This is a genomic window from Brevibacillus choshinensis, assembly GCF_001420695.1.
Classification (GTDB): Bacteria; Bacillota; Bacilli; order Brevibacillales; family Brevibacillaceae; genus Brevibacillus; species Brevibacillus choshinensis.
In genome coordinates this window covers 1,678,691-1,736,361 of record NZ_LJJB01000007.1, presented here as the reverse complement: position 1 = coordinate 1,736,361, position 57,671 = coordinate 1,678,691, and the positions used below count along the sequence as shown (strand labels likewise).

Below are 57,671 nucleotides of genomic sequence, written 5' to 3'. Positions count from 1 at the left end.
GCTATTGGCTGCAGGCTGGCTACATCCGGCAAGCGCAAGGCTGCTCATCAGCGCTACTGTACTAAATACTTTTAGTATTTTCTTCATCGAAATGTCCCCCTTACTTGTCCCAACTTTTCTGTTTGTCTTGATAAGCGCCCTCGTCTAAAGGGGCGCTGATATCATCGTTCGACGAGCACCCAGACGATCTCGCAGTCCTCGTCCCCTGCATTGTAAGCCCAATGCTCTTCTCCAGCCGGAATCAGCGTCGCTTCCCCTGCTGAAACCGTATACGCCTTGCCACCGCTCTCAGTCTGGATGGAGCCGCGCATGATATAAGAATACTCGTCCTGGTCGTGCGCCCCTTGGCCCTTCATTGGGACGCGTGCCTTTGGCGGAATGACCACCGTGCCAAACATGACCTTCCCTCCGTCGATAATGCCTTTGGGAAACAGTGTCTTGAGGCGAGCGTCATCCGGTCGGTTATCCTGGTTCACTTCGTTGGCGTTGATTACGATCATTGCAAAACGCCTCCCTTTCGCTTTTTTTGCGCAACATAAATAAGCAGAAAATTTCGATAATTTCCTACAAAAAAAAATGAATCCTCGCTTTTTTAGCTATTTGTCTTGAATATGACTGGCGTCAGTACGCTAACCACTTGCGCCGCTTCATCAGTCGGGTTGTACCAGGTATGATCAAGTGTGGACGGAAAGTGGATCGAGTCCCCTTTGGACAAGTGATACTCCTTCCCGTCAACCGTGATGATTACCTTCCCTTCAAGAATGTAGTAGAACTCCTCGCCCGGATGGTTAAATACCACATCCTGCTTTTGACGAGGTGGCAGTGTTACATGAAACGGCTCCAGCGCTCTCCCGGAAAAATCTCCGCCCAAGCGCACGTAGATCGCACTTGATCCCTCAATTTGGAACTGCTTGCGCTCCGACTCCGGCACGAAGTACTGTGAATTCTGCTGTTCCTCGAAAAACGCAGTGATCGGCACGTTCAGTACCTCGGCAATCTTCTGCAGCGACGTGATCGCCAGCGAGCTGTTGCCCCGCTCCACCTGCGACAGGAAGCTGATCGATAAACCAGACCTCGAGCTGAGGTCCTTTAGTGTCATGTTTTGCTGTGTACGCAGCTCGCGGATTTTCTCAAAGATGCTATCCAGAACTATTTCCTCCTGTCAGAATTGCTATCATTTTCAGATTTTTTGTCTTATGAAAATATATTATTATGTGATCGTAATTATGTAAAGGGTTTTTTTGGAATACTGTAATGAATTTTTGTGAGAAGAAAAAAGAGAGCCCTTAATTCGGGTTTTCTGCCACTAGTAATATTTTTACTCTACTGTTTTAGCTAGCTCCGCCACAGCAGCCACCAGAGGCTCAGCTTTGTTTCTTCGTCTGTTGAGCTGTAGACATGGTGCCCTTTTGGTCTGCGTTTAACCGGCTGCAAAAGCTTCTATTTTTGAGGCCGAATCCCATCCCAAATCCTATCGCATACTCTACATAGGCATAAATACAATTGAGAGGGTAACATTTAATGGATTTCCCTACCACTGAAGAGGTATGAAACACTAGGGAATCAGAACTGGCGGAAAGAATGGCAGCTATATGTATCAGTCGTTCCACGGTTGGGACCAATAAAAGGCGTAAATAATAATGGACGCATTTTATTTGGCTGTCCTATGTGGCATCAGGAGTTCACGCATTAAGAAGCTAAAAGAGTTTTATGACAGAAAACGCTGAAGGAAAGCCGTTTAACGTCACCGTCATTGCTTGTGCGAACAAATTGATTCACTGGATTTTCAATCTCATTAAACAAAAGCGGTACTTTTAGAATACCTACCGTACTCAGCAAATAAATGAACCGGCCGGGAAGGCCGGTTTTAATTAATAGGGAAAACGAATTCATATTTAACCTGATTCTTTGATTGATTTGGCAATTTCCGATAACCTCTTAGTAATAAACCAATTTCCTATTTGATATTGACTGCCCAGTTGGTTAGATGGCAACATGATTTAGAAAGACTTCTTTAATTTTATTGCCTCTGCTTATTTCATCACGATACGTCCCCAGGATCTCCTTTATTTCATTTACGTCTCTCGTCGAGATATCCTGATAGATAGTAACCATCCTTATTTAGCAACGTTTTTAATGGTAGTACTTTTGTGTCGCTGTACATATGCCTTCACTAGGTGCAGCATTCGTATGTTGCCGCCGATCATGGATGGACTTTGTCTATCACATCCAATGCTCGCCTGACTTTTCTAGCGAAAGCGAGTGGTTGATCAACTGCTTCTATATTGATATAAATCAAACGAGGCTGATCAAAAAGCCATTCGTTGCGAACAGATGACACCTTTATTCCTTGTTTTCTTATGGCCAAAATGAATCTATTCACTTCTTTTTGCAAGAATGCTGCTCGGCCTACACAAAGAGCTCTGCCCGTTCTCTTATTTACGGATTCGAATGAAAAAGAAGACGTTACTTGAAATCCTTTCCCTAAAATATTTGCTCTTATCTGAGCTCGGTTTATGGTTGATACGCACTTTCCGCCAGCAAAACCAGGTTGACCCCCAATAATCCTTGAGAATTGCTCACATAGCGATCTGTTATTTGCCATAGATCCTTCCCCCCTATTTTCTTGTATCGTATGAGAAACAGAGCAGGGTTGAAACGGATTACCGTCTAGTAACATGATGAGCTTCATCGACTGTCAGTACAGCAATAACGCTTCCTACAAACCGTGGTGCATCCGATCCTATTCAAACCAAGCCGTCGCGCAAGCTGTCTTCACAAGTGCCGAAGCCTTCAAGCATCATCTCTGAGCACATCGAGCTGGCTCTACCCACTAGGTAGTTAAAACAAACGCGCTAGCGTAGCACGACGTCCATCATGGACCGGTCAAACGACACTATACGATATTCATGATGAAATGGTTGATTTTGGTGGGCACCTCTCCCTAACTCCCGTAATACCACAGCAAAAAAAATCCCCCTTAGATAGACTAAGGGGATTTCATCATAGGTTCGTTCGTCTATTTTCAAATTCCTTGGGTCATTTCAGCTGAATCTCACGGCTGCAAATCGATTGCACGTCCTGTTGGTCATGGGTTACAAGCAAACAGGTCATCCGTGCCTTTTGCAAAATATCCCGGAGTTCGCCACGTATCGTTGCGCGTAAATTGGCATCGAGATTGCTGAAGGGCTCATCCATTAGCAAAAGTGACGGCTTCGGCGCAAGAGCTCTTGCCAATGCCACACGCTGCTGTTGCCCTCCACTCAATTCATGCGGGTATCGCTTCGTAAAACCAGTGAGTTGAACGAGTTCAACCATCTCCTTTACCCTGGACATTCGCTGGGGTCTGGAAATGCGATGCAAGCCAAATTCAATATTTTGGGCCACGGTCATATGCGGAAACAGTGCATAGTCTTGGAACACCATACCAATTCCGCGATTTTCGGGTGGAACGAACGTCTGCATGTCCATTACCACTTTACCATCGATGCTGATTTTTCCTGTATGGGGTGTGCCCAGGCCGGCAATTAAGCGTAATAGTGTACTTTTCCCGCTTCCGCTCGGACCCACCACCCCTACGATTTCCCCTTTGTTTAAGGTGAAGGAGACTTTTTTAAGAATGGGAGCTTCTTTGCTGGAATAGGAAAAAGAAACGTCTTTTATTTCAACAAAATTCATTTCTCCAACCTCTTTCCTAATTTATAAAATAGAAGAACGGAACAAACACTCACCGCAATAATAAACAAAGACGGAATCGAGGCTTCTATGACTCTTTCATCGCTAGCATATTGGTACGTCTTGGTTGCTAGCGTCTCGAAGTTAAAGGGTCTAAGCAACAGAGTCATCGGTAGCTCTTTCATGATTTCCACAAAGGTCAGGATCGTACCGCTTACCAGCGCGCCTCTCATCAAAGGAATATCCACCTTGAAAAAGGTTCGGGTCATGCCGTACCCGAGCATTCTGGAAGCTTCCATATAGGTTGTCCCCATTTTTTCAAAGCCCGCTTCCACCGCATTATAGCCCGTTGCCATAAAGCGAACCACATAAGCCACCACTACCATTACAAGAGACATGCTGAGAACTAACGGGGCTTCCCCCATTCCGATCCAGCTATAGAATGGGGCCAGTATATCATCGAGAAAAATAAAAAACGTGAGAACGCCGATCGCGATAATCGCTCCAGGAATTGAGTAGCCAGAGGCGATGACTTTTGACAGAACAGAGGAAAAAGCTTTTCCTTGGATCCGACATACATTGGCGACAACCACGGACAGGAACATGATACAAACCGTCGCCATCAAGGCGACAAGCAGCGTATTGTACGTCAGCTCAACGAATGCGACAGTCAAAACGTCTTGGTAGGTCCATGTAGACCATACAAGGAGTTGAACAACGGGAATCAAAAAAGAAAAAGCGAATACGGTCGCACAAAAAAGTACGGCAATAAAGGCGCTGATACCCTTAAGCTGCTTTGGAATCAGCGGGCTGGCTTTACTGGTAGAAGAGCTATACCGTCGACGATTTCGAAGCCATCGCTCAATGATGAACAAACCGATGACACCCGCCATCATCCAAGCAGCTAGACGAAGTGCCGAGTCCACATCATACATGCCGAACCATGTTTGAAAGATGGCAGTAGAAATCGTTTGAATCCCAAAATAGCTGGTAACACCGTAATCGCTGATCACTTCAAAAATGACGAGCATGAGGCTCCCTATGATTGCCGGCTGTGCGATAGGCAACACGATGCGGAAGAAAATAGAGACATGGTTTCTGCCCAAGAGTATCGCATTCTCGATATAGGAACCACTCTGCCGCTCAAGAAACGACCGCGTAATCATAAAAACGTACGGATACAAAAATAGCGTAAAGATAAAAACAGCACCCGGCAGCGACATGATATCGAACCATTTAGGGTTCAGATTCATGTCAAATGTGGACCGCATCGTTACCTGCACAACACCCGTGTAGCCGACCATGTGGCTATACGTGTAAGCTGCTATATTCGGAGGGATAGAAAGCGGCAGTACGAGTGCCCACTGAAAAAAACGTTTACAGGGAAAATCATATGCGGCTATCAACCACGCTAGCGTGACACCAACAATCACTGTAAAAATCCCCGTAGATACCACCAGGAGTACGGAGTTCACGACGTAATCCGTAAGCATGTACTGTTTGATCTGCTCCCAGTTCTCGTTTGGCGCTTTAAATAAAGAAAAGAAAATAGACAAAACGGGCAGCAGTACTACTGCTACCCCAATTAGACTGATGAATAACCAGCCATTCGAATTCATTTTTATATTTCGTAAAACGGTTTTGAAGCTCATCTTATTTCCAGCCCACTTTATTCATGATCTCGATGGCTTTTTTATTGTGCTCACCCAGTTTGCTAAAATCAATTTGCTGTGTTTTAAAATCGCCCCACGATTTCAGTAGCTCCGGTTTTTCAGCCTTCTCGTTTACCGGGAACTCAAAGTTCTCTTTAGACATGAGCGCCTGCGCTTCCTCGGATGTCAAGTATTCGACCAGCTTCACTGCGTTATCTTTATTTTTACTGTGCTTAGTGAGTCCAGCCCCACTCACATTCACATGTGTTCCTGTTGTGCTCTGGTTTGGGAAGAATACGCCGATTTTTTCACTCGCTTTTACTTCTTCAGGGTCCTTGGAATTAACCATTTGTCCCACATAATACGTGTTCATGATTGCTACATCGCCTACACCGGCCGCAATTGCTTTCGCTTGGTCACGGTCGCCGCCTTCTGGGGTACGACTCATATTCGTTACCATTCCTTTTGCCCACTCTTCTGTTTTTTGCTCACCATTCAGCTCTATCATCGAGGCTACGAGCGATTGGTTATACAGACTAGTGGAAGAACGAACCAGCACTTTTCCTTTCCATTTATCTGCAGCCAAATCTTCATATGTAGAGAGTTGTTCCGGCTTCACACGATCCTTGGAGTAAACGATAACACGGGCGCGTGTAGAAAGGCCGATCCATTCATTATCTTGATCGCGAAGCTGTTTCGGTACTTGTTGTTCGATTACGTCTGATTGTACAGGCTGCAGTACACCGTTTTGCTTTGCATTGTTCAATACTCCGCCATCCACAGTAATGAACAGGTCCGCAGGCGAGTTTTGTCCTTCACGCTTCAGCCGTTCAATCAATTCTTCCGCTTTCCCTTTTACTACGTTCACCTTGATGCCCGTTTTATCGGTAAAGTTTTTATAGAGAACGTCATCCACTTCATAGTGTCTCGCCGTATATAGATTAACTACCTGTTCTTGTGCAGGTTTGGAAGTATTACCGCTTTCCTTCTGTTCTGGCTGTGCTTGCTCCTTGGACCCTGTGCCGCATCCAGCAAGTAGACTAGCAGCCATTACGGTTGCAAACATAGTGGTGAGTACTTTTCTACGCTTCATGATGGTTAATTCCCCCTGCAAATTTATGAAAACAATTCTCATTATCAACAAAAATTATGATAATTGTTTTCACTCTGCATGTCAACATATAATTATATAATAACATCATGATTAGTCTAGTATGGCCACTTTCCCTCCGTTTTCAACGACCATTCTCGCTGTCGCTTTACCAAGTACAGAACTTCACCCTGTAACATTTCAATAGAATCGACCAAAAAGCCATCAATCTCTACAAAAGCCCTATCTTCTTCGCTATAATCTGTTTCATAATTTCTGTTGAACCCGCGTACATAGTCTGGGCCCGGGTATCGCGAAAATAACGTGCAATTTCATACTCTTCCATATATCCGTATCCACCGTGCAATTGCTGTGCCTGGTAGACGACACGGTTGCACATTTCCGTAATCCACCACTTGGCCATCGATACCTCTGTTACAACATCCTTCCCTTTCATGTGATTGATTAATAAATGTTCAAGAAATTGCCGACCAATTTTTACTTCTGTCGCCATTTCCGCCACTTTGAATGCATTATGCTGAAATTGACTAATGGGCTTGCCAAAAGCAGTACGGTTCTTACTGTAGTCAATTGCTAATTGAAGAGCACCTTCTGCCATTATTTGAGCTTCAAGCGCTACGATAATGCGTTCTTGTTGCAATTTGCTCATGAGATATTTCCAACCCTGTCCTTCTTCGCCCAACAAATTGCTGGCAGGAATGCGGCAATCTTGAAAAATTAATTCTGCTGTATCTTGACTATGCAAGCCTATTTTTTTCAATTTCCGACTCCGCTGAAAGCCTGGAGTCCCTTCCTCCACAACGAGCAAACTGATCCCTTTATGCCCATTGGTCTGTTCTGTTTTGCAGGCAACAACCACAATGTCGCTGCACAATCCATTGGAGATAAACGTTTTACTCCCATTTACAATGTAGAAGTCACCAGCACGAACAGATGTGGTTTTTATCGCAGCTAAATCAGACCCTGTACCAGGTTCAGACATCGCAATCGCCGTCACAAATTCTCCTGTTATACATTTTGGCAGCCATCTTCGTTTTTGTTCTTGCGTTCCATAAGATGCTATGTAAGGAACGACCATATCCGAATGTAGAGCGATGCCGAGCATCCCGGCACCCACTTTCATTGTCTCTTCACTGATGATGATTGAATACTCAAATCCAACGCCAAGTCCACCGTATTCTTCTTCCACCCAAGGGCACAAGAATCCGTTCTTCCCCATTTTGAGCCAAAATTCACGGGGGATCATTCGTTGCTCTTCCCAGTCGTTGAAATAAGGAATCCCTTCTTTCTCCAGAAATTTGCGCAGTGAATCGCGGAATATACGGATCTCCTGATTGTCTCTCCAATTTTCAGTCATTTGCGACCTCCATTTTTACTCTCACCTACAGCTTGTGAACTGGATTTTAATTGGTGCTTTAATACTTTTCCGGCCGCATTCACAGGCAATTTATCAATAAAATCAAACGACTTAGGGATTTTATAATTCGCTATCTTACCTTGACAAAAACCCTTCAGCTCTTCTTCGGTTACACTCGCCTCTGGAACCAGCACAACCACCGCTTTGACAATTTCCATCCACTTCTCATCAGGAACTCCAATAACAGCAACATCTTGAATGGCAGGATGATCTCGAAGGACACTTTCCACTTCGGCAGGATAGACATTTTCATCTCCAGTCACGATTTTGTAATTTTTTCGATCCATCACGAAAAAATCGCCATCTTCCAGCTGCAGACCTAAATCCCCAGTATGGTACCAGCCGTTTCGCAATACCTCCCTGGTTATCTTTGATTGTTGCCAATAGCCCTTCATCACCGTATCGCCCTTCACGACGATCTCACCGACGGTATTCACAGCAACAGGTTGACCGTCTTCATTAACCACCCTTGCCTGAATTCCATAAATTGGCTTCCCTGCACCTAAGCCCGATGCTTTGATTCCGGGAAGCGCTTCCATTTTCTCGATCGCTTTATCAATGTTGTTAGGAGTAATGACATTGCTCATGACATGAGCGGTATTCTCTGTCATTCCATATACATTGGCGACACGAAGGTCATGGTCAGGATTAAACAGATTAAACAGCTTTCTAAGTGTATCTATCGAGGAAAACCCGCCACCCGTCATCATTACTTTCAAGCTGGAAATGTCATAATGTTCAATCCCTTGTGTATTCACAAATATCCGCAATGGTGTGGCCGGAATTTCAACATCACTGATTCGATACTTTTGGATGAAGCCGGCTACCTTGTGTGGCTCGAAGTCGCAATAAACGCTTGTTATTCCATTCGATATTTTATTAAAAGCCGTTACAACTCCAATATGGAAAAACGGGAAGAGGACCATCCCAATCTCGTCGCGATTGCGAGGCAATTCCACCAATTGGTTACTGCACATAGTTACAACATTTTTATGCGTAATCATGGCACCTTTTGGGTAACCTGTTGTCCCACTCGTGTAACAAAGAAACGCAACATCTTCTTCCAGTGCTTCACTCATCGGTGGCTCGTGGGAACCTTCTTGGATCAAGTCTTCATAATTGTAGTCCTCATCCGGCTTGCCAACACAAATGAAGTGCTTTAATCCCTTTTCCTGTAATTTGATCTGTTGAACCACCTCACCAAAGACATCTTCATATACGAGTGCAGTCGCTCCTGAATGCCGCAAAATATATAAAATTTCGGCTAAGCCCAAGCGGGTATTCAATGGTACAACAATTCCACCAATTCCGGACACCCCAAAGTAAATTTCGAAATATTCTGCTCTGTTTTTCATTAAAATGGCAATTCTATCACCGTGGTAAAAGTGGAGATGATGAAGAGCGTTACCGAGACGATAAGTCCGTTGCAGGAATTGGGCAAACGTCAATTGGGTCCGTTCATCAATCATCGCAAGCTTTTCAGGATTTTTAGAAGCTACCGTTTCCAGCATGGTTCTCATATTCATTGGCAGCACCACTTTCTTTCAAAATAGAAGCATCTGAAGCATACCTACTAATCAGCAGATTGAATTAAGGCTGCGATAGCCGGCCCTCCGCCTGCGCACAAGGTAGCAATTCCAAATTTCTTTTTCGTAAGCCTCAATTCATGGACCAACGTACCAATCAATCGCGTACCTGTCATACCGGGGGGATGCCCAAGCGCAATAGCGCCTCCATTCACATTTACTTTTTCTAATGGGAAGGCAAGTTCTTTTATGCAGGCTAAGGCTTGCGCACCAAATGCCTCATTTATTTCCAGAAAGTCAATATCATCCAATGAGAGGGAGTATTTCCTCAATAATTCCCTAACGGCAGGAACTGGCCCGATCCCCATCATTTCCGGATCCACTCCAACCGAAACTGCCCCGACATAATACCCTAGGATCTTAAGTCCCTTTTCTTTCGCAAATTCAGAATCCATCAGGACAATCGCTGCCGCTCCATCACTTAAAGGAGGGGAATTGCCTGCTGTACAAATACCTTCCGCCTGGAAGGCAGGTTTTAATTCACTTAGGGAATCCAGCGTGGTACTACGTGGATTTTCATCTTGATCTATAATCAGCTCCGCTTTTTTCGCTTTCATTGTATATGGCACAATCTCAATTGCAAAACGCGATTTACCTATCGCTCTTGCCGCCTTCTCTTGGCTTTCTACTGCGAAAATATCGACTGCCTTTCGTGAAAGATGAGCCTGTTTTCCGACCGTTTCCGCAGTATTCCCCATATTCAGACCGGAAAAGGCATCATCCAATCCATCATAATATAAGCTGTCATCCATCATCACCGTCCCTCTTCTGTGCCCCCAACGACCAGTGCGATCAATGTATGGCACACTGCTCATGCTTTCAAAGCCACCGGCCACTACTACTTTCGCCTTTCCCAAAATAATCTGATCCGCCCCAATATCAACGGCTCGAATCCCTGAAGAACATTGCTGATTAATCGATACCGCAGGCGCCTCGATTCTGATCCCGGCACCGATCGCAGCTTGCCGGGCAGGATTTGCTTTCTGACCAGCTTGCCAGCAAACGCCCATCACTACTTCATCCACCTCATCTCCCTTTACTCCACTTTCTTCAAGTGCAGCGCGAATTGACGTTATTCCCAGTTCAACACCCGACACATTTTTGAAAACGCCGCCAAATTTTCCAATAGCCGTCCGTTTGTACCCTACAACCGCAATCTTGTTCATCCACTCGTCTCCTTTTATTTGCCAGTATCGTCAAACTGCAAACGGCGTTTTCATTTCCAAGATGGACTCTAGCGTTTTGAGCCAACGCTGTTTTTGCACCCACGACCTGCCTCTCTCCCGCGGGCCTGCGGAGCTGCTAGATCAGCTCTACAATTTGGCCCAGCCCTGTCGCCACAATCGGTTGTCTTTTGACCTCCAGCCCTCCCGATGGATTTAGGATTGGCACGGACATTATTATTAGAATGTACCGAAATTGACTATTTGGTTAAAAAAAGTCTTTATGTTTAAAAATGTATGAAGGAAGATTGACAGACATGAATAAAGTTGTCAAAACAGAGGACAAGGTGTAGTATCAGCGTCGCTGACACCAGGGGCAACCGTATGGATTAAGTTGGGGATTTGTTGATAACCTTGTTATATGCGGTGATAGATTTTCAGTAAGTCCGGCTTCCTCAACAGGGTGTGACGATTAACCCTCTGCACACTATTTGTAAAAAAAGACAGCGTCGTAGTAGACGATGTCTTTCGACGTTTTTCTTGTCTTTTACATAATTTTCATTGTTTGGATCTTTATTTCCTTTTCTCGTGTAATCCACCATAGCTAATTTTTAAACGCTTGCGATTATCAATCCATGTGCAGATGACGGTGATTATTGTGAGTTACCGTTCCTTCAATAACGTAATTGTCGACTGGCTTCAACAAAAGAACAAATATTATTAACGGGTATCAATAGTTCAATAAGCAGTCTACAACTTTATTATTCGATTTTCTTAAACAACTCTCTTCAAGGCCACATTGAGTCTAAAACTATTATTGATATTTTAAAGATCAAAATGACCGGAACTCCTTAATCGATAAGGAATTCCGGTCTATTACTTTATTATCACTTAACACATGCAAGCCTTGTGAAAGCTTTCAAACGGGTGATCCTTGCACTCAGGATCCTGCTCGATAGACGATATCACCATCAATCATCGTCAGGTGCACGGAGAGGTCGGCGATGGTGTCGGGAGTGGCTTGTAGAATGCTACCGTCCAATATGACCAGATCCGCCAGTTTTCCCGCCTCGATGCTCCCTTTGCAGTGCTCGTCAAAGCTGGCGTATGCTCCGTTCCAAGTGTAGGCCCGTATCGCCTCCATGACCGAAATCGTTTGATTGTGACCAATCTCCTGTCCCTGTTTGCTTTTGCGGGTAACTGCTGCCTGAATTCCAAATAACGGACGGTAATCGGTAACTGGACTATCTGACCCAATTGCCGCAAAGATGTCGTTTTCACAAAAATCCCGCAGCGGATACATGTGATTGACGCGGTCTCCATAATTGCGGACGTAGCCTTCACCGTACTCGTAGAAAAAGGCTGGATTGGGAATCGGAACGACACCAAGTTGTTTCATTCGCGCTAGCAAATCTGGCTCCGAAACTCCGGCATGTTCGATACGGGGACGGGCATCCGGTCGAGGATACTCCTGCATAGCTGCTTCGATGCAATTCAACACCATCTCAACAGCACGATCTCCTTGAGCGTGTGCGGTAATCTGAAACCCTTTTCTATGGGCTTCCCCCAAACGACGGTTCAATTCTTCCTGTGCATAGTACAGAATACCGTAATCTTCCGGGTTACTTGTATACGGTTTGCGGGTTGCAATGGTGGGACCACTGCTACTTCCATCTGTGAATAGCTTCGCAGGGCCGATTTTGAACCGGTCATTACCTACTCCTGTTGTCATTCCGGCAGCGATCATGCTTTCCAAAAATGCTTCGGGACTGTCCATCGTACAGACCATCGCATAAATGCGAACTTTGACCAAGCCATTTCGGACTGCTTGGTGCATGACCCGAAAGCTGTCGGCGTCATTGCAGCCTGCGTCATGAATGCTGGTAATGCCTGCTGCGACATAATCGGCAGACGCCAGCGCCAAAGCATGGGACTTCTCTTCTTCGGAATAGGCTACTTTTTTGGCGATTTGAAAGTGGGCCGTTTCAAGTAAACGTCCTGTAAGCTCTCCCCTGCTGTTTCTTTCAATGATACCCCCCTTCGGATCGGGTGTATCATTGTGAATCGAGAGTATTTCCAACGCCTTTGAATTCACCACGGAGATGTGATTGCACGCGCGGATGATAATAATCGGATGCTCCATTGAAATCCTGTCCAATTCCTCCCGCGTTGGATACCGCTGTTCTGTGATTTTTGTCTCATTGAAGCCCCAAGCCCTCACCCATTTTCCTGCCGGAAGACCTGATGCTTTTTCATGCAGATCATGAAAGATATCCTGCAGCGACTCGATGTGGGGGGCTTTGCAGCTTACGCCCAATTTGTCGATACCGTATGAGGACAAATGCAAATGGGAATCGATAAATCCCGGCAGCACGCTTTTCCCTTGTAAATCGACGACCGTAGTCTCCGGACCAACAAGCCGCTGTATTTCCTCTGATGTACCAATAGCAATAATCCGATTCGCTTTTACTGCAATCGCTTCCAAAATTCGATTTTGTTGATCAACGGTAATAACCTCACCATGAAGAAACACGATGTCCGGCATTCGTAAACCTCCCTACTCTGATTGGTAAAGCTACCTGTTTGTTTTGCAAGACTTATGCCGAAGTTAAAAGAATTCAATTTACTGTGAAATCAAAAAGTAACATAAAAAAAACGGACCGTTTTTGGTCCGATTGAGATCACGAATGGTCCACCTTGAACTGCCATTCGTACTTTTTCAATTTTCGAATAAATGTTGTCTTACTCATTTGAAGTGACTCTGCTGCCTTTCTTGTTGAGCCGTGCTGCTGTAATGCCCGTTGCAATTCCTGAAACTCTATCAATTCCAATTGCTCTTTGAAATACGCTGGTTTGATCTGGCGGAGACCATCCGTTATTTCCCGTGGCAAGTGTTCCGGTAAGATTTCCCCGTTTGAACAGATGATTGCAAGTCGTTCCAGCAGATTGATAGCTTCTCTGATGTTTCCCGGCCATTTGTATCGCAACAGAATGTAAACCGCTTCAGGACTGATCCGGGTGGGTGTTCCATATCTCTCCCGAAACTTATTCAGGTAATACTCGATCAAAATCGGGATATCAGCTGTTCGCTCCCTCAAAGGAGGGATATCAATCGGATACACCTGGAGGCGGTAATACAAATCCTTTCGAAACTTCTTTTGCTCTACGAGCTCTTCTAACGGTTGGTTGGTTGCTGCGATTATACGAACATCCGAGTGAACCGTTTTTACTCCACCAATTCGGCGAAACTCTCTGTCTTCGAGTACCCGTAGCAGTTTCACCTGTAGCTCCTGCGGCATATCACCGATTTCATCCAGTAAAAGTGTTCCTTTATCAGCCAATTCAAAAAAGCCGGGTTTTCCCCCCTTGCCTGCGCCTGTAAACGCTCCTGCCTCGTATCCGAAAAACTCACTCTCCATTAGGTTTTCGGGAATAGCACCACAGTTTACCTTGATAAACGCATCGGAAGCCCGTTTGCTGCGGGAATGTATAAACTTCGCAATCACCTCTTTGCCCACGCCTGATTCGCCGCGAAGCATCACTGCGGAATCGAGTGGTGCCACTTTTGTTGACAAGGTTAAAACATGCTGCATTTCCCTGCTTTCCGCAATGAGTCCCTCAATTTTGATCTCTCGCCCGCGAAAATATTCAAGCTGTTCTCGATATTCCTGGTTTACCTGTTTTATTTCCGTTACGGTTCTTTTGAGCTCATTCAATTCCCGCATGTCGCGAACACAATTCACAACCGCTACGATTTCATTTTGCTCGTTAAACATGGGTGTGCCGGTGTAGACCAAGTCCTTTTCGGTGTTTTCGTGAAATAATGTCACTCTTTGCCTAGACTGCAATACTTTCAGCGTACTGGATTCGGGGATCGTCCCGTCCTCGACCAGCTCACTGATGTTTTTACCAACCAAGGTTTCCGGTTTTCTGTTAACAATCCGTTCGTACGCTATATTTGCTTTCAGGATCGTTCCTTTATGGTCTGTAATGATGACGCCATCCGAGATTAGATCAAGCAATGTATCCCACTCTTTTGAAACAACCACGCCCCATTACCTCCCCCATACGTAGAATCGTACAGGAATAACATAACATCCACTTCCACTTTCTTCAATCAAAAGGCGGCTATAGGATAGGACCGTACCTCCCAATAGCACAGGCTGTTGACACTTAGTCGTCAACAGCCTGTTTCTCATACGTTATTAGATTGACTAGACAGCCCCTGCCTCATATACGATTTTCCCGTCTACAATGGTCAGGATCACCTTTGAGTCTTTGATCTCACTTTCCGGAATCGCAAATAGATTCGCGTCCAGAACAATTAAATCGGCCAGCTTTCCTGGTTCAATTGAACCTAGTTCATGTTCCCGGGCGTTGCCGTATGCCGAATGTAACGTATAGGCTCTCAAGGCTTCCGCCAGCGTGATGCGCTCTTCGGGATTCCATACTTCCTGACCGCTGCTATCGATTCTTGTTACGGCACGATATATCTCCAGCATAGGTTCTAATGAGACGACCGGAAAGTCGCTCCCCAAAGCCAAAGTAGCGCCTGCTCTCTGTAACGAATGAAGCGGGAATGTGTATTTTTCCCGTTCCTTTCCGATTCTCTCTACATACATGCTTCTTTCCGCTGCAGCCAAATGTTCCGGCTGCATGGAAGCAATTACCCCAAGCTCATGAAAACGAGGGATATCGTCGGGATGAATGACCTCGATATGCTCGATCGCATGGCGTGAGTCTTTTTTATCGTTCATCTTTTGGGCTTCTTCGTAAGCATCCAAGGCTAAACGTACGGCTCCATCTCCAAGAGCATGCAGTCGTATGCGAAAGTCCTGTGCATCGGCATCGACTATCCATTTTTTTAGTGTATCCGCAGGAAATGTCGTTTCCCCTCTTGTCTCAGGGTAGTCGGAGTACGGGTCCAGCATATACGCTGTATGTCCAGTTACCACTCCATCAACGAACTGTTTTAAGCCAGCTATCTGTAATTTGTCTGATCGATACGCATCTCGCACCTCTTTGGCACGCTCCAATTCTCCATTGAGAGCAGGAAATACGTGGATGCGAACGGAGAGCTCATTTTTTTCATCAAACTCCCTGTACAAATCGAAGTGTTCGAATAATCTGTCCTTTCCCATCGCGTAGAGATCATTAACGGATGTTACTCCTAGCCTTGCCGCATAGGAAAGAAAATCCTTGAACAAGCTTTGGTTTTTTTCATGAGAGACTTGAAAAGCCACATTCGCCACCAATTGGCTTGCTTGTTCGTATAAGATTCCAGTTGGCTCCCCTTTCTCATCCTTGGCGATTTCCCCAAAAGGAGGATTTTCTGTGTAGCGATTGATCTTCAACATTTCCAATGCTTTGCTGTTTACCCAGCTAAAGTGTCCCTCATAATGTGGTAGAAAAACCGGCCGGTCAGGAAACACGCGATCCAGCGAGGAGCGATGGGGAAGAGTATTGCTCTCCCAATGGCTGGAATCCCAACTCGTCCCTATGATCCACTCTTCATTCGGTCTAGATTCGGCGTGCCGACGAACGAGCTCGACTGCTTCCTCTTCCGAACGAGCATGAAAAAGATTGACACTATCCTTAAAAAGACTCCCGATGATGACATGTACATGAAAATCATGGAAACCAGGCATGATCAATTGATCTCCAAAATGGTAAACTTTCGTTTCACTTCCAATCCAGGGTTTGATATCCGACTCGGTACCGACAGCAACGATTTCGTTTGCCGTTATAGCAATCGACGCAGGTATAGGATGATCATGCAAACCGGTGAATACGGCATTGCTGGATAGTACAATCGTTGCTTTTTGATTTGGCTCCATTTCTTCTACTCTCCTTTGTTTATGCATTATGCTCCTACCTCTTTCTCTGCTTCTACTTCACTAAAATCTAGCTCTGGTGGCCGTTTGGTAAACATCCTCGTCAGATACAGAAGATAGAGGAAGCCGAGTCCGACCCAAATGGCTCCAAGCGTTAACGAATGATAATCCAGATTCGCCCATAACCAGAACGTGAAGCCTGCACCGATTAGTGGGAGAATGAGAAACTGGAGCAGATCTTTGGGTGAACGGCGTTTGTGCCTAACTACATACCAGGCAATAACGGACAAATTCACAAAAGTGAAAGCAACCAGCGCCCCAAAGTTGATGAACGAGGTAGCTGTGACCAAATCAACAAACAAAGCTGTCAACGATAGAAGGCCCACTATCACAATGTTGAATACAGGAGTCTTGAACTTGGGATGAATATAGCCAAACACTTTAGGAGGTAGAACGGAATCTCGTCCCATTGCATATAAAATACGGGTCACACTCGCTTTGGTCACAAGATTTACGGCCAAAACGATCGGTACGGTCCCCGCAATGAAAATGGAGTTTAACAAATTTCCGCCAATAAACGTCATCAATTCCGCTGATGCGGTGTCAGCATTTTGAAACAGATGATAGTCTGGAAAAATCATGTGCCCAATATACGAAATAAAGATAAACTGTCCTCCGCATAGCAAGGTGATGATCACGATGGCTTTCGGAATATTTTTTTCTGGTTGAATCGTTTCTTCTGATACGGTTGTAACCGCATCAAATCCAAGGAAAGAGAGACAAAGAATAGAGGCGGCCGAGATTACAGATGAAATTGGAACTTCAGGATTATAGAATGGCTTGATGGACAGAAGTGTTCCTGTTCCTATTCCATTTAGGATTCCATGGATGGACAAACCAACAAAGACAATGAGGAAGAGGTATTGATAAAGAATGATTAACCCGTTTATCGTGGTCGCTAGCTTTACTCCAAAAATGCTGATGACCGTGGTAATCAAGATGAGTACAACGATCCAAAGTGACGGGGGAACTGTTGGAAAATACGATGACAAATACATGCTGCCAACTAGATAGTTAAGCATTGGCATGAATAAATAGTCCATTAAAATAGCCCATCCCACCAAAAAACCAATATGCGGGTTAAACGCCTTTTGCGTATACGTATACGCAGAGCCGGAACTCGGCAGAACTTTCACCATTCTCCCGTAGCTATACGCAGTAAATACCATCGCTAGCAAAGTAAATACATAGGCTGCGGGGAGCATCCCTTGAGATACCTGAGTGGCTACCCCATAAGTTGTGAAAACGGTAACCGGAACCATATAGGAGACACCAAAAATCACGACGTGAAAAAGGGAAAGTGATCTTTTCAGAACCGGTGTTTGCATGATGTAACCTCCTTTGTACAGGGAATAAAGAATGGTGTTGTTCCTCAGCTCATCGTCTTCGTATTGTCGGGTTTACCAGGCGAGGTAGCTGCTGTCTCCACTTGTATCGCAGGACCACGTTTTCCGTCGTTCTCATCTCTCGTCAGATCTCTCGTTGCCGATTTGAATTCGGTTAACGTCCGGCCAACAGCTTTCCCGATTTCAGGCAGTTTTCTGGGGCCGAACAGGATAAGGACGATGACCAAAATCAAAATCAAACCAGGTATCCCAATGCTAGATAACATTGCGCATCGATTCCTCTCCTGAGGGTTGTCATTCTTTTCAAACTCTTTGTTCGGTTGAGATAGAAGCTGTTTCTTGCAAGCGGGACAGCACTTCCTGCGCTGCGCGTTCTCCTGTTTCAACTGCACCATTCATGAACTGCTGATACTGCAGAGAGGTATGCTCGCCTGCAAAGAAGCAGTTCCCTTCTGGTTCTCCCATAATGCCGCCAAATTTGGTGTACTGCCCTACTTTGTAGCAAGAGTAAGAGCCCTTCGTCCATTTGTAGGCGGGCCAACAATCAACGGTTGCTTTTCCGTTCCATTTGTCTGTGAGCCCTGGCAACATCGGTTCAATTTGTTGCAAAAATTCGGTCGCATGCGATTTGGGTGAACCGGTTTTGAAGCTGAGCCCTGCTGGTCCTCCAGTAAAATTGATCAGGATGCCTGAAGTACCTGATTGACCTCGGGTCGCATCCCACGAGTTCTGGAAGACATCTGAAACGATTGCCCCGCTGCTGCCTAGATCTTCCCAATGACGGTCAGTAAATTGGACGGCCAGCTTTGAGTTGGTAGCTACCCCCATTTCTTCAATTGCGGTTAGCTTCAATCTTCTGAATCCCGCTCTGCTCAGATCAACATCACGCAATGTCGCGACAGGCAAGGCAAGCACGACAAGATCCGCCTTTACATTTTGTGTGCTTCCCGAAAACCCCAGCGTATAGGAGCCATCTGAGTTTTGCGACACAGCGTTAAGAGGTGCGGAAGTATAGATTTGATCCTTCAGCATTCTTGCCAATCCTTCGGGAACTTGACCGTTTCCGCCACGTACATGGTACCGTTCATCAGAAGGGCCGAATGGCTCGAATTCATTTCTGCTGGATTGGCCCATTCCATTTATGAGCGTGATCGCGCTTACATTTTTACTCTCCAACCCAACACTGCTCATGTATGCGACATCGATTAAATGTCCGAATTTTGAGTTAACTCCATTTGGAATTGTCTCCTCGATCCAATCGATAACCGACATGTGGTCCAGTTCCCATCCCCCTCTTGTATAATTGTTATATAGCGTCGGATACCCCGCTTTCCGTACATCCTTTTGCAGTTTATCCCATATTTCCGTGAACGCATTGCCGATCTCTTCCAGGGAATAGAAGTCGCCATTCATATATAATTTAAACTCGGTTCCTGGTTTTTCTGCCTCCCATAAGTCATCCACTCGCAAGTTCAGCTCAGAAATGATGCGCAATAGTGCTTGGTGATCCGAGTTGATTAACTCTCCTCCACGTTCAATAATTTGTCCGTTTGCAAAACCGTCCGTTTTTGAAAAACAACGTCCCCCTACACGCGTCGAGGCTTCATAGACATCTGCCAAAATACCCGCTTGTTTCAACCGGTACGCACACGTCAAACCCGCCAGTCCGGCACCCACCACTGCGACACGCGGTGAGGTCTTCGCATGAGCGATCCGCGTTCCCAGATTCCAAACGGCTGGAGGCACTGCCATTACCGCTGTCGCCATCAGGGCATTTTGCAAAAATTCTCTGCGTGAGACCTTTTGTTGAAACCGCTGTTCGATTACTTGCTCAACTGAGACCTTTTTCGCTGCAGCCTCTCCCGCAACCGACGCAGCCATTTTGAGTTTTCGCATGATAGACGAAGATGCCATTATAGAACCTCCCAACGTTTTGTCCTTTCTATTTCCCAATACGCAAGAACGATGCCATCGCCAACATGTCATGCCTTGTGCGCTGGATCTGCTTTCTCACTGTACAAGAAGGCATCATGCATCGCGTTTTTTGATGCTTTTTTGCATCTTTTCTTACTGAGGATACAAACACATTTGTTTTTGTTTAAATCCAGCGTGACGTACACGATGATAAATGCGATGAAAAGTATCACTTCAATGCATCCATTGTTCATTAGCTTCCAGGGGCTCATCCAGCAGCAAGACGCACGGATAATTGACAATTACCCGTGTGACCGCGACACGCTGCTGCTGACCACCCGACAGTCGTGGCTTCCTCCATGCATACCCCAATTATCCTCGATAAACATTTTGTTCCGTTCTGATTATCCTCTATGTCAATGGGATACTCCACCTCTAATCAATTTTGTATTTTTGTATTTTTCTGACTATAGTTGATTGATTTACTCCAAGGCAAGCGGCCATTTCTCTAGTCGTCTTACACCTTCCCATTGCCTTTTTGAGAATCATTTTTTCAACTTCTTCTAAAAATGTAAGTAACCGAGGAAACTCTTCGTCCGAAATCCCCATTTCCTTTTCAATGAAGTTGAGTGCAACAATTTTGTCATGTTTGATGTTGCTGTCCAGTTGGCCTGTAACTGTAAATCTTTCGATGGCATTTTCCAATTCTCGAACGTTCCCGGGCCAAGAATAAGCAAGAAGTTGTTCCAATTGATTTGCGTGGATGTGAACGCTCCTGTCGTATTTTTTATTAAAAAAATCAAGAAAGTGGTAGATTAAAGAGCTTATATCTTCTCTTCTATCGCGAAGAGGTAGAATATGAATCGGGATAATATTGATTCGATAGTAGAGATCTTGTCTAAAGGTCCCGTTTTCAACCATCTTTTCCAATTTTCGATTCGTCGCAGTTATGATCCTCACATCAACCTTTTTGGCTTTTCCACCGCCCACTCTCATGATTGTTTTTTCCTGCAGGACATGTAGCAGCTTTACTTGAAGATGGAGTGGAAGTTCACCAATTTCATCCAAAAATACAGTCCCTTTGTCCGCAAGCTCAAATATCCCAAGCTTTCCACCTTTTCGCGCCCCTGAAAATGCCCCTTCTTCGTAACCAAACAATTCGGATTCCAACAAATTATCCGGTATAGCGCCACAGTTAACGGTGAAAAAAGGCTTGTCACGTCGATGGCTCTCTATGTGTATCCGGTTTGCCACGATCTGCTTGCCTACACCTGTCTCTCCTAAAATGAGAATGGAGGTATCGACGGATGCAACGGATTTGACCCGCTCCATCAGGTGTTGCATCTCCTTGCTTTTGTAGATCAAAGGTTTTTCATCGATTTGCGGTGGATGCATGCGATTTGCATCGCGCTGGTAGCGTTCCAAGAGAGTTTTCAACTCATCTAACTGGGTTGTCAATTTATTCATTTCCGACGTGTCTTTCGTGATCGACACGACTCGTTCAATTTCGCCCGCCTTATTGGTGATGGGGATGGATTCGATCATGAACACCTCTCCGGTGGGCGTGTATTGCAAACATTTTTCCCGTTTTCCTGATTGCAATACTTTCACGGAGACGGAAGGGTAAAAAGCGCGTTCTCGCTCAAGCTCAAACACATTTTTTCCGATATATTGCAAATCGTCCTGCCCGGTAACCTTGATCACGGTTCCTTTTCCGTCCGTTACGAAGATGCTGTGATAAAAGTTTTGGAAGACAGCTTGCAACTCATGTAACATCCACTTGTCTTGCAATCCAAATTCACTTAGCTGTTCGTTAAACTCCCAATCCACGACTCCCTTGATCTTACCCTCTTCATCCTGGAGTACGACAACTTTGTCCATTTTGAGCATTGTATCGATATCATCGCTCTCATGAACCGCTACTGCCTCCATGAGAATATCTTTGTAGGTCAATGATTGCAATCGAGAGAGCCCTGCGTTTTGAAGTTTTTCAAAAATCGCCTTACGTTGTACGCATCCGATAATCGTCTCCTCTGCTGTAAGAACAAACCACTTCGCATTTGATTGAATCGCTGCCAAGACAACTTCCTCAAAAGAAGCTGGACATGGAATACATGCTGCCTCTACGAAAAGAGAATCCTCCCTGTTCATTGTGATCCCTCCCTAACAAGGTCTTTGGAAAACAGACATGGACACCTGCTCCCGCTGCTCCTAGCACAACGATATCTGCCACTGAAAATCCCCCCTTGTTTGATGTGCGTTCGAATCTGGTCATCAAGCAACATGCCAATCCGAAACTTTGCTGTTTCAAGGGGGTTTTCAACCTGTTCTTTCACTTCCGATGCAATTTAGCATACTTGTCGAGAGCAAGCTGATTTCTTATCCATCACTATGAATCTTTGTTAGTGAGCTTGTCGTGCTAATCAATTTCGAAGTCGACCACAATGATATCGAGTAAGCCAATCTCTTCCATATATCTGCGAACTTCCTTGTGTTTTGGATGAACTTGATACTTTTCAAGTGCCTCTTTATTTACCAAACGAACTGTCAACCCCAAGTCATAACCTTGGCTACGTTCTGAAAAGTTATGTCCTTCTTGAAGGTCAATAATTCCCGGAATCACTCCACGGAATGCTTTGGTTTGTTGAATAACCTCGTCGATTTGTTCTTTCAATGTGTTCGGTGAAAATTTGATTAATACGATATGTTCAATCATTTTTTGCTCCTTCTCATCTATCATTTGCACTGTGTTTGTTCAACAAATTCGGATCAAATCCGGCCAGTTGTTTGTAATGAGTAGCGATTTGTTCCAGTTCCGTCCTGGATATAATGTCTTCAAGTTTTGCATATCCTTTTGGGGCACGCTCTTCCACTATTTGCATCACTTTCTCTGGGCCCATCTCCCTGTTGCTTTGCACAATGGCAGCAGTAGGTTTCATCCGGACTTCTTCATATTGTGCAAGAGCGCTTTTTGCATCTGTGGTACCAACTAGTGCTTGTCCCAATGCTTCAGCGTCAAGAATCGCCTGCGATGCCCCATTCGATCCGATAGGATACATTGGATGTGCGGCATCACCGAGAAGAGTCACACGCTCAAAACTCCATCGTGGCAATGGATCGCGATCCACCATTGGGAATTCATATACGAGCGATGTCTTTTGGATCAACTTCTCCACGTCCAACCAAGCAAAATGCCAATCCGAGAAAGCAGGAGCGAAGTCGAGCTTGTCAGCGAGACGATTCCAATCGTTCCTCGGTGGTGTATCGCCACCAACACGCAGCTCCGCAATCCAATTAATGAGAGAAGCGCCTTGGGATGCAGCTATAGGGCAGGCTGGGTAGGCGACAAATTTTTGATCCTGATGCCCCGCCATTATCATGGAACGCCCAGTTAGAAAGGAGTCAGACAGTGTTATACCACGCCAAAGCATTCTTCCGCTAAATTTGGGGATTCCTTCATTTGGGTAGAAGCTACGGCGTACAACTGAATGAATACCGTCAGCTCCGATTAGGATATCTGCTTGTCGTGAACCTAACAGGGCTCCAGTTTTGCGATTCACAAAGGATGCCTCTACTCCATGCTCGCCAATCTGAAACGAAGCCAGATGATGACCTGGGATGACCGCCTTCTCCCCCATTCGTTCTTTGACTGCATGAAGAAGAAGCATTTGCAGCTTTCCTCGCAGGAGGGAGTATTGTGGCCATCGATAGCCGGCAGCGATACCTCTTGGTTCGCTCCAGATTTGTTGGCCATATTTATTGTGGTATATCAGTTCTGCTGTTGGCAGTCCCACATTTGCAAGTTCTTCTGCCAACCCAAGATTGGTAAGAACACGCACAGCGTGGGGAAGCAAATTAATTCCTACTCCAAGCTCACGGATCTCTTCTACACTTTCAAAAATTTGTACGGATATCCCGACCTGATGAAGCTGTAATGCTGTAACAAGACCACCAATTCCCCCACCAATAATCATCGCTGTTTTGACAGACAGCATCCTATATCAATCCTTTACATTGAATTGGGTTTTACTCTTTTGTTAAGCAATATTTATGCCAAGGTTGAATGTTTCAAGGAACTCCCCCTATACTTGCACATTCTGTAACACCTGCTGTAACTGGTTAGCTGAAAGCTGCAACCTTTCAGATGACGCGCTGACTTCCTTAAATGCCTCCAGTTGCTCCTCAGCCGATAAGGCAACTTTCATAGCGTTTTCTACGGAATCATTGGCGAAAAAGGAGGTATTTCCGATGGCAAACGTCACTTTTTTCGAGGCGACCGAAAGCGCTTTTGAGGTTTCATGTACATCTCTACTCTGGTCATGCACCAATTGAACCGATGCCACAATTCGTTGAAAAATCTCGCCCGCAGCTTGAAAAGCGGTTAAGCCTTGGGTGATATCCTCATTGACTCCGCACACAGCCCTTGTAGATGACTGAGAGTGATGCTGCATGGACTCCACAATTTGCTTGATTTGATTGGATGAAGCCGCCGTTTGTTCCGCGAGCTTTCTGATCTGATCTGCCACAACTGCGAATCCTCTTCCATGTTCTCCTGCCCTTGCCGCTTCAATCGCTGCATTCAATGCCAACAAATTCGTTTGAGAGGCAATCTCCGTTATGAACCGGATAATCTTCTCAATCTCCATAGAGTTCTCACCCACACTACGGACAACCTTATCCAGATTCCGGAAAGACTGATGAACCGCCTGCATCTGTGCAACAGCGTCACTCACTATCGTTTTGCCTTTCGTGGCTTCCTGGGTCGTGGTGTAGGTTGATTCTAAGACTAGTGAGAATGATTGGGTGATTCGCTCTATACCTTCATTCATTTCATCCATCAAAGCTTTTGAATGACTAGCCTCGCCGATCACTTTTTTTGCCCCGCTTGCAATTCCTTGTATCGCAAGAACAATGTGTTGGTTTGAAATTGTGGTTTGCTCGGCTGTTGAAGCGAGCTGCTCTGCGGACGATACCAGATGATTGGCATTATCTTTTGCGGTTTCATTAATCTTCTGCATCAGATTTCTCATATTCTTTACCATTACAGCTAATGTCGCGTACAATATTCCAAGTTCATCCTTGCGCTTCGCCAGACGTGGGTCTACTTGAGCTCTAAATTCCCCATGGGCAACATGATTGATGATTCCAGCCAAATGGATAATGGGGAAAATGATGCGTTTATGTATGATGATCATCAAAAGGAATAGGGAGACCAGAATAATAGAACCCGAAATAATGGCTGCTTTTTTTATCTCTTCTTTAACCTTGGTTGTGGCTGCTAATGATTGAGTGACTAACTGGATTGCAACGATTTCCCCTGAAATATCTCGTATCGGGGAATACATTTCTACGCTTGCCATTCCATCAAGTTCGGAAAATTTCAACCGCTGGTAGTCCTTCACAGATATAGACTCCGATAGAAAAGGAACTAGCTGCTCCTGTGTGACTGTAGAATCTGTCGTTAACAATGAATGGGATACTGTCAATAGAGAAATATCTGATTGCAACGTACCTTTCATTTCATAAAGCATATGGCGGTCCACGTTTCGGCCATAAATCAGCCAACCTGTGGGTGCCGCTGTTCCCGCTTCATCCGAGATTGGGGATGCAGCAATTAAAGCAGCACCATTGTGTACAGGAACGATCCCGAAAAATTTGGACTCCTGATTCATTCGACCGCGAACAATTGCCGGTACTTTATCAGTAAAACCTGCGATCTCATCGGTTTTTGAAAGAATATTGCCTTCTGTGTCACAGGTATAAACAAATGTAATATTTGATGCGCTCCCTTTTGCGATGTTGATGTTTCCTTCAATCCAGGGAACATTTCTTTCTTTTACTGCGATACGAAAGTCATTCCAACGTGCGTTCATCTCAACGGTAGCCAAGAGGTCTTTTCCCTCGTTATCCATCAGCCGTGAAACGGAGTGGCTCGTATTCATTATCTGCTCACTTCCAAACTCGGCTAAGTCCTGATCGACCGTAAGAAAGAGGTAGTAGCCAATGCCCGATATGGGCAGAACCAGCAAAAGAATAAAAATGACTATGACCTGAACATTCAGTGAACTCTTCTTTACGTACATGTAGACCCTCCCAAAAGTAAGCAGTTGTGTAAAAGTAGACCGCGGAATCCTTCCATAGACTCATGTATAATAGTTTCATTTCTAATGAAAATAGATGCAATCTCCATGCCAAGAGAATAGCGCTGACTATTACGAAAGATCACGTGTATAAAAAGAAAAAAGCGGACCATTCATGGTCCACTTTCTCTTCATCTTGTCACTACACGGTATGATGCCAATTCATTCGGTGCTTCTATTAAAACTGAAGGAGTCTCTATTAAATACTGATTTTGTACTGTTTCATTTTCCTATAGATCGTTACCCGCGATACGTTTAAAATGGTAGCAGCTTTGGCAACGTTGCCATTTGTCTGAGTAAGAACATCTAGAAGAACCTCTTTGCTGCATTTCCGGTTCGTCACATAGGTCCATTGTGCGGTTTCAACCGTTTCAAGCTTCGCCGTTTCACTTTCTTTCTGTCGATGAATTTCTTCTGGAAAGTCTTCCGGTTGAATGATCCCATCCGCACATTGGAATACGGCCTGCTCAATCACATTCTTCAATTGGCGAATGTTGCCCGGCCATGAATAGGATTGCAAAGCGTCCCACCCTTCTTTTGAGATGGCGGGAATGGAGCTAGTCATGGAATTTCCGCTCAAAAAGTGGTGGACCAGAAGCGGCAGATCGATTTTTCGACTGCGTAAAGCTGGGACATCCAAGGTTATGATTTGCAACCGGTAGTAAAGGTCTTCACGAAAGTTTCCTTTGCTGACTTCTTTCCGCAAGTCCTTATTCGTAGCTGCAATCACACGAACATTGATCGGTAGAGGATGGTGGGCACCAATGGGAAAAACCATTCTTTCTTCCAAAACGCGAAGCAAGTACAATTGGGCATCTAAGGGCATTTCCCCGATTTCGTCAAGAAATATTGTCCCTTTTTCAGCGAGAAGGAACTTTCCTTTTTTCCCTTGGGACTTGGCTCCTGTAAACGATCCACCCTCATAGCCAAACAATTCACTTGCCAACAACTCTTTCGGAATAGCCCCGCAATTTATCGCAACAAACGGTTCATTTTTTCGATCTCCATGCGCATGGATCGATTGAGCAATCATTTCTTTTCCCGTTCCCGTTTCTCCAGTGATGATTACTGACTTTTCGGAAAAAGCAGCTTTTTTCGCTAACGAGATCGTTTTATCCATAGCAGGATCGCCAGTAATAATTTGATCGAAGCGATACCGCGTTCCATGTACACTCTGCTTTTTAGGGTTGCTTCTGGGCGCTACTTTCCGAAATGTAGCGATTCCCCCATATTGCGTTGCTGACGTTTTATAGGGAAGAAAACTGACCTTCCACTCGTTTCCATCAGTTGAACGATACACCATTTCTTGAGGCAATTGTTGGGTGATAATCGGTTGCTGACCAAGAGCAATGAGATCTCTCCCAAGCATGATGGAAATGGATTGGCACTTTCTGATGGCCAAACATGCTTGGGCATATTCGGTCGCAAATGTTACCATCCCGTTCCGATCATAGATCACAAACGGCTCCTCTGAGGCATTAAGGATCGCATGCAATGCTCGCATATTATACTCCGCCGTTCGCTGTCCAATCGCTCTTTCCATCTTCTTGACCTGATCGATCAATCCAAACATTTCGTTTAATCCGATCTTGTCCTTGTCCCTCGGAAAACTAAGCACGCCGATGACATGATTGGTCATCGGGTCAAGAATAGGAACTGCCGAACAGAGCAAGTTGTGCAAAGCTTGGCAATAATGCTCCTCTGCGAGAATTTGAATGGGCTTCTTTTCGATCAAAGCCGTACCGACTGAATTAGTGCCGATCATCTCTTCACTCCACGACGTTCCAACCAGATAACCTTTTTTCTCCAACTGAGACCGGTTGAATCCTTGTGAAAAGTTATGGATGACAATACCGTCGCAATCCGCCAGACCCAATGCGAGTGGTTCATTAAAAAAACGGCAAAATTCTTCAACGTATGCCGCTGTGATGTCTGTCCAATCTTGTTCCTCCAGCCAACGGTCCTTCCATTCAATCTCTGACTTGGGAAGTGGTACGGACTTCTGCAGTGGATTTACGTCGTACCGTTTGCACCGTTCCCATGAATTCGAAATAACCGAACGCTGCAATTTGGGCATATTGCCACTTGTTTGGAAGTTTTGCCAGTCAGACATGACCTTTTCTCTCAAGCTGCGATAGTCGTTCTCTGATTGGAAGAAAATTAAATTGTCAAGCATGCAATTCCCCCATCGCATATATTTGTGAATATTCGGTCATTTTATCTATTGTACGATAAAAAGAAAGAGCATTGTCAAAGAAAAACTCCCTGCCGCAGTGAGTTTTCCGGCAGAGAGCTCCATGATTTCTGTAAGTAGTTCATAGCTATACTCGTAAAGCCCACTCCACTAAAAGAGTAACCTAACGTTACAATAGTTTCATTTGTTTCATTTGTAACATTACTAATATTTGAAACATTTGGCACATACCTAACCTATCTCTACTTCGGCTTAGCCTAATTCACCACTCCCAATTACACGTGATGTCAAATTGATCTCATGGTTTATTTTAAAATTCTTTTTCAAAAATTTCGGACAATCCCATTCACAAACAAGGTCTTTCGCCAAGGATACGAACCAGTCCTTTGTAATATGATACTTTTCTCCATCAACCGTAATGTACACTTCACCGTCTGTCACATAGAAAACTTCCTGTTCTTCTACATGCCAAGTTCCTCTATTAGGTTCGCCTACCCATGGTTCCCACGTGTCAACTGCTAATTGTTGTGCTTCTTCAGCTGTGAGTTTTTTCGCAAAAAACATCATGATCATCTCTCTTTCTAGTAGTTATGAAGAATGAACTGAGCTCTGTGTGCTTACGTTAGTGCTGTATCTTTCAAACGCTTAAACTCTCTTCTAATAAAGTAAATGGCAATGAGAATACCTGGAATTTCCGAAGCTGGAGTCGAATACCAGATACCTTCAACGCCCCAATAATGAGGGAAAATAAACATGAACGGAAATGTAAACAACAGCATTTTGCTAACATTAATAAACGTTGCGATCCAGTTTCTCTCCTGCGATTCGAAATAACCGGAAATAAGTAAGCTGACTGCATTAAGCGTAAACAAAAAGTTGAATACAACTGTCGTCCATATGCCCAGTTGCTGCAATTCAGGATTACCGCTAGAGAAGAATGTTACAATTGGATCTGCAAAAATGATCATTATGGCTGTTACAACCACAAAGAAGGAAACCGTAAAAATGAGTCCTATCTTTATTGCTTGTTTGACACGATCATAATTGCCTGCACCATAGTTGTAACTAATGATCGGTTGAAGCCCTGTCATCCCGCCGAGCGATGCTAAGGCGAGAAGATTTGTAATGTATCCATTTTGAATCGTGAAAGCGGCAACGTGCAGCCCACCCCCGTAGCTTTGCAGTAAGTTATTGAAGAAAATAATCGCAAAAAACATCATGAACTGACTCGAGAAAGATGCAAAGCCTGTCCAAATCACTTCACCGATCGACTTGAGATTTATCATCATATCCATCATTTTTGGCTTAAGCTTTGTTTTGCCGAACCAGAAATAAAAGATCAGTAAAACAGGGATCGATTGCGAGATCGTATTGGCCCATGAGGAACCCATCATCCCCATGTCATACTTCTCTACCATAATCCATTCTAAAATCCCAGCTACAGCTGCTGCAACTAGCCAACTATTCATGGATAATACCGGTTTTTCATCGATATTGGTTAAAATACTAAGGACAACAGCTAATATCGTTACGGGCAATGAAATCCATAATAGACGGCTATATTGTACTGCATATGGAAGTGATTCCTCACTTGCTCCAAATAAGGTCATCAGCTGATTTTCAAAGACCAAACCAAGTAGTGCTAGAAAAATAGAGATGAAAAGAGTGAACCATAAGGTTTGTCCCATAATACTTCTAGCTTCTTCGCTCTTGCCTTTTCCAAGTCGAAGTGAAATAACCGCTCCGGCTCCCACACCAAATAGAACACCGAGCATGCGGGTAATAACCATGACCGTAAATCCAATTCCAATCCCTTCGACTTCCAGCTCTTGAAAGCCGCTGACGAAATAACCATCTACAACCGCTACAACCCCAAGAATCGCGTTCGCCATAATTCCTGCCAAAGCAAACCGTAAATATAGCAATGGAATACTTTTGGTACCTAGTTCTGAATCATACGTTGGCTTTTGCTGTGCTTCTACTTGTTCTGTCTTCGATGGCGGATGGTTATTAGCTACTTCCATGAGCAACTCCCCTTAAATATATTTGTGTAGAAAGGTAAGTCCAGCTAATTCGAATACCACCCTACAGTCTTCGCATGCTGATGGATATTGATTTGCTTCGTTTCCATAAAATGCTCCAGTCCTACTGAACCTAATGCTCTGCCGATTCCACTTTGCTTATATCCTCCCCAAGGACCTTCAACATAAGCGAGGTGATAACTATTAATCCAAGTAATTCCCGCACGCAATTTACGAATGACGCGTTTTGCCCGATCCATATCTTCAGTAAATACAGCACCGGCTAATCCATAAATCGTATCGTTCGCTTTTTCGATGGCATCTTCCTCATTCGTAAACTTCTGTACAACCAGGACTGGACCAAAAATCTCTTCCTTAACTATGCGCATATTCGCGTTAACATCAGCAAAGATCGTTGGCGCAATAAAATATCCTCGATCAAGCCCATTTTCTGTTAACCGCTTTCCACCACAAACTAATTTTGCACCTTCTTCAATACCGCTCTCGATGATTTTTAATATGTCGTTCATATGAGGCTCGCTGGTGATAGGCCCCATTTCCATGTTCTCGCTTTTCCCATTGCCAACTACAATTTTGCTTGCACGCTCGGCCAGCCTTTCAACAAACTTATCATAAATGGTCTCTTGGACAAGCAAACGAGATGCAGCTGAACAAACTTGACCAGCATTGTGGAAAATACCAAACATGGCGTTATCGACTGCCGTTTCAAAATCCACATCGTCGAACACGATCAATGGAGATTTACCACCCAGTTCGAGTGTGATTTTTTTCATATTACCCGCTGCTGCGCGCATTATGCTTTGGCCTGTTTTTGTTCCGCCGGTAAAGGCAACCTTGTCAACATCAAGGCTCTCAGCAAGCTCATTCCCAACTTTTGATCCAGGTCCCAATACCAGGTTTGCCACTCCGGCAGGGAGTCCGACTTCTTCGATGATTTCGAATAGTTTAAACACAGATACAGGAGTAATCTCAGATGGCTTTAGTACAATCGTATTCCCTGCTGCGAGTGCAGGAGCAATTTGCCAAACAGCTAACATAAGGGGGAAGTTCCAAGGTACAATAAGTCCACAAACCCCAATCGGTTCACGAATAATAATGGTATCAGAAGAATCAGCACGAGTGTAAGATTCCTCTTTCATGCCTTTGATCAAGTCAGCATAATAACGGAAGCATTGAATGGATACCGGAATATCCACATAGGTAGTTGCACGAATAACCTTACCGTTGTTTGCTGTTTCTAATCGTGCAATTTCAGCTGCTTTCTCTTCAAGACGTTCTGCAATTTTATAGAGATAATCAGCTCTTTCATCAGCCGATAAACGAGACCAATTTCCGCTGTCAAAAGCTTTGCGAGCCGCCTTGATTGCCAGCTTCGCATCAACTTCTGATCCATCAGCTGACGTTGCAATCACCTCACCGGTCGCAGGATTGAAAACGTTTCTTCTGTCCCCGGATAGCGCGTCAACCCATTTCCCGTCAATAAACATGTTAATATTCATAAATCGATCTCCTTTACGCAATAAAATCAATCAGTTTGAAGCCGATATGCGCTAAATTTACCAGCATCGTCTTCTGATTATAGAAAGGAAATGCTTTGAGTGGTTGCTTTTCAAATCGATATCCCCCTGCACTTCCCGTAACGATCAATTGTGCCAATAACATACCGAACAATGTCGAGAGAGAAGCGCCATGTCCGGTGTAACCGGTTGCAAAATATGCGCCTTCTTTGGTGCGGCCGATAACCGGAAATGTATCAATGGTAACCCCGATAAATCCTCCCCAACGGTATTCAATATTGCTACCTGCCAATTTCGGCATCACGTTAATCATCGCATCGTAAACTTTTTGATACACGCCATCACCTAGGTTTGGGCGAATATCGCCACCGCCAAATACGATTCGATTATCTGGAGTACGACGGAAATAGTAAAGGAAGCTACTTGTATCAAAAACCATGCGATCCTTAGGAATGACTGTATTCAACAATGATTCTGGAAGCTGTTCAGTAGCAATGATTCGTGCGGAAATGGGCAAAACGCCTTTATTTAGTTCATTCATGATTTTCCCAGAGTAACCATCAGTAGCCACAATAATATCTTTGGCAGTAACTGCACCTTTTTCTGTTACCACTTTCACACTGTTTTGACCATACTCAATAGATAGCGCTGCAGTATGTTCAAAGATTCTTGCACCGATAGTTTTAGCTGCTTCTCCCAAACCAATTGCATAATTCAGAGGCTGGAACGAGTAACTCGAATTGTCGACTAGGCAACCATGATAAAGTGGAGAATCGATCTCTTGATGCAATTGACTTCGGTCAAGTACGCTTGATTCGTACCCGAAATTCTTGTTCAAGTATTCGCTTTCAAGTTTCAATCCTTCAAAGTGCTTGGCTTTGTAGGCTGCCACGATGTGACCTGTCTTTCTAAAGTCACATTTAATTTGATGCTCGTCTATCATTTTTTTTACCAGATCGATACTAAACAACGAGAGATCGTTAAGCTGTCTAGCCTCGTCGGGACCATACTTTTTTGCTAGCTCCTGCATCGTAGGCTTATACCCTGGCAATACCATCCCGCCGTTACGACCGCTGGCGCCATATCCAATCGTTTCTTGCTCCAGGACAATGACATTCTTACCTAATTTCTGTAAATGATAAGCAGAAGAAAGGCCTGTGAAACCAGCGCCAATAATGACAACATCCGCCTCTTCATTTCCTTCTAGTGGCTTTCCTTTTTCATAGCTGTTTGCAGTAGCTGTCCACAGTGAGAGGGTATCCATTCGATCCATCATAACCATAGGCTGTTCTTCTCCTTTGGTGACAGGTATGTTACACTACCGTCAAGAATATTCGCACTTATTAGGTTCATGATATGAAATGGAGCGTTCTCCCAGTCAATAGCCATTTGAGTACGTTTTCATAAAAAAAATGGAGTAACTCCACTTCTTTTTTCATCGGGGGTCATCTATGAAAATTGGTACATTTGCAAAGCTTTTTCATGTTACGACTGATACTGTTCGTTATTACATTGAACTGGGATTACTAATACCAGACAAAAAAAACATCCATTATCAAATGAATCAATTGTGTCTGGATGACATGGCTTTTATTACTGAGCTTAAAAAATTTCATTTCTCACTGCAAGAGATACATCATGTTCTGTCGTATCGGCGTGTCACAAACTTCTCGGACCATGAGGATATCGATTACTACAACAACTTGCTAATCGATAAAAAGAACCAGCTGATCAAGGAAAAAGACGATATTTCAAATGCTATCCTATCAATTGAAAAAGCTGTTCAAAGCAGCTCTCCCTCATCAAGTGAAATGAATTTTACAGGAATCCCATTCTCCTTTGTACATCTGTTTTACTGTCCGAAGTGCCACGTTCCACTTGAAATGAAAAATGTGACGATTAAAGAAGGCTACATTCATACGGGGAGCTTAACTTGCAATTGTGGATACCATGCAGCTATCGAGGAAGGCATTATCATTACCTCGAACTTGTACGAGACCTCTCCTTATCCGTCTTATTTTTACGATAAAGAAACGATTCAAGAGCTCAATCCCAGTATGATTAACTTATTTGAAAAAAGTAATTTATGGCTGCAAAAAGTTCTACAAAATGCAGACTTGAAGAACAAATTAATTGTTGAAACAAACGTGGATGCTGTTGTGTCACTTCCCAAATATATTGATCTGCTTGAAACTAGTGCGTACTATGTATTCAGCGGCTATTCACTAGCTATGCTCAAAAAGCTTAAAAAAAGAATTGAGCGTATGAACTCGAAGCTGAACGTCCTTTATATTTTGAATTCTGATCTAAATCTGCCACTTAAACCGCATTGCATCGATGTTTTTGTAGATAGTTTTACTGCAAATGATTTTTCGTTGCTCAATCCGCAGTTTCCCATCCATGTTCTAAACAACTATTTCCATAGCAGTTCAACAATTGTCGGCGGGTACTCCTACTATGACAGCTCTGCCAAATCCTTGAAAAATATTACAGCCTTATATCCAAATTCTCACGAACATATTTTATATCCAAAATATCTAGAAGAAAATCTATCAGTCAATGGATTTGAAATAACGCAAAACGAATATCTCGGTTACTGTACAGAACCAGGAATTTTCTTTGATTATCATGTAATGAACGAAAAATTCCACATGCAAATGTACATGGCGCGTGTGAAACAATAGCACGTGCAGATTTATGGTTACATGAGCGGCATAAGGAGGTGTACGAATGAGTCTATTAAAAGATATTCAACAAACTGTCCAACAGGTCGCTGAAGCTATTTCAGCTGTACTTCAAATCGAAACGGAGATCGTGGATGATGAGATGACCATCATCGCCGGAACGGGAAAATACAAGGACATGATCAACATGAAGGAAGAGGAAGGTAAAGTCGAGGCAGGCTACTTGTACGGACGTGTGATCCGCACAAACCAGCCTTATTTTGTGGAGGATGCTCGCAACGACCCCTCCTACGACCCTTCTGTGCTCATTGGCTTGGCAGATGAATGGGCAGAGATATGCGCTCCGATCCATTACAATGGTTCCGTCATTGGCGTCATTGGATTAATTGCTTTTGACGCGAAACAGCATCAATCACTAGTGAGTAACAAACTGGTCTTGCTCCCCTATCTCCAAAGAATGTCTGAATTATTGACGAGCAAAATTGCAGAACAAGCCGCTCTCAATAACTGGATCAAAACGACTCAAAAACTAGAGGTCTTAATCGGCTCGATCCATGAAGGGATTATTGCCATCGATGAAAATGGGATCATCACAAACTGTAATCAAACCGCACAACAGCTCGTCCAAAAGGATAAAGACGAGTTGATCAACATGCCTATTGAAAAAATTTGGCCACAATCTCCAATGCTAGAAGTGATCCAGTCGGGTAAAGGGTACATTGAACAGGAAGAGCATTACCAATGTGAACAGCATGACATGCATTTAATCGTAACCGCACGCCCCATCACTATCAACGCGGAAGTCGTAGGGGTTGTAGCGACTTTTCGCAGAATGGCAGATGCACGACGACTTGCGTATGAACTGACTAGTGAGCCAAAGGATTTGTATTTTCCGGAAATTTACGGTAAAAGTCGCGGGCTATCTCTCGTCAAAAAACAAGCAGAACAAGTCGCTAGTGGCACATCCAACATCCTCATTACTGGCCAGAGCGGGACAGGAAAAGGTATGATGGCTGCAGCTATACATTCGGCAAGCAATCGACGGTCGGGTCCGTTTATCATCGTCAACTGTGGAGCGATACCTGAGACTCTATTAGAAAGTGAATTGTTCGGTTATGCTAGCGGAGCCTTTACTGGAGCCCGACGGGAAGGCAAAGCAGGGAAATTCGAATTGGCAGATGGCGGAACGATCTTTTTAGATGAGATTGGTGACCTGCCTCTGCATCTTCAAGTAAAGCTGCTCCACGTCTTGCAATCGAAACAAGTAGAACGTGTGGGCTCAAACCGGCTGATCAACGTTAACATCCGGGTAATCTCCGCCACCAACAAAGATTTGGAGGAAATGGTTCGAACAAAAGAATTTCGCGAGGACTTATTTTTCCGGTTAAATGTGATTCCACTGCACATGCCGCCCCTCTCTGAACGCGCAGATGACATTCCTCTGCTGATGGTTTATTTTCTATCCAAGTACAGTCAGATGTCTGTGCACAGTCCACTAGACTTTTCACCAGAAGTAAAACAGGTGTTCATTAACTATCACTGGCCTGGTAATGTGCGCGAACTGGAGAATGCTATCGAATACGCGGTCAACATGACCACCTCGTCATTGATTGACATCGAGAGTATCCCTCCTCGCATTAGAAATGCGAGTTCGCCACTCCCTCCCTTACAAATAGGACTGGACCAGCATTCACTAAAAGACATGATGCAAGAGCATGAAAAGCAGATTTTGATAGAGATGTTAAAAAAGTACGGGCATGGTCTAGAGGCAAAGCGGATCATTGCATCCAGGTTAGATATCGGACTCGCGACATTATATCGGAAAATAGAGGCTTACCAGCTTCTCACTGATGAGAAAAGCTAGTAAGAAAGGAATTGTTACTGTGTTGGAGGCAAGTAAGAGTTCCTATACTTTCCGAGATAACAAAAAAGAGGTGCCTTATAAGCACCTCTTTTCGCTGTTCGTTAGATTTGGTTTAGTTAGTTACGAAACCATCCGCTTGGCTTGACCTGTAAGTTGATGTTAATCTGTTTTACTTCTGTGTATGCCTCATATCCGAATGTGCCTAGCTCACGGCCGATACCGCTTTGTTTGTAGCCACCCCAGGGGGCTTCGTTAAAGGTAGGGTGATACGTGTTAATCCATGTAATACCTGCTCTCAGCTTGCGGATTACTCTTTGCGCTTTGGCTCCATCATTCGTAAAGACCCCTCCCGCTAAGCCAAACCTCGTACCATTTGCTAAGCGGATCGCTTCTTCTTCCGTCGAAAACTTTTGGACCACCAAGACCGGTCCAAAAATCTCTTCCTGAACTACTCTCCATGAAGAATCTGTTGCCTCCAAAATAGTTGGTTCTACGAAAAATCCGTTGTTCAATCCATTGTCTAGTAAGCGATTACCACCGCACAAGAGCTTTGCCCCTTCATCCAGTCCAAGCTGAATATAAGACAATACGCGATTCATGTGAGATTCAGAAATCAGTGGTCCCATCTCAGTTTGTTCGTCCATTCCATTGCCAATCACGATTTTTTTCGCACGCTCGACAAGTCGGTCTAGGAAACGATTGTATACACTCTCTTCGAGGATTAATCGTGATCCGGCTGAACAAACTTCCCCTTGATTTGCGAAAATAGCAAACAAGGCATAATCCACAGCAGTCTCAAAATCAGCGTCAGCAAATACAATATTCGGGGACTTTCCACCCAGCTCGAGCGAAAGCTTTTTCACGGTATCTGCAGCGTTTTTCATAATCGTAATGCCTGTCTCGGTTCCTCCAGTGAAGGCAACCTTGTCGACCAGCTCATTTTTGGATATCTCGTCGCCGACCTCACTTCCAGGTCCAGTCACCAAATTGGCGACTCCAGCGGGCAAACCGGCTTGTTCCAAACATTCGAATAGCATAATCGTCGTGAGTGGGGTTAGATCAGCCGGTTTAATCACGATTGTGTTCCCTGCTGCCAGAGCGGGTGCGATCTTCTGTGCATTCATAACGAGCGGGTAATTCCAGCAAGTAATTGCCCCCACTACCCCAATAGGTTCTCGTACAACAAGCGCTTGAATATCGTCGGGCACGTCATACGTTTGACCTTGGGGTTTTGTGCACAGGCCTGCGTAATAACGGAACTGGTCCACAGCATCTGAAACATCGTTGGTGGATTCTCTTAGTGGCTTCCCGTTATTTTGTGTGTCCATTTTCGCGAATTCTTCTGCTCTTTGCTCGATCAAATCAGCGACACGATTCAGGAATGCTGCCCGCTCACGAGCATGCGTCTCAGCCCATCCCGATTCATCAAACGCACGTCTAGCAGCCTTGATTGCTCTTTGCGCATCTGCTCTTCCGCCTTTGGTTACGATGGCAATCGTCTCACTTGTTGCTGGATTCAGAACTGGAAAGGTTTCTTGCGATTGAGAATATACCCATTCTCCATCAATGTACATCTGCTTGATCTGCATGCTCATGTATCATTTCTCCTTAGCGTAGTACTTTCGTTTCCTTGGAAAGTTGAGCAATGCCTTCTTCGATGCAAGCGAGTACATAATCAATTTGTTCGTAAGAAATGATTGCAGGTGGCTCAAGACGAATTACCGTAGCGTTATTTAACGTACCGCCAACTAAGATCTTTTTACCAAATAATCGTTTTGCCAATGTATAACCGAGACTGTTATCAGCAAATTCCATTCCGATCAAGAGACCTTTTCCACGCACATTGACAAAAATATCCGAATGACGACTCTGAATCTCAGACAACTGTTTCATGATATAATCGCCTTTTTCTTTCGCCATTTGGGGAATATTGTCTTCCAGGATCGTGTGAATCCCAGCAATAGCTCCAGCGCAGCACAGCGGATTTCCTCCGAATGTTGACGAACCGAGCAGGAATGGATTTTCTTCCATTTTCCCCCACCACTTTTTCTTTGCAACCATTGCTGCGATTGGCATTACGCCACCACCAAATGCTTTGCCCAAGGTCATGATATCAGGAACCACATCCCAGTGATCTACACCAAACATCGTTCCGGTACGACCCATTCCCGTCTGGACTTCATCGACAATCAACAGGCATTCGTACTTATCGCAAATTTCGCGCAGACGAGGCAAATAGTCATCTGGTGGAATGTTGACTCCACCCTCACCTTGGATCGGTTCGACGATAACCCCTGCCACAGTTTCCCCAGTATTGATGAGGATACGAATAGCTTGCTCGACTGCATCTGCATCTCCAAAAGGTACATGCTGGAATCCAGGCACAAGCGGCAAATACGGTTCACGGAAGGTACCTTTACCCGAAGCTGATAGGGAACCCAACGTTTTGCCGTGGAAGCCTTTTTCTGTAGAGATGAAATACTTTTTCCCTGTTGCAAGGCGTGCCAGTTTTAAAGCCATTTCATTTGCTTCAGTGCCGCAATTGACCAGGTAGGAGTGCTGTAAATCTCCCGGTGTAATATAAGCAACCAGTTTAGACAAGTAACCGCGTAATGGATCAACCATTTCTTGGCTATGGAGAGCATATCTTTTAATTTGTGCCTCAACAGCCTTAACTACCTTTGGATGGCGATGACCGAGCAAATAGACGCCATAGCCTCCAAGACAATCGATGTACTCGTCGCCCATCGTGTCACGGAAAACGGCAGCTTCATCCTCCCACTCTACAACGGAAAAGTCGTTTGAAACGGATTTACGATGAGCCAAAATAGCTTTGGTTACATAGTTGCTAAAATTATCAACGGAATCCGATACAATTTTCTTCTTTTGATCGACTGAAAGTGTTTCGCTTTGTATAAACTCTAACACTTCCGCGGCTAATTGCAGGGATTCTTCTCTTGATTTGCGTTCCATTTGTATCCATCCTTTTTGTTTGTTGTTTTGACAACATAGAATTATTGCAAGGATGGTGCCAACCGGAAACGAGGGGTTTTTCGGCTATTTCCAATTGATTTTCTCAAGTTTCAGAATATAAATGACACCTTGCCTCGAAATGCGTTTCTTATTGTTGAGAACATGTATTTTTTCATTGAGAAACATTTCTTGCAAATGAGAAACATTACGTGGATTGTTTATTCGTCATACCCAAAATGTTTAGTTGAATCTAGTTCAAAAAAATTCGAAATATATAAAATTCGAATGCTATAATAGTCTTGATGGATAGGTCGGCATCTAGAGATGATAAAGGAGGATTTGATATGGCTTCTTTTCGTGAAGAACGGGCACTTGAGAAGAAGATGAATATACTTAGAACGGCAGCTCAACTTTTTAACGAAAAGGGATATCATGGAACCACAATAGAAGATATTGCAAATCAGATGCGCCTAACGAAAGGTGCCATTTACTATTATGTAAACAGCAAAGATGATTTGCTTTACCAGTGCCACAAAATGATTGCTACTAAATGTATAGAACAAATCAAGCAAATTATTGACAGCGAGCATCCGGTCTCCAAAAAACTTGAATTGGCAATTGAGTCCCTCATTCTGAATATTACAGAAGAAAAAGCGGTGTTTAATGTCATTAATCGTCCCAGCATGGTATCCGAAGAATTCCGCATTAAAGTATTGGAGCAAAGGGCGGAATATGAACGATATTTTCAATACATTATAGAATCAGGCATTGAACAGGGCGTGTTCCAGACGGAGAACTCCACGTTAACGCGATTATTAATGCTGGGTGCGACCAATTCCATTGCCAATTGGTTTTCACCGGATGGTCAATTAGCAAGTAAGGAAATCGCAGAGTTTTACAGCAAAGCATTGGTGAAATCCGTACTACAATCAAAATCGTGTTGAAAACCATATGTATCTTTCTTAGGATGGAACGCCCTGTGTCCTAGCGTAGTCTGTATCCATTAGTACAAGGGCGGCTCCACCGTCATTTTAAGGCTTTTCTCCACTATTTCCTTGCATTTTCCCTGGAGCACAAACCCAACGAAATGCGTCCACGAGTTGATAATTCCCTCTCAGGATACCGTCCATATATGAATCCCACTCAGATGAATGTTTTGCCTGTTCGAGCAATTGTGAGACAGCTTCATGAACAGATTGTTCAACAAGGTATTCCATTTGCAAACGTTTGAAAGGGATTAATTCCCCTGAATCTTTCAGAAAGCTATAGTGTTTCATTAAACATTCAACGAGGGTATCCATTCCATCTCCGGTATGTGCAACGGTCTTAATCACGGGTATTTCCCATTGGTCTGTATTACTTTTAAAATGAAGCATGGATTGTATGGAATGAACGACAGCCTCAGTTCCCTCACGATCTGCCTTATTGACGACGAAGATTTGTCCGACTTCCAGTATTCCTGACTTAATGGCCTGGATGTCATCGCCCAATCCGGGTGCAAGCACTATCATGGTGGTGTGTGCAAACTTGATAATTTCTATCTCCGATTGTCCGATACCGACTGTCTCCACGAGTATGAAATCGAATCCTGCAGCGTCCAAAAGGCTGATCGCATCCCCTGTCGTGCGGGAAAGTCCGCCCAAATGTCCATCACTTGGTATACTTCGCATGAAAACTCCCAAATCGGATACCGATTCCATCATTCGGATGCGATCCCCAAGTATTGCTCCGCCGCTATACGGGCTTGAAGGATCAACTGCCAAAATACCTACCTTTGCGCCGGATTTTCTGAGTGTTTTGATTAATTGATTGACAAGTGTAGATTTTCCAACCCCGGGTGACCCTGTTATTCCGATGACATGGGCTTTTCCTGTACGTGCTATCATTTTTTGTACGATTTCTCTACCGATCGAGTCTTCTGCTTCGACATGAGTCAACCCACGCGCAACCGCCCGAAGATTTCCTTCGCATATTCTCTTCACCATATCGTCGCTATTCATGTTACCCTCTTCCTTATCAAACATGTCTTTGGTCAATGACCCGACGCGCTTTTACATCGAAACGTTCCAAGGTCTCAGGCTCCAATATTTCCAGATTAAAGCGAATACCGGTTTGGGCGCGCAAATGCTCACGAACATGGGTTTGGAGTTTTTCCAACGCAGCTTCACGTTCATGTGATTGAATCGAACCAATCCAATCAGGATGATATTCAACTTTGACGGTGGCCTCATCCATGTGGGAAATACGTTCAAGCACAATTCTATGTTCATTGCCCAGACCTTCAACTTCCAGCAAACTGCGTTGGATGGTACTTGGATATACATTTACTCCACGAATAATCAACATATCATCCAATCTGCCATATACTCCGTTAGGTAGGCGAGGATAGGTCCTTCCGCATGGACAAGCTTCGGTAGTCACATGGGATTCATCTCCTGACCAGAACCGAATCATTGGTTGTCCCTTTTTTTTGAGATGCGTGTAAATGACGCCCCCGCTTGTTCCTTCGGGGACTGCTCGATTAGGATTCTCTTTGTCTACAACTTCTGTGTAGACTTCATCCTGAAGCATATGCACCCCGTTCTTTTGTACACATTCCACATTCGTTGCCCAAGGTGTCATCTCGCTGGTAGTCGCGCAGTCCATCACATGAATCCCCCAGCCTTCTTCAAGAGCTTTTTTGATACCAGGGATGCCAGCGCCCGGTTCCCCGATAAAGATCCCAATTCGCAGTGGAGAGTTTTGTGTATCGTATCCTAATCTTCGAGCCTCATCCATTAAGCGGAGTGCAAATGTAGGCGTCGTAATCAATACACTCGATCCAACCTCGTACATCAGGCGAATGTGTCGCTCAGTATTACCTGCTCCTGGCGTAAACACGGTAGCACCTAATCGTTCACTCCCCCACAGAGACCCCCATCCTCCCATAAACATCCCTAAATCCGTACTGATTTGAACTACATCCGTACGCCTCACTCCTGCTGTAAATAAGGCTTGTGCCATCACTTCTCCGATGTACGCTATATCTTCTTTGGAGAAAAGGTAGAATGTTGGTCGCCCAGTTGTGCCGGAAGAGCCGTGGATGTGCGCTCCGTCTTCGGGATGATATCCCAAATAACGTCCATAGGGAGGGTATTGTCTTTGTTCTTCTCGTAAAATGTCCTTTGTAATGATAGGTACCTTGGTGGTGAAATCTTCCAGGGTGTTTACCATGGATGGATGAAAGTGGTGGTTATCGTAAAACTCGCGATAAAAAGGAAGCTGATGATACACATAGTCAAGCTGTTGTTTGATGGATCCGAGAATAATTTCGTTGCGCTGGTCGACCGGCATCGTTTCTTTTTCTCTATCCCAGTATTCTTTGATTGCGTTTTCCATAGATACCCTCCCTATGTGCAAAATGGTATAGAGAGCATTTTAGTGATTGATTATGGATCTTGATCCTCGAAACTCAATTTACAAATGAACTTGTTCTTCTATAAAGTCGGCAATATCCGTCAAGTTTGATCCAGTGCCAAAGATACGGGATACACCAGCATTTAATAACTGTTCCTGCTCTTCGTTCGGTACAACCCCTCCCAGAATCACGATAATATCCTGCAATCCTTTCTCTTTTAGACGCTGCAAAATACGAGGAACCATCATCAAGTGGTTTCCTGAGAGACTTGACAGTCCAAGAACTTGTGCATCCTCTTGGGCAACTGTATCTGCTATGGCATCCGGTAGCTGATTCCCAATGTAAATGACATCCATCCCTCGTTCAACCAGGTAGCGACTTACCATTACAGCTCCTCGATAATGAGAATCCAATCCCATCTTTGCCATTACGACACGAATTTTGCGTTGTTTCATTGTGTCACCTCCCTTCTAAAATAAAGGCTGATGCCAGCCCCCATGCAACTCACGAAAAACATTTGAGCATTCGCCTACCGTAGCTCCTACCTTCACGGCCTCTATTAAAAAAGGGATGGTATTTAGGTTGTTTTGAACAGCATCTCGAAGCTCCGCTATTGCATGATTAACATTTGTCTGATTCCGCGAATGACTATTCTTTTCAATGTTTGCGGTTTGTCTAGACAAAGTTTCCGGAACCTTGAAAGTTCCAATTTCAATAGGAGCACTTTCCGTATAACAATTCACCCCTACCACTTTACATTTGCCTTGCGTTATCGCCCGTTCGCGTTCATACGCGGTCTGTATCAGTTCGTTGTGGACCCATCCTTGTTCCACTGCTTTTACAAGACCGCCAAGTTCCTCGATTTGAAGAAGGTATTTCTCCATTTTTTCTTCAATCGCATTCGTAAGGCTTTCAATATAGTAGGATCCACCTAATGGATCAGCAGTTTTTGTAACACCTGTCTCTAACAGAAGGATCTGCTGGGTTCTAAGTGCCGTGATCGCAGATGCTTCCGTTGGTATACAAATCGCTTCATCGTAGGCACTTACATGGAGACTTTGCGCACCTCCCAAAACAGCTGCCAACGCATGGTAACTACTCCGGATAACGTTGTTTATAGGTTGTTGGGCGGTTAGAGCGGAACCTGATGTTTGTACATGAAAACGAAGCATTGAACTGCGGAGATTGTTTGGTTGAAAACGTTCCTGAAAGAGACGAGCATAAATCCTTCGAGCAGCACGGAATTTGGCTATTTCTTCGAAGAAGTCGTTGTCGGAACTAAAGAAAGCAGAAAGACGTGGTGCAAATTGATCAATTTCACATCCGCGCCGAATCATCTCATTAGAAGTCTCCAGTGCATTAGCAATCAACAGAGCTGCCTCCTGAACAGCATTGGCTCCAGCTTCACGGTAGTTATATCCTGTAAAACTTATCGGATTCCATTTTGGAACATGCTTTGTACAATACTCGACTACATCCATTGACAGCTTGAAGGAAAAACTGGGGTGAAGCGTGTTAGGGGCGGTAAGGATAACCGTTTCCATCATGAAATCGTTTTGCAGAGTACCTTGTAGATCGTGATAGGAGTAGCCCTTACGCTCCGCTGCTGCCAAAAACATTGCAAAAATCACGCCTGCAGCAACCGGATGTGATAGGACTAGAGAAACACTTGTCTGGTTTAACGGAATTCCATCAAATAACGTCATCATGTCTTCCAATGTATCGATTGCCACTCCTCCTTGCCCAACATCACCTTCTGCAAAAGGGTGACTGCTGTCATATCCTCGATTCGTTGGAAAATCGAAAACACAATTGATGCCGGTGGCTCCCTGTTCGAGCAGGAGTCGGAAACGATGATTCGTATCCTTTGCAGTTGCAAAACCCGCTAGTTGTCTGAAGGTCCATGTTCTGCTCCGGTACATATTTGGATGTATGCCTCGAGTAAACGGATATTCACCCGGTTGCCCTAGCTTGGCCGGATCGTCCTGGTCAATGCTTAGAGACGTATAGTAGGGTTGAATCGGAATGCCTGATTCCGTGGCAAATTCTAAACGATGCTGTTCATTATCAACGGGATTCTGATTTGAATGTTTAGACAATTACTTTCCCTCCTTTAAGTTGACTTTATTATCTGAAGGCAGTGACATCATTTAAAAACATTGGGTATTTTTTTGACTATCTGTTTAAATTTTATTGTAGAAGTCGGTTTAATATGTTATCTACGTCTATGAAAATTATCTGATTATAAAATGAAAGTCACTGATGCTATAAAAAAAATACAACCGGACATGCCCTAACTCCGGGCTTTCCGGTTGATCTATGATAAATGCCTTATCTTATGAGAATTCTCCATCCTGAAACACAATTTTACCATCAACCATCGTTAATTTTACGATTGTGTCTAGAATTTCTTCACTTGGAACAGCGAATAGATTCCGATCAAGAACAACAATATCCGCCAGCTTCCCCACTTCCAGGGTACCCAGCTCATGTTCTCGAAACGTACCGTATGCGGGTGTCACGGTATACCCTTTTAACGCGTCCGCCAATGAAATGCTCTGTTCGGGATTCCACTGCTGCACGTTACTGTTATCGATGCGAGTAACGGCACGATGAATCTCTGGCATCGGATTTAATCCAACGATAGGAAAATCGCTGCTAATAGCAACTTTTGCTCCTGTATCCAGGATCGATTTGGTCGCCCATGCGTATTTTCCACGGTCTTCACCAATGCAGGAGATATAGGTTTCCCGATCAGCAGCATACATGTGATCAGGCTGAATAGACGCGATAACACCCAATTCTTGAAAGCGATGGATGTCATTCGGGTGAATCACCTCGATGTGTTCAATCGAATGTCTCGAATCTCGTATCCCGTTAACCTTTTGTGCTTCTTCGAAAGCGTCCAATGCCAAGCGCACAGCTCCGTCGCCGAGGGCATGAAACCGAATACTGAAACCTTCCTTGTCAGCGTCTGCTACCCATTTTTTGATTACGTCTGGAGGAAAAGCGGTGTCTCCGCATGTATCCGGTCTGTTCGAATACGGCTCGAGCATATGTGCAGTATATCCAGTCACCACTCCGTCGACAAACTGTTTAAGTGCAACAACTCTCAGCATACTTGACTGATACGTTTCTTTTAAGCGTTTGGCTCGATCCAGATCACTATTCAATACTGGAAGTAAATGAATACGAGTAGTAAGACCGCCATTATCTTCAAATTCTTTGAATATCTCGTAATCCTCCAAAATCTCATAGGCTTCGGTTGCATACAGATCATTCATGGCAGTGATACCAAGACGGGCAGCATGTCGGAAGAAATTAGTAAGCGTCTTCATTTTCTTTCCTTTGGATAAATGGTAGGCCTTGTTTGTAAATAATGCCATCGCGTGTTCGTAAATGATCCCTGTTGGTTCCCCGTTCTCATCCTTCTCAATGCTCCCGAACTGAGGGTTTTCCGTGTCTTTGGTGACGTTACACACTTCCAATGCTTTGCTGTTCACCCAGGCATAATGCCCATCATTCTGGAAGAGTATTGCTGGCCGGTCCGGCAAAACTTTATCCAATGAGGAGCGGTGTGGCAGCTGTTTATTCTGCCAATATCCCGCATCCCAGCTAAATCCGATGATCCACTGTTCCTCCGGACGCGATTCGGCGTATTCCTTAACCATTTCTGCAGCCTCTTCTTCTGATCGTGCATCATGCAAATAAACGCTATCGAGAAAGATAGAGCCCAAAATAATATGAAGATGAAAATCGTGAAATCCTGGCATAATCAATTGATCATCAAACCGATAGATTTTGGTTTCTGGACCGATCCATGGCTGCAGATCTTCCTCGGAGCCTATCGCAGCAATCATGTTGCCACAAATTGCAATCGAAGCTGCAACGGGCATATCGGTAAGTCCAGTAAACACGGCATTGCTGATAAGAATCACATTTGCTTTTTGCTGGTGTTGCATAGACATTGGCGATCATACTCCTCTTTCATTTTGGTTTTGGTTTGATCGAGGTTATGCCTCGATATTTCCTCCCCGCTCCACTTCATCGAAGTTAAGTTCAGGCGGACTTTTTGTAAACATCCTTGTCCGATACATCAGATAAAGCAATCCGCAAGCTGACCAAATACCTCCAAGTATCAAAGAGTGTTTATCCAAACTTGACCAGAGCCAGATCGTAAAACCAGCTCCAATCAAGGGGAGAATAAGATATAGAAACGTCTCTTTTGGCGAACGAAGATGATTTCGGATGAAGTAATGAGCAATCACGGATAAATTAACGAACGTAAATGCAACAAGCGCACCAAAATTAATGAATGAGGTAGCTGTAACCAAGTCAACAAAGAGTGCAGAAAGGGAGAGAAGTCCGACAATAATCACATTGTAGACCGGTGTTTTATATCTTGGGTGAATAAAACCAAAAACTTTCTTGGGCAGGATTGAATCTCGTCCCATCGCATACAGAAGACGAGTCACGCTTCCTTGAGAGGCAAGGCCAGATGCCAGACAAGCGACTAATAAAGCTGTTGTGAACAGGGAGCTTAAGAGGTTCCCACCGACAAACTCCATAATCTCAAACGCTGCGGTATCCGCATTTTTGAACGATGAAAAATTCGGAAAAACCATATGTCCAAGATAGGCAATAAAGATAAACAACGCACCGCCAAAAAGCGTAACGAGCATAATTGCCCTAGGAATTACTTTGTCGGGCTTTTTTGTCTCTTCCGAAAGAGTGGTTACCGCATCAAACCCCAGGAACGAAAGACATAACAGAGATGCTCCCGCCATAATCGAACCAAGCGGCACATCAGGATTGAAAAAAGGTTTGGCGGAAAAGAAGGTGCCTGTTCCCATACCATTGCGAATTCCTTGAATAGATAACACCACAAATAGCATAATCACCAGAAACTGATAAATGACAAAAATGGTATTGATGCGGGTAGCCATCTTGATTTCCAAAATGTTGATACCTGTAGTGACAACGATTAATCCGATAACCCAAACAGCAAACGGCATATCAGGAAAGTAAAGTGAGAGATAAAGACTCCCCACTAAATAGTTAATCATGGGTAAAAATAAATAATCCATTAGAATTGCCCAGCCAACCAAAAAACCAATGTACGGATTGATCGATTTCTGCGTATACGTGTAGGCGGATCCAGAAATCGGGTATGCCTTTACCATTCTTCCATAGCTGTAAGCAGTAAAAAACATAGCAATCAAAGCAAAAATATAGGCAGTCGGCAGCATTCCCTGGGAGGTCTGAGTAGCAATTCCATACGTTCCGAACACCGTCATGGGGGCCATGTAGGCCAGGCCGAAGAAAAAGACATGGAAAAGGGAAAGGGAACGTTTCAGCGACGCTTTTTGATTCAAAATAACTCAGCCTCCATTTATCAGCCAATCAGGGATTGATCTAGCCCCGATTGGCTGAAAACTTGGCGACCTCTGCCCTGTTGAATACCGTTCTGAGATCGCCGCAGCATACACGACTCTTTTTTCCACTGTCTTATCCAAAGTTGCTACTTGTCTACATTCTTGGATCCATCATCATATGATCTGCATCCAGAAAAATGAACGAACATTCTGTTTAATTAGATGCTATTTAGTTCTTCTGGTACACTATTTCCCCGTCAAGAACGGTAAGCTCCACTTTCACATCTTGAATTCGCTCCGGCTGAATATCAAGGATCGGCTCACTCAGGACAACCAAATCGGCCAGCTTTCCCGTTTCAATACTGCCTTTAATGTCCTCTTCGAAACTGGCATAGGCCCCGTTCCAAGTAAATAGTCTGATTGCCTCCATTACGTTAATCCGTTGATTGGCTCCAACCACTTGACCTGATGGGCTCAGTCGACTCACCGCTCCATAGATTCCTAATAGCGGATTATATGAGGTAACGGGACTATCCGATCCACCTGCAGCGACAACTCCACTATCGATAAAGTCTCGGGCTGGATACTGATAATTGACCCGGTCTCCATAATGTTTAAGATAAGCATCCCCATACTCAAGGAAGAACGCGGGGTTAGGGATTGGCACAACCTCCAACTGCTTCATGCGTTCAATCAAATCCGGCATAGTTATACCGGCATGTTCTATGCGGTGCCGATGGTTTGTTCTCGGATGCTTCTTTAATGCTTCTTCAAAGCAATTCAGCATCATTTCGATCGCCCGGTCTCCTTGAGCATGTGCTGTAATTTGAAATCCTTTTTCGTGAGCCTCCCCTAAAATACGATTTAATTCTTCCTGGGAATAATATAGAATTCCAGATTCATTCGGATTGCTGTTATAAGGCTCTCTCATTGCCGCGGTCGGGCCGCTGCTGCTTCCGTCCGTAAACACTTTGACAGGGCCGAATCGAAATCTATCGTCGCCTGAACCGGTTATGTTTCCCGATTCAATGACCTCGAGCATTTCTTCATGTGTTTCGGATTTATCAAACTTAGCAATCATCGCGTAGACCCGAAGTTTTACTTCTCCGGAGCTAACTGCTTCTTTCAATACCATGATATTGGTACCTCCGGCATCGTGAATACTTGTAATACCGGTTGCAAGCATTTGTTCGGAAGCAAGCGACATTGCCTTTCTCGTTTCTTCCAAGGTGTATTTAAATAACTTCCCCATCACAGGTTCCCTGGCGGTTTCATATAAAACGCCCGTTAGCTCTCCTTTCTCATTCCGCCCGATTTTTCCGCCCTCAGGATCGGGAGTCGTTTCCTGAATACCCATTATCTCCAGCGTCTTGCTGTTCACAATCGCAATATGACCACACGCTCGCAAAATGACAATCGGATTCTCCGAGGTGATCTGATCCAGTTCTGACTTTGTTGGTAGTCTCTGTTCAGCAATTTGCCTCTCATTGTAACCGAAACCTCTTACGCACTTACCTTCCGGCGTTTTTTGAGCTTCCTGACGCAAGGCTTGTAAGGCATCATGAACCGATGTAATACTTTTTTCTTTAAAATCGACACCATTGTTCCAAGTGCTTGTATATTCGAGGTGAGTATGTGAATCAATAAAACCCGGGAGTAAGCTTCTTCCCCTGAGATCGATAACTTGAGTAGAATCACCGATCCATTTATTTACTTGCTGGTTGGATCCTACGGCAACAATACGGTTTTCTTTTACTGCGACCGCTTCCGCTACCTCGTTTTGTTTGTTAATGGTAATCACTTGCCCGTTTAAAAAAACAAGATCTGCATGATTCATTGGTTATACCCCTTTCAAAATGGAATTCGATGAGGTTAAAAATTGTTCTAGTAATTTGGGGAAGATATGGTTTCTTTTTTGGCAACGCTGTTGCGAGTAAGCGCACTGACTACAAAGGTGATAAGCAGATTCACGAAAAGCGCGATAAATCCGGTGTTTAAATCTTTCACAGCTTGCGGCAAATCGGGGAACAACGTCCCAATCGTCGTCTTGGAAATCGTCAAATAGGCTACGGTCGCCACGCCGCATAAAATTCCCCAGGCAGCTCCATATTTGTTGACCGGGTTGTTGTTCGGCAGCAAACTACACAAGAGTGCCGGAAATAACTGCGTGATCAAACTAAACGACATCAGCAACAAGGCGTACAGGGCATTGCCTCCATTAATGACAAAGTAAAGAGAAATCAACGCAACGACCGGAACGGTTACTTTCGCTACCTTGGCTATGTGCTCCTCGCTGCTTGACTTGGCCAATGGCTGATAGATGTTTTTCGCGAATAATGTCCCGATGGTTAGCAGGAAAACGGAGGTAGGCACCAGAGCGGTTAACAGTCCGACCCCGCCGATCACCCCGATGAACCACGGGTCAAAAGTCTGAATGGAAAGCCGTAACAAGGCTAAGTCACCTTCCGCCCCCTTTAAGCCAGGAACTTGCAGGATGGCCGTATAGCCTACCAAAAAGACGAATACAAGCATCAAGGTGTACAACGGCATGATAATCGTATTGCGGCGAAATACTTTTACGCTCTTAGCTGATAACGCTGCCGCAAAAAGCCCTGGTTGCATGTAAAAACCGACTACTGTCAACAAAACGGTGGAAATAACCCAACTGAGGCTCTGTCCCTTGTCAGGCAATGTCAGATGACCCGGTTTTGTCGCCTGAATCGCTTCAAACATCGGCTTAAACCCGTCATAGTAGTGATAGGGCAAATAAATCCCCAGAAATACCACGATCATCACGATTGTGATGTCCTTGATAATTGCCGTCCGAGCGGCGCCATGAATCCCGGAAATCATAACATAGACCGTAACGACTATGGTCCCAATCCACATGGCCAACGTGGGAGAAATCATCCCATAAGAAGTTTCCGATACGATAATACCAAGCCCTTTCAATTGCAGGACAACTATCGGCACAGAACCGACCATCCCGACGACGGCGACCAGCATACCCAGCAACGAACTCTCATATTTGCTGCGGAAAAAGTCGGAGATCGAGACGATCCTGTGTTCTTTGGCATACCGCCAAATCGGGGGCAGCAAATAGTAAGAAAAGACATAGGCCAATGTCAAGTACATAAGGACGTAATAAGCAGGTGAGCCGACCTGATAAATCATCCCGCTGCCGCCAAGGAATGTGAATGTCGTAAAAAATTCGCCTGCAAGCAAAAGAAACACGAAAACGGTTCCAAAACCGCGACCTCCAACGGCCCATTGTTCCAGATTCATTTTTTTACCCCAGCCCGATTGAATGGCTAGAAAAATAGCCGCGATCAGAAAGGCAAGCATAATTAGCATAGCGCTGATCATCAGACTTCCTCCTCCCGATTAGAAGGATCAAGGAAATTGACGATGGCCATCACGACCGAGGTCAGAATGACCCAAAGCACGATCCAAAAGAGTAAAAACGGCAGCCCTAACACCAAAGGGGTGGCCTTGTTGGCAAAAGGGAGTCCGCCAAGCATACCAATAAAAGGTATGAGTCCCAATACATGAATCGGTTTCATGAGTTACCTCCTTCATCTTTTACCTATAAAGGGAATGAGCGCCAAGCTTGGAAATAATACATGATGAGGGAAGTCGAAACAATTCATAAACGATCCAAAACAGAATAAACGGCATACCTAGGACAAACGGGGGTCTCTGTTGGCAAATAAGGCGGTCCCTCCTACTATTCCGATAAAAGGAAATAAACCCAATACATAATAGACTTTTATCCAAACACCTCCTTTGATTACATAAGCAATTCTGTTCGGTGTCCTTTTCCATTAGCAAAACTCATGCCAGTAATTAGTATTGAATGTATAACAAAAAAACATGAAATCTATTGTTATTTTCATAAAATTTAAACTATTATAGTGTTTAACGATCTAAAACCGTTTCGAATGATGCGATTATGGTTCGTTCTTTTCACTGAATTTCATAACTTCCCTTTTAATTGAACCGTTTGTGGTTCGAAACCGGATGCATTCTAAGGAGGTTTCAAGCGATGAACAACATTCCTGGCCAAATTGAAGCAAAATATCTCCTGAAAATTCTGGATACCATTAGCAGCGGGATTAATATTTGTGATGCAGACGGAACGATTATTTGGGTGAACCTAGCGGGTTGCAAGATTCTAAACAAAAGCAGGGAAGAATTGATTGGCCGTAATGTTTACCTCCTGAATAAAGAAGGAGCTTTTACTCCTTGCGTAATCGAAATGACTGCACAAGCCAGACGCCCGGTAACAGCTGTGCAAGAAATTACCGGGCGGCATAAGGTGACGGTCTCTGGCGAGGTCATCATGGATGAGCAGGACAACCCCGTATACTTTGTGGCACATGGTGACGATATTAGCAACTGGATGGAACATGTTTCTACCATTCAATTGGAGGATTTACGTCCCGTATTGAGTCGGTATTTACTAGAACTAAACAAAATGAGCACTCGGTTTATCCTGTTCAACGAGGAACAGCCCCTTGTTGGACAAAGCAAAGTACATAGTTTACTTGTGGATATATTGGAAAGAGTAGCGAGCGTAGCTTCAACCGTGCTTATTACAGGAGAAACAGGAGTTGGAAAAAGTCTGGTAGCCAAACGTATTCACGACTTGAGCGAACGACGCAATCAGCCATTTCTTCACTTGAATTGTGCAGCCATTCCGGATTCACTTCTCGAGTCGGAATTGTTCGGCTACCACAAAGGAGCCTTTACTGGTGCTAATTCAACCGGCAAGTCAGGATTGGTCAAACTAGCCGAAAAAGGAACGCTCTTTTTAGATGAAATCAGTGAACTTCCCCTACATTTGCAACCTAAGCTCCTTCAATTACTGCAAGACAAAACCTATATGCCACTTGGCGGTTCACATATAGAAAAGGCTGATGTTCGCATCATTGTAGCGACGAACCGAGAGATTGAGGATATGGTAAAAGAGGGGAAATTTCGCGCAGATCTGTATTATCGTCTTCATATTTTGCCAGTTGAAATTCCTCCTCTGCGTGAGCGAAAAGAAGATATTTTTCCACTCCTCCACTTTTATTTACAAAAATATAACCAGATGCACGGCCGCACTCGGACCCTTTCGACGCAAACAATAGATGCCTTGCAGCGTTATCAGTGGCCGGGAAATGTACGCGAGTTGGAAAATACGGTTGAGCGGCTCGTCATCATGGCAAAAGAGGAAGAAATTTCGATTCATGATTTACCAAAGCGTTTTCTCTTTGCCCATGCGGAAAAAGAGGCTTTGGACTTTTTGAAAAATGGCAATACGTTAAGCGAGGTTCTCGAAGATGTAGAGAAGAGAATCATTGAACAGGCATTTAAGGAGCATAAGTCTACCCGAAAAACGGCAAAAGTCCTTGGAATTACCCAAACATCGCTGATACGCAGGTTAGGTAAATATCATATCCGCAACGAAATGAATCGCTAAGGCACGCATCCGGAGTGAAAACTAGTGATACTGCAACAGGTAGACAGAAAAAATGACACCCGGCTTTTTTGCGCCGCGTGCCTTTTTTTCTTGCTCTTTTGATCCTTATTATTCTTTGGCCTGCTCATCTCACTACAAATCATTTTTCTTCTTAGAAAACTCCCCTAATTGATGAAGCACATGACATGTGCACGAGATTCCTTTATAAAATAGCTCTACTACCATATTCTCATTCGGTGCATGATTCGCCTCATCTGCATTGGCATACGGGACCATCACAGACGGCACCCCGAGGATTTGTGTCCAGACATAATCGGGCAGGCTGCCCCCTACACCAGGCACTAGTAGTGGATCGATTCCGTAAGCATTCCCTACGCCTTCTACGACCACTTTCACAATTTCCAGTTCAGCAGAAGTACGTGAAGGCCTCATGTCTCCCTGATGCAAAACGTTAATGGAAGGAGCGTACTTCCTGACGTGGGAACACAGTTTTTGAAATATGTCATCCGGATCCTGATCGATGACAAGGCGAATATCCATTTTCACGCTCGCTTTGGCAGGAATGATCGTCTTTGAGCCATCTCCTCCGTATCCACTGTGGAAACCACAAATATTAAAAGTAGGTTCCAATGATACCTGACGATAGTAGGTTTCGGAATCCTCTTCGATATCCGGGTATCCGATCTGCTCGATCAACTCATTGCGATCAAAGGGCAATTTGCGAAACAGATCAAGCTCATAGGCGGTTGGCTTGCGGATGTTATCGTAGAATCCTTCGATCAGAACTCTGCCATGCTCATCGCGCATCGTTCTCAACAGGTCGATCAGCATCCACGCCGGATTTGGTGCGATATTACCCATATTTCCAGAATGATGATCCCATTTGGCTCCGTAAGCGATCATTTCAACACCTAGAATTCCCCTGACACCGAGTTCGACAGAAGGAATGCCGCTACCATGCATTGGCCCATCAGATGTATAGACAAGGTCACACGCTAATAGTTCTTTATGCTCGGCAACGAATGCTGCGAGATGTGGGCTGCTGTTTTCCTCCTCACCTTCAAACAATAGTTTTACATTTACTGGGAGCTCTCCAAAACTGTCTAAGTACGTTTTAATTGCCAGCACCTGTGCCATCAATTGTCCTTTGTTGTCTCCTACTCCACGGCAATAAATCCTTCCCTCACGTATCGTCGGTTCAAAGGGCGGTGACTGCCATTCTTCCACCGGATCAGGCGGTTGCACATCATAATGTCCATAGATCAAAACGGTAAACGTATTCTCAGCCTTAAGCCATTCCCCGTACACCACAGGATGTCCCGCTGTTTCCATCAATCGGCTCTGTATACCACATGACTGCATCATTTCCAGTAACAACTCTGCGCATTCTCGTACGCCCTCATTTGTGGTGCTGATGCTTTTCTGTTTTAGCAATGCAAACAATTGTTGCAAATAGTCTGATTTTCGCTCTTCTAGCAATCGTTCAACCATTGTCAAGCTCATTTCTTTTTCTCTCCCATCTTCAGCTTCCTTTTCTCATCATCCATAGAGATGACAAGCCACACTATGCTCACCCGTCACGTTCAGCATTCGAGGTCTGCTTTCTTTACAAATTTCCATCACGTTAGGACATCTGCCCGAAAAAGCACAGCCCTGTGGCGGATTGATGGGCGACGGCACATCCCCCTGCAAAATAATCCGATCCTTTCTCAGCCGCGGATCTGGAACTGGGATCGCGGATAATAGCGTTTTGGTATAGGGATGTAATGAATTAGCGAATAATTCTTCAGTCGTCGCAAGCTCAGCCATTCTCCCCAAATACATGACGCCTACTCGATCGCATATATGTCGAACAACACCGAGGTCATGGGAGATGAACAGATAAGTAAGCTGAAACTCTTCTTGTAAATCCTGCATGAGATTTAATATTTGCGACTGGATCGATACGTCCAATGCAGAGACGGGTTCATCTGCCACGACCAGCTGTGGATGCAGGATCAGCGCACGAGCTATGCCGATTCGTTGCCGTTGTCCTCCCGAAAATTCGTGGGCGTATCGGCTGGCATAGTTGTGATTTAATCCGCAAACCTCCATGATATGACGTATTCTTCCCCACCGTTCCTGCGCAGAGCCAATCCTGTGGGCTTTCAAAGGCTCATCGAGAATCTCTTTTACTGTGAGCCGTGGATTTAGTGAAGAGAACGGATCCTGGAACACCATTTGGAAATGTTTGCGCTCTTGTCTCAATTCGCTTACAGATAAAGAGGACAACTTCCTGCCTGCAAAACTGATTTCACCTGATGTCGGTTTGAGAAGCTGCATAACAGCCCGTCCTGTGGTTGATTTTCCGCAGCCTGATTCTCCGACAAGTCCCAGAGTCTCTCCTTGCCTGATAGAAAACGAAACATCATCCACTGCCTTCACTACACTCTTTGATTTTGCATACAGCTTACTCTTGGACGGAAAATACACCTTTACTTCTTTTATTTCCACCAGTGGTTCCACCAAAGCACCTCCTAATGATGCTAGGCATACAGCCAGCATCGACAAGTATGATTTTTTCCGACTACTACTTGCTGTGGGTCATCCTCCCAGCATCGGTCAAAGGCACGACCACACCGATCAGCGAAGCGGCATCCTCTGGTAATCATCCCTGCTGGTGGAACTTGCCCCTTGATTGAATACAAGCGATTATTCTTTTCCGTTATCGAGGGCATGGACTTAAGGAGACCGATTGTATAAGGATGCTTGGGGTCATGGAACAAATCGTCCACATCAGCCTCCTCTACCATTTCGCCTGCGTACATCACTAGAACACGGTCACACAACTCAGCAACTACCCCTAGGTCATGGGTGATCAAGATGATGGCGGTGTTTGCGTTTGCCTGCAAACTTTTCATCAAGTCCAATATTTGCAGCTGAATCGTCACATCCAGTGCGGTAGTCGGCTCGTCAGCGATTAATAGCTTGGGTTCGCACACCATTCCGATCGCGATCATGACTCGTTGCCTCATGCCACCAGAGAGCTCGAATGGATAGCTAAGATAGACTTGCTCTGCTCGGGATATTCCAACGCGCTTCAGCATCTCGATGGACAGTTGTTTGGCTTCCTTCCTGGAGGCATGTGTATGCAGCAGGATAATTTCATCGATTTGCCTGCCAATTGTAAAAAGTGGGTTTAAGGAGGTCATAGGCTCTTGAAAGATCATCGATATCTCGTTACCGCGCACTCCGCGTATCTCTTCCTCTGACAATTTGGTCAAATCAACATTGTTGTAAACGATTTGTCCACTAGAAATGCGGCCTGGCGGGCTTGGGATGAGGCGCATGATGGATAGAGATGTGATGCTTTTGCCACACCCGGACTCACCTACGATCCCCAAGGTTTCACCCTCATGAACCACAAAAGAAACCCCGTTGACCACAGTGATCTCTTTCTCATCTTTTGTAAATGACACCTGTAGTTGGTTGACCTCTAAAATCGGCTTTTTCATCCTATTTCTTCTACTCCTTTAGCTTGGGATCGAGTGTATCTCGCAGCCCGTCACCAAACAGATTGAAACAAACGACAGTAAGCACAATGGCTATCCCTGGAAAAAAGGTAGGATAGAATAAAGACCGGCTGTTATCTTTGGCCGCACTTAACATCGCTCCCCATTCCGGCGCCGTAATATCCCCACCCAACCCGAGAAAGCTAAGAGCAGCACCCAGCAGAATAGCAGTTCCAATTCTCATGGTCAAATAAATCATCACGACAGGTAGCATGCCAGGCAAAATATGCCGCATGATAATCACAAAATCCGGCACACCGATAGATTTCGCTGCCTCCACATACGTCATTTGCTTGAGTGATAGGGCGCTGCCTCTAACGATGCGGATGAAGATGGGAACTGTAAAAACTGCTACTGCAAAAATAATGTTGGCCATTCCAGGTCCCAATACGGCAATAACTGCAATCGCGAGCAGAATCCCTGGAAAGGCAAGCAGGATATCGGTCAGACGAGTAATGATCGAGTCGACCCACCGTCCGTAATAACCGGCCAATAGTCCAAGCAATGTACCGAGAATAGCCCCTATCCCGACAGAGACGAATCCGATGAACAAAGTTGCTCGTGTCCCAGCCAAAACGCGGCTAAAAATATCCCGATTCTGATGATCGGTTCCGAACCAATGAAGAAGGGATGGCGGCTGATGTTTGCTGCTATCCTGCAACGTAATTTGTGATTGGGAAACCAGTATTTGAACGAGGACTGGATCTTT

At 44.6% G+C, this 57,671-nt stretch carries 43 protein-coding genes and 4 pseudogenes (2 of these 47 running past the window's edge); 5 read left to right on the top strand and 42 right to left on the bottom strand.

Translation table 11 applies throughout. The features are described from left to right. From AN963_RS08285 to AN963_RS08275, 3 genes are all read right to left on the bottom strand, one after another. Positions 1–87: the start of a peptide ABC transporter substrate-binding protein gene (locus tag AN963_RS08285; RefSeq protein ID WP_236707894.1), read on the bottom strand. 1,581 nt of this gene lie to the left of the window's left edge; only the first 87 of its 1,668 coding nucleotides appear in the window; it begins with the start codon at positions 85–87; its stop codon lies beyond the left edge, outside the window. Between the two features lie 74 nt (positions 88–161). After that, complete coding sequence (locus tag AN963_RS08280; protein WP_055744020.1) at positions 162–500, bottom strand: cupin domain-containing protein; 339 nt, start codon at positions 498–500, stop codon at positions 162–164. A gap of 92 nt (positions 501–592) precedes the next feature. After that, positions 593–1,147 carry a helix-turn-helix domain-containing protein gene (locus AN963_RS08275; RefSeq protein ID WP_055744019.1) on the bottom strand — a complete coding sequence of 185 codons (555 nt, stop codon included), beginning with the start codon at positions 1,145–1,147 and terminating at the stop codon, positions 593–595. A gap of 499 nt (positions 1,148–1,646) precedes the next feature. Between AN963_RS08275 and AN963_RS31805 the strand changes: the two are divergent. Then, a pseudogene (locus AN963_RS31805) lies at positions 1,647–1,818 on the top strand (IS110 family transposase); the annotation flags it as partial. A 385-nt stretch (positions 1,819–2,203) separates the two neighbouring features. Here the strand turns inward: AN963_RS31805 and AN963_RS08270 are convergent. The 24 genes and pseudogenes from AN963_RS08270 to AN963_RS08160 all read right to left on the bottom strand — a co-directional run bounded on the left by AN963_RS08270 (position 2,204) and on the right by AN963_RS08160 (position 32,933). Further along, positions 2,204–2,605 carry a DUF1259 domain-containing protein gene (locus AN963_RS08270; RefSeq protein ID WP_055744018.1) on the bottom strand — a complete coding sequence of 134 codons (402 nt, stop codon included), beginning with the start codon at positions 2,603–2,605 and terminating at the stop codon, positions 2,204–2,206. Positions 2,606–3,039: 434 nt separating this feature from the next. Further along, on the bottom strand, positions 3,040–3,678 hold the full coding sequence (locus AN963_RS08265) for an ABC transporter ATP-binding protein (RefSeq protein ID WP_055744017.1): 639 nt from the start codon (positions 3,676–3,678) through the stop codon (positions 3,040–3,042). Then, positions 3,675–5,294, bottom strand: coding sequence for an ABC transporter permease (locus AN963_RS08260; protein ID WP_236707893.1), 1,620 nt, complete (start codon positions 5,292–5,294; stop codon positions 3,675–3,677). The genes AN963_RS08265 and AN963_RS08260 overlap by 4 nt, the downstream gene beginning before the upstream one ends. 34 nt (positions 5,295–5,328) lie before the next feature. Beyond that, positions 5,329–6,420 carry a Fe(3+) ABC transporter substrate-binding protein gene (locus AN963_RS08255; RefSeq protein ID WP_055744015.1) on the bottom strand — a complete coding sequence of 364 codons (1,092 nt, stop codon included), beginning with the start codon at positions 6,418–6,420 and terminating at the stop codon, positions 5,329–5,331. Positions 6,421–6,649: 229 nt separating this feature from the next. Further along, on the bottom strand, positions 6,650–7,795 hold the full coding sequence (locus tag AN963_RS08250; RefSeq protein ID WP_055744014.1) for an acyl-CoA dehydrogenase family protein: 1,146 nt from the start codon (positions 7,793–7,795) through the stop codon (positions 6,650–6,652). Beyond that, positions 7,792–9,381, bottom strand: coding sequence for a class I adenylate-forming enzyme family protein (locus AN963_RS08245; RefSeq protein WP_055744013.1), 1,590 nt, complete (start codon positions 9,379–9,381; stop codon positions 7,792–7,794). Before AN963_RS08245 ends, AN963_RS08250 begins: the two co-directional genes overlap by 4 nt. Positions 9,382–9,428: 47 nt before the next feature. Further along, entirely contained in the window at positions 9,429–10,607 is a 1,179-nt protein-coding gene (locus AN963_RS08240) for a thiolase family protein (protein WP_055744012.1), read from the bottom strand. A gap of 937 nt (positions 10,608–11,544) precedes the next feature. Beyond that, a complete protein-coding gene (locus AN963_RS08235; RefSeq protein ID WP_055744011.1) occupies positions 11,545–13,149 on the bottom strand; it encodes an amidohydrolase in 1,605 nt (534 codons plus the stop codon). Between the two features lie 136 nt (positions 13,150–13,285). Then, entirely contained in the window at positions 13,286–14,653 is a 1,368-nt protein-coding gene (locus tag AN963_RS08230; protein WP_055744010.1) for a sigma-54 interaction domain-containing protein, read from the bottom strand. Between the two features lie 165 nt (positions 14,654–14,818). Beyond that, positions 14,819–16,441 carry an amidohydrolase gene (locus tag AN963_RS08225; RefSeq protein WP_055744009.1) on the bottom strand — a complete coding sequence of 541 codons (1,623 nt, stop codon included), beginning with the start codon at positions 16,439–16,441 and terminating at the stop codon, positions 14,819–14,821. A 26-nt stretch (positions 16,442–16,467) separates the two neighbouring features. Beyond that, a complete protein-coding gene (locus AN963_RS08220) occupies positions 16,468–17,826 on the bottom strand; it encodes an APC family permease (RefSeq protein ID WP_055744008.1) in 1,359 nt (452 codons plus the stop codon). Positions 17,827–17,870: 44 nt separating this feature from the next. Then, a complete protein-coding gene (tatA, locus tag AN963_RS08215; protein WP_055744007.1) occupies positions 17,871–18,110 on the bottom strand; it encodes a twin-arginine translocase TatA/TatE family subunit in 240 nt (79 codons plus the stop codon). A 37-nt stretch (positions 18,111–18,147) separates the two neighbouring features. Then, positions 18,148–19,758, bottom strand: a complete 1,611-nt coding sequence (locus AN963_RS08210) for a flavin monoamine oxidase family protein (RefSeq protein ID WP_055744006.1) — start codon at positions 19,756–19,758, stop codon at positions 18,148–18,150. A gap of 255 nt (positions 19,759–20,013) precedes the next feature. Then, positions 20,014–20,115 (bottom strand): annotated as a pseudogene (locus AN963_RS30160) (ATP-binding cassette domain-containing protein); the annotation flags it as partial. A gap of 78 nt (positions 20,116–20,193) precedes the next feature. After that, on the bottom strand, positions 20,194–21,909 hold the full coding sequence (locus tag AN963_RS08200; RefSeq protein WP_083496825.1) for a sigma-54 interaction domain-containing protein: 1,716 nt from the start codon (positions 21,907–21,909) through the stop codon (positions 20,194–20,196). A 268-nt stretch (positions 21,910–22,177) separates the two neighbouring features. Further along, positions 22,178–22,474: a Dabb family protein gene (locus AN963_RS08195; protein WP_055744004.1), complete on the bottom strand. Its 297-nt coding sequence runs from the start codon at positions 22,472–22,474 to the stop codon at positions 22,178–22,180. A 13-nt stretch (positions 22,475–22,487) separates the two neighbouring features. Then, complete coding sequence (locus tag AN963_RS08190) at positions 22,488–23,753, bottom strand: flavin-dependent oxidoreductase (RefSeq protein ID WP_055744003.1); 1,266 nt, start codon at positions 23,751–23,753, stop codon at positions 22,488–22,490. Positions 23,754–23,840: 87 nt separating this feature from the next. Further along, entirely contained in the window at positions 23,841–25,841 is a 2,001-nt protein-coding gene (locus tag AN963_RS08185) for a methyl-accepting chemotaxis protein (protein ID WP_055744002.1), read from the bottom strand. A gap of 256 nt (positions 25,842–26,097) precedes the next feature. Next, positions 26,098–26,208, bottom strand: a pseudogene (locus AN963_RS32490) (helix-turn-helix domain-containing protein); the annotation flags it as partial. A 78-nt stretch (positions 26,209–26,286) separates the two neighbouring features. Continuing rightward, positions 26,287–27,201 (bottom strand): annotated as a pseudogene (locus AN963_RS32485) (sigma-54 interaction domain-containing protein); the annotation flags it as partial. A 1,143-nt stretch (positions 27,202–28,344) separates the two neighbouring features. Then, positions 28,345–28,656 carry a cupin domain-containing protein gene (locus AN963_RS08175; RefSeq protein WP_055744503.1) on the bottom strand — a complete coding sequence of 104 codons (312 nt, stop codon included), beginning with the start codon at positions 28,654–28,656 and terminating at the stop codon, positions 28,345–28,347. A 53-nt stretch (positions 28,657–28,709) separates the two neighbouring features. Next, the gene (locus tag AN963_RS08170; RefSeq protein ID WP_055744000.1) at positions 28,710–30,116 is read right to left on the bottom strand and encodes an MATE family efflux transporter; all 1,407 of its coding nucleotides are present in this window, start codon (positions 30,114–30,116) and stop codon (positions 28,710–28,712) included. 44 nt (positions 30,117–30,160) lie between these two features. Next, complete coding sequence (locus tag AN963_RS08165; protein WP_055743999.1) at positions 30,161–31,633, bottom strand: aldehyde dehydrogenase family protein; 1,473 nt, start codon at positions 31,631–31,633, stop codon at positions 30,161–30,163. Positions 31,634–31,646: 13 nt separating this feature from the next. Continuing rightward, positions 31,647–32,933: an NAD(P)/FAD-dependent oxidoreductase gene (locus AN963_RS08160; RefSeq protein WP_055743998.1), complete on the bottom strand. Its 1,287-nt coding sequence runs from the start codon at positions 32,931–32,933 to the stop codon at positions 31,647–31,649. A gap of 169 nt (positions 32,934–33,102) precedes the next feature. Here AN963_RS08160 and AN963_RS08155 point away from each other — a divergent pair, with 169 nt between their 5' ends. Next, a complete protein-coding gene (locus tag AN963_RS08155; protein ID WP_055743997.1) occupies positions 33,103–34,335 on the top strand; it encodes a MerR family transcriptional regulator in 1,233 nt (410 codons plus the stop codon). A 46-nt stretch (positions 34,336–34,381) separates the two neighbouring features. After that, positions 34,382–36,199, top strand: coding sequence for a sigma-54-dependent Fis family transcriptional regulator (locus AN963_RS08150; protein WP_055743996.1), 1,818 nt, complete (start codon positions 34,382–34,384; stop codon positions 36,197–36,199). A gap of 116 nt (positions 36,200–36,315) precedes the next feature. On the opposite strand, the gene AN963_RS08145 is transcribed toward AN963_RS08150, so the two are convergent. Both AN963_RS08145 and AN963_RS08140 read right to left on the bottom strand, forming a co-directional pair. Then, on the bottom strand, positions 36,316–37,788 hold the full coding sequence (locus AN963_RS08145; RefSeq protein WP_055744502.1) for an aldehyde dehydrogenase family protein: 1,473 nt from the start codon (positions 37,786–37,788) through the stop codon (positions 36,316–36,318). 19 nt (positions 37,789–37,807) lie between these two features. Further along, positions 37,808–39,172 (bottom strand): putrescine aminotransferase, encoded by a 1,365-nt coding sequence (locus tag AN963_RS08140; RefSeq protein ID WP_055743995.1) that lies wholly within the window; start codon positions 39,170–39,172, stop codon positions 37,808–37,810. Between the two features lie 344 nt (positions 39,173–39,516). Between AN963_RS08140 and AN963_RS08135 the strand changes: the two genes are divergently transcribed. Then, complete coding sequence (locus AN963_RS08135) at positions 39,517–40,116, top strand: TetR/AcrR family transcriptional regulator (protein WP_055743994.1); 600 nt, start codon at positions 39,517–39,519, stop codon at positions 40,114–40,116. An 87-nt stretch (positions 40,117–40,203) separates the two neighbouring features. On the opposite strand, the gene meaB is transcribed toward AN963_RS08135, so the two are convergent. The 9 genes from meaB to AN963_RS08090 form a co-directional block, all read right to left on the bottom strand. Next, positions 40,204–41,172, bottom strand: coding sequence for a methylmalonyl Co-A mutase-associated GTPase MeaB (meaB, locus tag AN963_RS08130; RefSeq protein WP_055743993.1), 969 nt, complete (start codon positions 41,170–41,172; stop codon positions 40,204–40,206). Between the two features lie 16 nt (positions 41,173–41,188). Then, positions 41,189–42,550 (bottom strand): phenylacetate--CoA ligase family protein, encoded by a 1,362-nt coding sequence (locus AN963_RS08125; RefSeq protein ID WP_055743992.1) that lies wholly within the window; start codon positions 42,548–42,550, stop codon positions 41,189–41,191. 78 nt (positions 42,551–42,628) lie between these two features. Beyond that, positions 42,629–43,024 (bottom strand): cobalamin B12-binding domain-containing protein, encoded by a 396-nt coding sequence (locus AN963_RS08120; RefSeq protein ID WP_055743991.1) that lies wholly within the window; start codon positions 43,022–43,024, stop codon positions 42,629–42,631. 15 nt (positions 43,025–43,039) lie between these two features. Continuing rightward, positions 43,040–44,668: an acyl-CoA mutase large subunit family protein gene (locus tag AN963_RS08115; RefSeq protein WP_055743990.1), complete on the bottom strand. Its 1,629-nt coding sequence runs from the start codon at positions 44,666–44,668 to the stop codon at positions 43,040–43,042. Positions 44,669–44,905: 237 nt separating this feature from the next. Further along, the gene (locus AN963_RS08110; RefSeq protein WP_055743989.1) at positions 44,906–46,537 is read right to left on the bottom strand and encodes an amidohydrolase; all 1,632 of its coding nucleotides are present in this window, start codon (positions 46,535–46,537) and stop codon (positions 44,906–44,908) included. A gap of 45 nt (positions 46,538–46,582) precedes the next feature. Further along, the gene (locus tag AN963_RS08105; protein WP_055743988.1) at positions 46,583–47,944 is read right to left on the bottom strand and encodes an APC family permease; all 1,362 of its coding nucleotides are present in this window, start codon (positions 47,942–47,944) and stop codon (positions 46,583–46,585) included. 229 nt (positions 47,945–48,173) lie between these two features. Continuing rightward, entirely contained in the window at positions 48,174–49,781 is a 1,608-nt protein-coding gene (locus AN963_RS08100; protein ID WP_055743987.1) for an amidohydrolase, read from the bottom strand. A 47-nt stretch (positions 49,782–49,828) separates the two neighbouring features. Beyond that, positions 49,829–51,307: a sodium:solute symporter family protein gene (locus tag AN963_RS08095; protein ID WP_201783745.1), complete on the bottom strand. Its 1,479-nt coding sequence runs from the start codon at positions 51,305–51,307 to the stop codon at positions 49,829–49,831. A gap of 2 nt (positions 51,308–51,309) precedes the next feature. After that, positions 51,310–51,507: a DUF3311 domain-containing protein gene (locus AN963_RS08090; protein ID WP_055743985.1), complete on the bottom strand. Its 198-nt coding sequence runs from the start codon at positions 51,505–51,507 to the stop codon at positions 51,310–51,312. A gap of 482 nt (positions 51,508–51,989) precedes the next feature. Here AN963_RS08090 and AN963_RS08085 point away from each other — a divergent pair, with 482 nt between their 5' ends. Further along, positions 51,990–53,411: a sigma-54 interaction domain-containing protein gene (locus AN963_RS08085; RefSeq protein ID WP_055743984.1), complete on the top strand. Its 1,422-nt coding sequence runs from the start codon at positions 51,990–51,992 to the stop codon at positions 53,409–53,411. Between the two features lie 132 nt (positions 53,412–53,543). Here AN963_RS08085 and AN963_RS08080 read toward each other — a convergent pair whose 3' ends face one another. The 4 genes in view from AN963_RS08080 to AN963_RS08065 are tightly spaced (at most 36 nt apart) and all read right to left on the bottom strand, a layout consistent with a single transcriptional unit that may run on beyond the window. After that, positions 53,544–54,914 (bottom strand): M20/M25/M40 family metallo-hydrolase, encoded by a 1,371-nt coding sequence (locus AN963_RS08080; RefSeq protein WP_055743983.1) that lies wholly within the window; start codon positions 54,912–54,914, stop codon positions 53,544–53,546. Positions 54,915–54,950: 36 nt separating this feature from the next. Continuing rightward, positions 54,951–55,919, bottom strand: a complete 969-nt coding sequence (locus tag AN963_RS08075; RefSeq protein ID WP_055743982.1) for an ABC transporter ATP-binding protein — start codon at positions 55,917–55,919, stop codon at positions 54,951–54,953. A gap of 17 nt (positions 55,920–55,936) precedes the next feature. After that, positions 55,937–56,905, bottom strand: a complete 969-nt coding sequence (locus tag AN963_RS08070; protein WP_055743981.1) for an ABC transporter ATP-binding protein — start codon at positions 56,903–56,905, stop codon at positions 55,937–55,939. 10 nt (positions 56,906–56,915) lie between these two features. Further along, a protein-coding gene (locus AN963_RS08065) for an ABC transporter permease subunit (RefSeq protein WP_055744501.1) crosses the window boundary here: on the bottom strand, positions 56,916–57,671 show its final stretch. 774 nt of this gene lie beyond the right edge of the window; the window shows 756 of its 1,530 coding nt (coding positions 775–1,530); its start codon lies off the right edge, out of view; its stop codon occupies positions 56,916–56,918.

Bases quoted from the DNA above. Each gene is read 5' to 3' on its own strand.
- AN963_RS08090 (WP_055743985.1), bottom strand. From the start codon at position 51,507: ATGAAACCGATTCATGTATTGGGACTCATACCTTTTATTGGTATGCTT.
- AN963_RS08140 (WP_055743995.1), bottom strand. From the start codon at position 39,172: ATGGAACGCAAATCAAGAGAAGAATCCCTGCAATTAGCCGCGGAAGTG.
- AN963_RS08185 (WP_055744002.1), bottom strand. From the start codon at position 25,841: ATGTACGTAAAGAAGAGTTCACTGAATGTTCAGGTCATAGTCATTTTT.
- AN963_RS08265 (WP_055744017.1), bottom strand. From the start codon at position 3,678: ATGAATTTTGTTGAAATAAAAGACGTTTCTTTTTCCTATTCCAGCAAA.
- AN963_RS08100 (WP_055743987.1), bottom strand. From the start codon at position 49,781: ATGAATCATGCAGATCTTGTTTTTTTAAACGGGCAAGTGATTACCATT.
- AN963_RS08195 (WP_055744004.1), bottom strand. From the start codon at position 22,474: ATGATTGAACATATCGTATTAATCAAATTTTCACCGAACACATTGAAA.
- AN963_RS08120 (WP_055743991.1), bottom strand. From the start codon at position 43,024: ATGAAACAACGCAAAATTCGTGTCGTAATGGCAAAGATGGGATTGGAT.
- AN963_RS08085 (WP_055743984.1), top strand. From the start codon at position 51,990: ATGAACAACATTCCTGGCCAAATTGAAGCAAAATATCTCCTGAAAATT.
- AN963_RS08220 (WP_055744008.1), bottom strand. From the start codon at position 17,826: ATGCAAACACCGGTTCTGAAAAGATCACTTTCCCTTTTTCACGTCGTG.
- AN963_RS08155 (WP_055743997.1), top strand. From the start codon at position 33,103: ATGAAAATTGGTACATTTGCAAAGCTTTTTCATGTTACGACTGATACT.
- meaB (WP_055743993.1), bottom strand. From the start codon at position 41,172: ATGAATAGCGACGATATGGTGAAGAGAATATGCGAAGGAAATCTTCGG.
- AN963_RS08245 (WP_055744013.1), bottom strand. From the start codon at position 9,381: ATGAATATGAGAACCATGCTGGAAACGGTAGCTTCTAAAAATCCTGAA.
- AN963_RS08190 (WP_055744003.1), bottom strand. From the start codon at position 23,753: ATGCTGTCTGTCAAAACAGCGATGATTATTGGTGGGGGAATTGGTGGT.
- AN963_RS08260 (WP_236707893.1), bottom strand. From the start codon at position 5,294: ATGAATTCGAATGGCTGGTTATTCATCAGTCTAATTGGGGTAGCAGTA.
- AN963_RS08225 (WP_055744009.1), bottom strand. From the start codon at position 16,441: ATGGAGCCAAATCAAAAAGCAACGATTGTACTATCCAGCAATGCCGTA.
- AN963_RS08250 (WP_055744014.1), bottom strand. From the start codon at position 7,795: ATGACTGAAAATTGGAGAGACAATCAGGAGATCCGTATATTCCGCGAT.
- AN963_RS08150 (WP_055743996.1), top strand. From the start codon at position 34,382: ATGAGTCTATTAAAAGATATTCAACAAACTGTCCAACAGGTCGCTGAA.
- tatA (WP_055744007.1), bottom strand. From the start codon at position 18,110: ATGTTATCTAGCATTGGGATACCTGGTTTGATTTTGATTTTGGTCATC.
- AN963_RS08125 (WP_055743992.1), bottom strand. From the start codon at position 42,550: ATGGAAAACGCAATCAAAGAATACTGGGATAGAGAAAAAGAAACGATG.
- AN963_RS08110 (WP_055743989.1), bottom strand. From the start codon at position 46,537: ATGTCTATGCAACACCAGCAAAAAGCAAATGTGATTCTTATCAGCAAT.
- AN963_RS08145 (WP_055744502.1), bottom strand. From the start codon at position 37,788: ATGCAGATCAAGCAGATGTACATTGATGGAGAATGGGTATATTCTCAA.
- AN963_RS08235 (WP_055744011.1), bottom strand. From the start codon at position 13,149: ATGCCGGACATCGTGTTTCTTCATGGTGAGGTTATTACCGTTGATCAA.
- AN963_RS08080 (WP_055743983.1), bottom strand. From the start codon at position 54,914: ATGAGCTTGACAATGGTTGAACGATTGCTAGAAGAGCGAAAATCAGAC.
- AN963_RS08165 (WP_055743999.1), bottom strand. From the start codon at position 31,633: ATGAATATTAACATGTTTATTGACGGGAAATGGGTTGACGCGCTATCC.
- AN963_RS08255 (WP_055744015.1), bottom strand. From the start codon at position 6,420: ATGAAGCGTAGAAAAGTACTCACCACTATGTTTGCAACCGTAATGGCT.
- AN963_RS08175 (WP_055744503.1), bottom strand. From the start codon at position 28,656: ATGTTTTTTGCGAAAAAACTCACAGCTGAAGAAGCACAACAATTAGCA.
- AN963_RS08070 (WP_055743981.1), bottom strand. From the start codon at position 56,905: ATGAAAAAGCCGATTTTAGAGGTCAACCAACTACAGGTGTCATTTACA.
- AN963_RS08240 (WP_055744012.1), bottom strand. From the start codon at position 10,607: ATGAACAAGATTGCGGTTGTAGGGTACAAACGGACGGCTATTGGAAAA.
- AN963_RS08170 (WP_055744000.1), bottom strand. From the start codon at position 30,116: ATGGAAGTAGCTAATAACCATCCGCCATCGAAGACAGAACAAGTAGAA.
- AN963_RS08135 (WP_055743994.1), top strand. From the start codon at position 39,517: ATGGCTTCTTTTCGTGAAGAACGGGCACTTGAGAAGAAGATGAATATA.
- AN963_RS08160 (WP_055743998.1), bottom strand. From the start codon at position 32,933: ATGGTTATGATGGATCGAATGGATACCCTCTCACTGTGGACAGCTACT.
- AN963_RS08200 (WP_083496825.1), bottom strand. From the start codon at position 21,909: ATGAACAGGGAGGATTCTCTTTTCGTAGAGGCAGCATGTATTCCATGT.
- AN963_RS08210 (WP_055744006.1), bottom strand. From the start codon at position 19,758: ATGGCATCTTCGTCTATCATGCGAAAACTCAAAATGGCTGCGTCGGTT.
- AN963_RS08270 (WP_055744018.1), bottom strand. From the start codon at position 2,605: ATGGCAAATAACAGATCGCTATGTGAGCAATTCTCAAGGATTATTGGG.
- AN963_RS08280 (WP_055744020.1), bottom strand. From the start codon at position 500: ATGATCGTAATCAACGCCAACGAAGTGAACCAGGATAACCGACCGGAT.